Annotated in this window: 45 protein-coding genes and 1 tRNA gene; 14 read left to right on the forward strand and 32 right to left on the reverse strand. The window is 44.0% G+C overall.

Features of this window, described 5'->3' with window-relative positions; genetic code table 11:
- Together QZ918_RS21250 and QZ918_RS21255 are read left to right on the forward strand one after the other, a co-directional pair.
- The coding region (locus QZ918_RS21250) for a hybrid sensor histidine kinase/response regulator (protein WP_293338176.1) at positions 1–1,939 on the forward strand (1,939 nt) is incomplete at its 5' end.
- A 108-nt stretch (positions 1,940–2,047) separates the two neighbouring features.
- Complete coding sequence (locus tag QZ918_RS21255) at positions 2,048–2,524, forward strand: chemotaxis protein CheW (protein ID WP_293338178.1); 477 nt, start codon at positions 2,048–2,050, stop codon at positions 2,522–2,524.
- A 123-nt stretch (positions 2,525–2,647) separates the two neighbouring features.
- Here QZ918_RS21255 and QZ918_RS21260 read toward each other — a convergent pair whose 3' ends face one another.
- Positions 2,648–3,253: a hypothetical protein gene (locus tag QZ918_RS21260; protein WP_293338180.1), complete on the reverse strand. Its 606-nt coding sequence runs from the start codon at positions 3,251–3,253 to the stop codon at positions 2,648–2,650.
- A 148-nt stretch (positions 3,254–3,401) separates the two neighbouring features.
- On the opposite strand from QZ918_RS21260, the gene QZ918_RS21265 reads away from it, so the two are divergent.
- Entirely contained in the window at positions 3,402–4,106 is a 705-nt protein-coding gene (locus QZ918_RS21265) for a pentapeptide repeat-containing protein (protein ID WP_293338182.1), read from the forward strand.
- A gap of 198 nt (positions 4,107–4,304) precedes the next feature.
- Here the strand turns inward: QZ918_RS21265 and QZ918_RS21270 are convergent, their stop codons facing one another.
- The 11 genes from QZ918_RS21270 to QZ918_RS21320 form a co-directional block, all read right to left on the reverse strand.
- Positions 4,305–5,618, reverse strand: coding sequence for a serine/threonine protein kinase (locus QZ918_RS21270; RefSeq protein WP_293338184.1), 1,314 nt, complete (start codon positions 5,616–5,618; stop codon positions 4,305–4,307).
- Positions 5,619–5,944: 326 nt separating this feature from the next.
- On the reverse strand, positions 5,945–6,643 hold the full coding sequence (gene urtE, locus QZ918_RS21275) for an urea ABC transporter ATP-binding subunit UrtE (RefSeq protein ID WP_293142834.1): 699 nt from the start codon (positions 6,641–6,643) through the stop codon (positions 5,945–5,947).
- A gap of 132 nt (positions 6,644–6,775) precedes the next feature.
- Positions 6,776–7,525, reverse strand: a complete 750-nt coding sequence (gene urtD / locus QZ918_RS21280) for an urea ABC transporter ATP-binding protein UrtD (RefSeq protein ID WP_293338186.1) — start codon at positions 7,523–7,525, stop codon at positions 6,776–6,778.
- A 339-nt stretch (positions 7,526–7,864) separates the two neighbouring features.
- The gene (locus tag QZ918_RS21285; RefSeq protein ID WP_293142828.1) at positions 7,865–8,611 is read right to left on the reverse strand and encodes a TIGR00266 family protein; all 747 of its coding nucleotides are present in this window, start codon (positions 8,609–8,611) and stop codon (positions 7,865–7,867) included.
- A 209-nt stretch (positions 8,612–8,820) separates the two neighbouring features.
- Positions 8,821–9,963 (reverse strand): urea ABC transporter permease subunit UrtC, encoded by a 1,143-nt coding sequence (urtC, locus tag QZ918_RS21290; protein ID WP_293338188.1) that lies wholly within the window; start codon positions 9,961–9,963, stop codon positions 8,821–8,823.
- A gap of 26 nt (positions 9,964–9,989) precedes the next feature.
- A complete protein-coding gene (locus QZ918_RS21295; protein ID WP_293338190.1) occupies positions 9,990–11,144 on the reverse strand; it encodes an ABC transporter permease in 1,155 nt (384 codons plus the stop codon).
- Positions 11,145–11,253: 109 nt separating this feature from the next.
- Positions 11,254–12,465: an RNA-guided endonuclease InsQ/TnpB family protein gene (locus QZ918_RS21300; RefSeq protein ID WP_293142819.1), complete on the reverse strand. Its 1,212-nt coding sequence runs from the start codon at positions 12,463–12,465 to the stop codon at positions 11,254–11,256.
- A gap of 152 nt (positions 12,466–12,617) precedes the next feature.
- Positions 12,618–12,746, reverse strand: coding sequence for a hypothetical protein (locus tag QZ918_RS21305; RefSeq protein ID WP_293142816.1), 129 nt, complete (start codon positions 12,744–12,746; stop codon positions 12,618–12,620).
- Positions 12,747–12,834: 88 nt separating this feature from the next.
- Positions 12,835–14,163, reverse strand: coding sequence for an urea ABC transporter substrate-binding protein (gene urtA, locus QZ918_RS21310; RefSeq protein ID WP_293338192.1), 1,329 nt, complete (start codon positions 14,161–14,163; stop codon positions 12,835–12,837).
- Positions 14,164–14,750: 587 nt separating this feature from the next.
- Positions 14,751–14,823 (reverse strand) — tRNA-Ala (locus QZ918_RS21315).
- A gap of 129 nt (positions 14,824–14,952) precedes the next feature.
- Positions 14,953–15,672, reverse strand: a complete 720-nt coding sequence (locus QZ918_RS21320; RefSeq protein WP_293338194.1) for an HAD family hydrolase — start codon at positions 15,670–15,672, stop codon at positions 14,953–14,955.
- 104 nt (positions 15,673–15,776) lie between these two features.
- Here QZ918_RS21320 and QZ918_RS33290 point away from each other — a divergent pair, with 104 nt between their 5' ends.
- On the forward strand, positions 15,777–15,914 hold the full coding sequence (locus QZ918_RS33290) for a hypothetical protein (protein ID WP_527250422.1): 138 nt from the start codon (positions 15,777–15,779) through the stop codon (positions 15,912–15,914).
- Positions 15,915–15,918: 4 nt separating this feature from the next.
- Here the strand turns inward: QZ918_RS33290 and QZ918_RS21330 are convergent, their stop codons facing one another.
- From QZ918_RS21330 to arsS, 4 genes are all read right to left on the reverse strand, one after another.
- Positions 15,919–16,818, reverse strand: a complete 900-nt coding sequence (locus QZ918_RS21330) for a class I SAM-dependent methyltransferase (RefSeq protein WP_293338196.1) — start codon at positions 16,816–16,818, stop codon at positions 15,919–15,921.
- A 199-nt stretch (positions 16,819–17,017) separates the two neighbouring features.
- Complete coding sequence (locus tag QZ918_RS21335; RefSeq protein WP_293338198.1) at positions 17,018–19,543, reverse strand: ATP-binding protein; 2,526 nt, start codon at positions 19,541–19,543, stop codon at positions 17,018–17,020.
- 518 nt (positions 19,544–20,061) lie between these two features.
- A complete protein-coding gene (locus QZ918_RS21340; RefSeq protein ID WP_293338200.1) occupies positions 20,062–20,790 on the reverse strand; it encodes a TVP38/TMEM64 family protein in 729 nt (242 codons plus the stop codon).
- 412 nt (positions 20,791–21,202) lie between these two features.
- Complete coding sequence (gene arsS / locus QZ918_RS21345) at positions 21,203–22,195, reverse strand: arsenosugar biosynthesis radical SAM (seleno)protein ArsS (RefSeq protein WP_293338202.1); 993 nt, start codon at positions 22,193–22,195, stop codon at positions 21,203–21,205.
- A gap of 549 nt (positions 22,196–22,744) precedes the next feature.
- Between arsS and QZ918_RS21350 the strand changes: the two genes are divergently transcribed.
- Positions 22,745–23,956: a phosphate/phosphite/phosphonate ABC transporter substrate-binding protein gene (locus QZ918_RS21350; RefSeq protein ID WP_293338204.1), complete on the forward strand. Its 1,212-nt coding sequence runs from the start codon at positions 22,745–22,747 to the stop codon at positions 23,954–23,956.
- A 446-nt stretch (positions 23,957–24,402) separates the two neighbouring features.
- On the opposite strand, the gene arsC is transcribed toward QZ918_RS21350, so the two are convergent.
- The 9 genes from arsC to QZ918_RS21395 form a co-directional block, all read right to left on the reverse strand.
- Positions 24,403–24,798 (reverse strand): arsenate reductase, glutathione/glutaredoxin type, encoded by a 396-nt coding sequence (gene arsC / locus QZ918_RS21355; protein ID WP_293338206.1) that lies wholly within the window; start codon positions 24,796–24,798, stop codon positions 24,403–24,405.
- 101 nt (positions 24,799–24,899) lie between these two features.
- The gene (arsH, locus tag QZ918_RS21360) at positions 24,900–25,553 is read right to left on the reverse strand and encodes an arsenical resistance protein ArsH (RefSeq protein ID WP_293338208.1); all 654 of its coding nucleotides are present in this window, start codon (positions 25,551–25,553) and stop codon (positions 24,900–24,902) included.
- Positions 25,554–25,560: 7 nt separating this feature from the next.
- Entirely contained in the window at positions 25,561–26,268 is a 708-nt protein-coding gene (locus tag QZ918_RS21365) for an MIP/aquaporin family protein (protein WP_293338210.1), read from the reverse strand.
- Between the two features lie 170 nt (positions 26,269–26,438).
- Positions 26,439–26,798, reverse strand: a complete 360-nt coding sequence (locus QZ918_RS21370) for an ArsR/SmtB family transcription factor (protein ID WP_293338212.1) — start codon at positions 26,796–26,798, stop codon at positions 26,439–26,441.
- 99 nt (positions 26,799–26,897) lie between these two features.
- Positions 26,898–27,152 carry a hypothetical protein gene (locus QZ918_RS21375; protein ID WP_293142783.1) on the reverse strand — a complete coding sequence of 85 codons (255 nt, stop codon included), beginning with the start codon at positions 27,150–27,152 and terminating at the stop codon, positions 26,898–26,900.
- 84 nt (positions 27,153–27,236) lie between these two features.
- Complete coding sequence (locus tag QZ918_RS33155; protein WP_367275402.1) at positions 27,237–27,437, reverse strand: hypothetical protein; 201 nt, start codon at positions 27,435–27,437, stop codon at positions 27,237–27,239.
- 140 nt (positions 27,438–27,577) lie between these two features.
- Positions 27,578–28,783 (reverse strand): RNA-guided endonuclease InsQ/TnpB family protein, encoded by a 1,206-nt coding sequence (locus tag QZ918_RS21385; RefSeq protein WP_293142779.1) that lies wholly within the window; start codon positions 28,781–28,783, stop codon positions 27,578–27,580.
- A gap of 130 nt (positions 28,784–28,913) precedes the next feature.
- On the reverse strand, positions 28,914–29,105 hold the full coding sequence (locus QZ918_RS21390) for a hypothetical protein (protein WP_293338214.1): 192 nt from the start codon (positions 29,103–29,105) through the stop codon (positions 28,914–28,916).
- 409 nt (positions 29,106–29,514) lie between these two features.
- Positions 29,515–30,189, reverse strand: coding sequence for a HEAT repeat domain-containing protein (locus QZ918_RS21395; protein WP_293338216.1), 675 nt, complete (start codon positions 30,187–30,189; stop codon positions 29,515–29,517).
- Positions 30,190–30,561: 372 nt separating this feature from the next.
- Here QZ918_RS21395 and QZ918_RS21400 point away from each other — a divergent pair, with 372 nt between their 5' ends.
- The gene (locus QZ918_RS21400) at positions 30,562–33,021 is read left to right on the forward strand and encodes a CBS domain-containing protein (protein WP_293338218.1); all 2,460 of its coding nucleotides are present in this window, start codon (positions 30,562–30,564) and stop codon (positions 33,019–33,021) included.
- A gap of 76 nt (positions 33,022–33,097) precedes the next feature.
- On the forward strand, positions 33,098–33,295 hold the full coding sequence (locus tag QZ918_RS21405) for a hypothetical protein (protein WP_293338220.1): 198 nt from the start codon (positions 33,098–33,100) through the stop codon (positions 33,293–33,295).
- Here the strand turns inward: QZ918_RS21405 and QZ918_RS21410 are convergent.
- The 6 genes from QZ918_RS21410 to QZ918_RS21435 all read right to left on the reverse strand — a co-directional run bounded on the left by QZ918_RS21410 (position 33,275) and on the right by QZ918_RS21435 (position 40,307).
- Positions 33,275–35,653, reverse strand: a complete 2,379-nt coding sequence (locus tag QZ918_RS21410; protein ID WP_293338222.1) for a GumC family protein — start codon at positions 35,651–35,653, stop codon at positions 33,275–33,277. The genes QZ918_RS21405 and QZ918_RS21410 overlap by 21 nt on opposite strands.
- A gap of 346 nt (positions 35,654–35,999) precedes the next feature.
- A complete protein-coding gene (locus QZ918_RS21415; protein ID WP_293338224.1) occupies positions 36,000–36,122 on the reverse strand; it encodes a hypothetical protein in 123 nt (40 codons plus the stop codon).
- 199 nt (positions 36,123–36,321) lie between these two features.
- Positions 36,322–36,468: a hypothetical protein gene (locus tag QZ918_RS21420; protein WP_293142758.1), complete on the reverse strand. Its 147-nt coding sequence runs from the start codon at positions 36,466–36,468 to the stop codon at positions 36,322–36,324.
- A gap of 526 nt (positions 36,469–36,994) precedes the next feature.
- Positions 36,995–38,422 carry an MFS transporter gene (locus QZ918_RS21425; RefSeq protein ID WP_293338226.1) on the reverse strand — a complete coding sequence of 476 codons (1,428 nt, stop codon included), beginning with the start codon at positions 38,420–38,422 and terminating at the stop codon, positions 36,995–36,997.
- A gap of 536 nt (positions 38,423–38,958) precedes the next feature.
- Positions 38,959–39,510 carry a hypothetical protein gene (locus QZ918_RS21430; RefSeq protein ID WP_293142754.1) on the reverse strand — a complete coding sequence of 184 codons (552 nt, stop codon included), beginning with the start codon at positions 39,508–39,510 and terminating at the stop codon, positions 38,959–38,961.
- Between the two features lie 119 nt (positions 39,511–39,629).
- Complete coding sequence (locus tag QZ918_RS21435; RefSeq protein WP_293142749.1) at positions 39,630–40,307, reverse strand: ATP-dependent Zn protease; 678 nt, start codon at positions 40,305–40,307, stop codon at positions 39,630–39,632.
- 298 nt (positions 40,308–40,605) lie between these two features.
- Between QZ918_RS21435 and rseP the strand changes: the two genes are divergently transcribed.
- From rseP to rpsN, 4 genes are all read left to right on the forward strand, one after another.
- Positions 40,606–41,706, forward strand: coding sequence for an RIP metalloprotease RseP (gene rseP, locus QZ918_RS21440; RefSeq protein WP_293338228.1), 1,101 nt, complete (start codon positions 40,606–40,608; stop codon positions 41,704–41,706).
- A 175-nt stretch (positions 41,707–41,881) separates the two neighbouring features.
- The gene (locus QZ918_RS21445; protein WP_293338230.1) at positions 41,882–42,610 is read left to right on the forward strand and encodes a Uma2 family endonuclease; all 729 of its coding nucleotides are present in this window, start codon (positions 41,882–41,884) and stop codon (positions 42,608–42,610) included.
- A 280-nt stretch (positions 42,611–42,890) separates the two neighbouring features.
- Positions 42,891–43,535: an endonuclease III gene (gene nth, locus QZ918_RS21450; RefSeq protein ID WP_293142740.1), complete on the forward strand. Its 645-nt coding sequence runs from the start codon at positions 42,891–42,893 to the stop codon at positions 43,533–43,535.
- Between the two features lie 277 nt (positions 43,536–43,812).
- On the forward strand, positions 43,813–44,115 hold the full coding sequence (gene rpsN / locus QZ918_RS21455; RefSeq protein WP_293338232.1) for a 30S ribosomal protein S14: 303 nt from the start codon (positions 43,813–43,815) through the stop codon (positions 44,113–44,115).
- Positions 44,116–44,364: 249 nt separating this feature from the next.
- On the opposite strand, the gene QZ918_RS21460 is transcribed toward rpsN, so the two are convergent.
- The gene (locus tag QZ918_RS21460) at positions 44,365–44,694 is read right to left on the reverse strand and encodes a DUF8822 family protein (RefSeq protein ID WP_293142731.1); all 330 of its coding nucleotides are present in this window, start codon (positions 44,692–44,694) and stop codon (positions 44,365–44,367) included.
- A 64-nt stretch (positions 44,695–44,758) separates the two neighbouring features.
- Between QZ918_RS21460 and aat the strand changes: the two genes are divergently transcribed.
- From aat to QZ918_RS21475, 3 genes are all read left to right on the forward strand, one after another.
- Positions 44,759–45,337, forward strand: a complete 579-nt coding sequence (gene aat / locus QZ918_RS21465) for a leucyl/phenylalanyl-tRNA--protein transferase (RefSeq protein WP_293338234.1) — start codon at positions 44,759–44,761, stop codon at positions 45,335–45,337.
- Positions 45,338–45,496: 159 nt separating this feature from the next.
- Positions 45,497–47,689: an NACHT domain-containing protein gene (locus QZ918_RS21470; protein WP_293338236.1), complete on the forward strand. Its 2,193-nt coding sequence runs from the start codon at positions 45,497–45,499 to the stop codon at positions 47,687–47,689.
- A 131-nt stretch (positions 47,690–47,820) separates the two neighbouring features.
- Positions 47,821–50,245 (forward strand): NACHT domain-containing protein (locus QZ918_RS21475; RefSeq protein WP_293338238.1); only part of this gene is annotated, 2,425 nt, incomplete at its 3' end.

A 50,245-nucleotide genomic window follows, 5' to 3' on the forward strand; every position in this document is an offset into this window, starting at 1 on the left:
CCCCTCTCCCCCCCTCCCCAACCCACAAAGGCCGACAATCCGCGTAGATTTAGAACGCCTGACAGAATTGGTGAATCTAGTCGGAGAATTAGTCATCAACCGTACAAATTTGGAACTTCAAGAATCCGAATTGCGCGGCGAAGTCAAGCGAATTCGCCGCAGTATCGTAGATTTAAATCAATTCGGCGGCCAGTTGCGAGAAGAATACGACAGACTGAGTTTTGGAGACTGGAAAGGAGGAAACGGCAATTCGGGATTACGAAAACTTGCAGGATCTGAAACAGAATTTCCACTGATTGCTAACGGCAAATCCTCGATCGACCACAATCACTTCGATATCTTAGAGATGGATCGTTATACAGAGTTCCACTCGACAGCCGCAGAAGTCATCGAAACCACCGAAGCAATTTCTCAATCCGCCACCAAATTAGACACCTTAGCAATGAAATTCGAGCGCAGTACCGACCAACTGCGCCGCATCACCGAACAACTTCGCAGCCGCGTCATGCAGTTGCGAGTCGTGAGTTTCAGTCGCGCCGTAGACCACTTACCGAGGGCCCTCCGGGATATGTGCCTCACCTACGATAAAGATGTCAACCTCTTGTTAGTAGGAAGGGATACCAAAATAGACGAAAGTTTGCTCGACGCTTTGCGCGACCCCTTGGTACATTTAGTCAGAAACGCTTTTGACCACGGCATCGAAATGCCCGAAGTTCGGCAAGCAATTGGCAAACCCGCCAGCGGTCAAATTGAAATAGAAGCCCGCCACCAAGGCGGCCAAACTATCATTACCATCGCAGACGACGGCAAAGGAATTGACCCGGAAATCATTCGTCGCAAAATAGTTAAAAAAGGTTTAGCAACAGAAGAACAAGCCCAAGACTTTTCCATTGCCGAACTCTATGATTTTCTATTTTGGCCCGGTTTCAGCACTGCCGAGGAAGTGAGCGATCTTTCCGGGCGGGGAGTCGGACTCGACGTGGTGCGAACAAATTTGCGGACTGTGCGAGGGACTGTGAAGGTGGATTCTCGCCTGGGAAAAGGTACGAGTTTTATCATCAAACTGCCATTGTTGCTGTCAATTACTGAGGCTTTGATGGTAAAGACCGATCGCAATAAAATAGCAGTACCGCTAGATGCAGTCGAGGAAATTCTGCACGTGAAAGCTTCGGAAGTTCACACCGCCGGCAATCAGCCGATGCTGTGGTGGCGGGATGAATTTATTCGTTTGGTTCGGCTGCAAGATTTGCTCGAATACAGCGTCGTCGGGCCCGATGGCCCCTCTCCAGATCCTTTGACTCAAGATCACATTCCCGTCTTAGTTTTGGCTTCTACCGAAGGAATGTTAGCGGTGGCTGTGGAACGTTTGATCGGGCAGCAGGAAATTGTGGTTAAACCTTTGCCGCCGCCTCTATCCAAGCCTCGCGGGGTTTTGGGGAGTACGATTTTGGGGGACGGTAAAGTTGTAACTATTTTGGATGTGGATGATTTGGTGGGTCAACCTTTATCCAATAGTTCGATCGCCCCTGTGTCTGGTAAAGTGCCACAAGTGGCGCCGACTTCGAGTCAGTCGCCCCAGATTTTAGTAGTAGACGATTCCTATACAATTCGGCAGTTGTTGTCTCTGATGCTGACTCGCGCCCGCTACCGCGTAGTTCAGGCTAAAGACGGCTTAGATGCGCTGGAAAAGCTGCAAAATGGTCTTGATTGCAGTTTGGCGATTGTCGATATTGAAATGCCCCGGATGGATGGATTTGAATTATTGCGATCTATGCGATCGACCCAGCGGTTTGCTAAGATTCCCGTAGCCATGCTGACATCCCGCAGCGGCGAAAAACACCGACAAATGGCAATGGAATTAGGCGCCAATCAATATTTTACGAAACCTTACAGTGAATCTCTACTTTTAGAAGCAATACCAAAATTAATCAAAAATTAAATCAAAGGTACGTAGTTGCGCTTCAGCGCTCTTTCATATATCTGCCAAGAGCGCTAAAGCGCAACAACATACCTAAAAAACTTACTAAGATTTAAAATCTAAAATAGAATGACTCACACGAATTACAATCGCCGCTTTCGCAGCAAGAAACAAGGCGCTGTCAGAACTCCTCCTCGAAAACTTGTGTCCTTTGAACTGGGAAACGTTAATTATGCGGTTCCTATAGAAAAAGTGCAGCGCGTTGTCAAAGACTTTAATCCCTACGGTTTTTTAGATAGCGGTCAAAGTTTAGTGCGGCACCAAGAAGAACTAATTACCCTGATTAATTTATCTAAAATATTTCCCAGCAGTCGGAGTATTGCTGACTGTAACTACCTGATTGTTTGCAGCTTAAATAAAAGCGATCGATTGGGAATTCCCATTCCTGATATGCCGAAGATTTTGGAAATTCCCGAAGAAAGCTTCTGTGAAATTCCCGAACTGTACCGCCAACAGCAACTGCCTCCGGTAATAGAAAAATTAATTCGCGCGCCTGACGGTTCCGAAGTTTTTTATCTAAATTTGGATCTATTTAGCCCAACCTAATATAGCAACCGTAAAATTCATGAAGATTTGTAGGGGTAGTGCCCCGGTGCCTACCCCAGTAGCTAAGGGCAACCACGGGGGGATTGCCCCTACAAGAAACTATACAAATAATTTAGGATTGCTTTAGCAATTTTCAGTCATCATCCAAACGAGGAAACCCAAAATTTGCTCAACCGGAAGCAGAGAATAATCAGTAAGATCGATAGATACGCATTGCTCTTCTAGTTTAAGAAAACGCCAAACTGTACCGCTAGTTACGGTTCCGTAAATAGTCGATATCGGCTGTTGCTTTTGTTCGTTAAAACGTTGAGCAGCGACCATTTCTGCAAGGCATTGCCCCAAACCTGGTTTAAGGTCTTCTTTCTTGGCTTCCACCAAGACAACCGCAGGGGCTTTAATAAATAGTTGTTCCGGGGAACGACTTAGGAGAAAGTCCACATAGCCTGTGAGTTCAGCCTCCGGTTCTACATTGAATTCTTCGCCAGAAAAAACGCTAATCTGCCCTTGAAGCTGCCGTTTTACTTCCAGCAACACAGGATTGATAATCCCCTCAGAACGAGCTTTTTCACTGCTGACTGCGATCGCCCAGGGAATCGTTTCTTTCAGAGTATCCCGAAGTAAAGGACTAGGAGTGACTGGGGCAATTTCTGGTAAGAAACGCGCGCCTTCAATAATAGTAAGATTGAAATCCTCTACAGCTTTACTGAGTGTGAATTTACTGTAAGGCATAGGTTGATTATTTGCGATCGCATATCGTAAAACTTTTGGCTGAAATCAGGAATGTTTTATTTTTGGCTTAATATGCTTGATTGAGTGTACCATCTTTACATAGAATTTGCTGTAAATGGTATTCTTGCAAGCAAGAAGTTATTTTTTTATGAAAAAAATCACAATATTGTCGATCGCCCTGCTAATTTTTGCCGCCACTCTAGAATATCCGAAGGTGGGGCTGCAATATCGGGCGATCGGGCAAACACCAACGCCCCAAGCACCAACACCTCAACCACCAATAATTCAACCACAAATACCCCAACCACCAACAACTCAACCACCGACAACTCAACCACCAATACCCCAAACACCAACACCCCAACCAAAAGCAGAAGATCCCAAAAAGCTCGGTTACGTCTCCCCAGAATTTGCCGAAAGGTTCTCCCAGCAACAAATTGACCAAATCAACGCCAACGTCGAAACACTGTTGCTAACCCAAAGCTGCGTCCGTTGCGACCTCCGAGCTATAAAATTAGTTAACATACGCTTAAAAAATGCGATCGTCACAGGAGCAGATTTCTCAGACGCCAGCCTCAGCGGTAGCACCTTCGAGATCTCAGATTTTGTCAACACCAATATGGCCCGCACAGACTTAAGCGGAGCCCAGTTAATCGGAGCGAGAATCAGCAACACCAACCTCCGCAAAGCCAACTTGACAGGAACCAATCTAGACGGTGCAGACTTGCGATTTTCCGACCTCAGAGACGCAAATCTGTCCAATGCGAACCTCCGGAATGCTAATATAGATGGCGCTAGTATCGATCGAGCCAGCATGGCCGGCACCACAATGCCCGACGGTCGGAAAAATTAATAATATAGGGCGATTAAAATCGCTTCTTCTCAAACAAAGTCCGCCTGCGCGGACTGAATACAATTTCCTTTTTCTTATTTCTTGTTCCTTGTTCCTTGTTCCCAGGCTCTGCCTGGGAATAAATATCTAGAGTCTCCGCCTCATTCCCTCAAGTCTAGTATAATTTTTTTTAAATTATTGTAAAAATTCTCTGAAAAATTAAGAAAAAAGTCCTGCGATTTTAAACATCAACCAAATAGGAATAATTAAAACTAAACCAACAATGATTAGTAAACCCATTCCCCATCCAATTGTAGGAAGAGCTATAACTGCTATTAATGTTGCCACTATTCCTAGTGTAACCGTGAGGCTTACGCCCATTGTGGAAAACAAAATATTGGTAATATTTCCTACAAAGGAGATTAAAGGATTAGCAACTGTATTTACATAATCGTGGTTAGGCACAGCAGGAATTGAAGGTACAGGAACGTCAGAGTTAGTAAACCCTTGAAACCCTATTATGGCAAGCAAAAAAGTCCAACTCATAAACGTTAAAATACTGGCAGGATTCAAGTTGGTAGAAGTGTTAGGTTGATTTGGGCTAATTCCTATTGATGAATATGATTTTAAATTTTCTAATCTTTCCAAGATTTTTAGCGTATTTGTCGGTCGGTCACTAGCTTTTTGTGACATTAAATTATCAATAAAATTTGTTAAATTTGAGGAAACATGAGGAGCAAAGTTTCGCCAACGTAACTCATCATTCATCGGATCGTAAATTTCATTATCGCTTGGAGACTTACCTGTAAGTAAATAGACAAAAGTACGACCTAAAGCGTAAAAATCCGATTGGGGAACAGCATGACCTTTCTCTTGTTCGGGGGGAGTATAGCCTGCTGAAGCCAGTTTAGTAACATTTTTTCCACTGATTTTTGCTAAGTAAGTTCCTGTGATTTCTCTGGCAGTTCCAAAATCAATTAGTACCAAATGTTCATTATTAGCAAGCATAATATTAGAGGGTTTAATATCTCGATGAAAATAGTCTTGCTGATGAACTTGCTCTAAGATTTGAGTAATTTGCTTTAACCAAGCAATTGCCTCCTCCTCTGTAATAGGTTGATGATCGCGATTATTCATCCATTTTTCCAAATCTATTCCCTCTATGTATTCCATAGCAAAGCAGTGTAAAGCTTCCTTGCTATTCTTGGGACAAAATGTAAAGTATCCGTTGGCTTCAACTTTAGGAATACCAGGATGATTGAGTTGGCTCAATACTTCTGCCTCGTTCTGAAATAGTTCTACTGCTTTAGGTTGAGCGTTGAGATTTTGCTTTAATACCTTGATAATTTTGCGATCGCCATTTACTTCTTCAGCTTGGTAAACATCGCCAAAGCCACTATCATTACTTAGTAAGCTGATGACTCTGTACCTGCCTTGTAAAATTAATTCTGTACCGCAGTGGCTACAGAAAGCACTATTAGTATTGAGTGGAGTGCTGGGCTTAGAGCAATAAGGATTAATACAGTAGCTCATAGTGTTAATAAATCAATAAAGTCAGCTAATTATTACTATAATAGTTGAAGGCGTTTCAAGAGTTATATATTTTTAAATATTTTTTACGCCTAAGCCCCGACATTACCCCTGAACTGAGTAGTATTCCGCTATACCACCAAATTTCCTGAGCGATTAAAATCGCTTCTTGTCAAAGAAAGTCCGCCTACGCGGATTGAATACAAGTTTTTTGATTCCTTGTTCCCAGGCAGAGTCTGGGAACAAATATCTAGAGGATCCACCTCATTTCCCGATTGTTAATCAATCCGTATATCCGTCTTAAAATCCGTGTCATGCCTAACTTCGATTCAAACAGCCAAAAACCGCTGAATCACCTCATCACTCAACTCGCTAGTGCTTCCAGAAGCCACAATTCCCCCTTTCTGCATAGCATAATACCAATCAGCTTGCCGCACAAAATGCAAATGCTGCTCCACCAACAAAACCGAAATTCCCCTAGTAGCAACCACGCGGCGCACCGCAGCCTCAATGTCTAAAATAATAGACGGTTGAATCCCCTCCGTCGGTTCATCCAAAACCAGCAACTTCGGCTCACCCATCAAAGCCCTAGCAATCGCCAACTGCTGCTGCTGTCCCCCGCTCAAATCGCCCCCCATGCGATCGAGCATAGTCTTCAAAACCGGAAACAAATCAAAAATCTCATCAGGAACTTCAGGATTTTTGGTCAGAGTTGGTTTCGCTTCCAAACCTAGTAATAGATTTTCTTTCACAGTCAAACGCGGAATAATTTCGCGCCCTTGAGGCACGTAACCAATCCCCAATTTAGCCCGCTGGTGAGTCAACTTAGAGACAATAGATTGCCCGCCAAAATTAATTGTGCCGCTGCGCGGTTGCAGCAACCCCATTAAGGTTTTTAGCATAGTAGTTTTGCCAACACCATTGCGGCCGATCAAACAAACCATTTGCCCCGCATTGACACTTAAATCGACACCGCGCAAAATGTGACTTTCGCCGTAATAAACATTCAAATCAGAAACTTGCAGCATATGTTCAATAATGGGTAATTGATAATTGGTAATCGATAATTGGCAATGACAACTGTCAACTGTCAACTGTCAACTGTCAACTGTCAACTGTCAACTGTCAACTGTCAACTGTCAACTGTCAACTGTCAACTGTCAACTATCTTCCGGTTTTCCCAAATATACCTCAATTACGCGATCGTCATTTTGCACCTCATCCATCGTTCCCTCGCACAAAACAGCACCCTGATGCAACACCGTCACCTGCCGCGCAATTTGCCGCACAAACTCCATATCATGTTCAATTACCAACACCGAATGACTTTCTGCCAGCGAAATCAGCAACTCTCCAGTTAACACAGTTTCCTCATCAGTCAAACCCGCCACAGGCTCATCCACCAACAACAAATCAGGAGATTGCGCCACCAACATCCCAATTTCCAACCACTGCTTTTCCCCGTGAGAAAGCAAACCAGCCAAAACATCAGCCTTAGCAACCAAACCAATAGTTTCTAACAAACCCGCCACCGTGCGCTTTTCAGCAGCAGGAGCAGGCTTGAACAGAGTTGGAAATACATTTTTATTGGCGTTGCAAGATAGCTCCAAATTTTCGCGCGGCGTTAAATTCAAGTAAACTCGCGGCGTTTGAAACTTGCGGCCAATACCCAGACGCGCAATCTGATATTCCGACAATTGGCGCAAATTTTTTCCCTTAAACATCACTCGCCCTTCCGTCGGCTGCACCTTCCCAGTAATCGAATCGAGAAAAGTTGTTTTCCCCGCACCGTTAGGGCCAATGATAACTCGGAGTTCCCCCGCATCCATGCTGAAATTTAAACCGTTGATGGCTTTGAAACCATCAAAACTAACAGTCAAATTTTCTATCTCTAATACTTTTCCCTTCATAACTTTAATTACGCAATATACAACTGATTTTTCTTGATTTTCCCTAATTGTAGTTGTAGGGTGCGTCAGTCAACAGTCTTTGGAAAAGGCGAAATATCTGCGGGCTGACGCACCTTGCTTAATATCATGTCCGGTCGATTGACCGCAATAAGTAATGTTCGTAGTGCGGACTTCAGTCCGCATAATGCGGACTGAAGTCCGCACTACAAACTTTGATTGTTATGATAACTGACCGGACATGATATAACTGGTTATCCTGATTTTAACGTCCTAGGTGCGTCAGCCAACAGTATTTAGAACAACCAAAAAATCTGCGGGCTGACGCACCCTACATCAGCACTAGCCGCGATTGCTCATAAAGTCAAGCGAAATACTGTTAGAAGTGCTCGTTACAGGAGCTGGATTTGCAGCCATAATCCGCTCAGCCAACTTCGAGAGCGGCAAACTTTGCAAATACACTTTACCCGGCCCCGTTAGCTTCACCAAAAACAAGCCTTCGCCACCAAATAAAGCATTTTTAAAGCCGCCCACAAACTGAATATCGTAATCTACAGTCGGCGCAAAAGCGACCAAACAACCAGTGTCCGCCCGCAACACTTCGCCAACTCCCAAATTTTTCTCAACTATTGTTCCTCCCGCATGAACAAAAGCTAACCCGTTACCCTGTAATTTTTGCAGAATAAAGCCTTCTCCGCCAAAGAAACCGGCACCCAGCCGCTTGGTGAAAGCTACCTCAATTTCAATCCCGTTGGCGGCACAGAGAAATGAGTCTTTTTGACACAAAAACTTACCGCCAAGTTTGCCTAAATCGAGGGGAATTACTTTACCCGGATAGGGGGCGGCAAAAGCGACGCGGGCCTTGCGATTTCCGGCGTTGACAAAGGTGGTAATGAAAAAACCCGCTCCTGTCAGCATCCGCTTGAAACCTTGAAATAGGCCACCACCTGTGGATGTTTGCATTTGGATGTCGCCTTCCATGTATGTCATGGTTCCTGCTTCGGCCCTGACGCCTTCTTTGGGGTCGAGTTCAATCTCGATGAGTTGCAAATCGTCGCCGTAGATTTTGTAGTCAATAATATCTGCCATACGTTTCCCCTCAAATTTAAAAAAACGAAGCTGGTTGCTACTGATATCTAAGCAGGTGGACATATATATTGCATCTGGGGAGCGAGTCATGTTAACGAAGCGAGCCGCTCCGAAAGCTGGTCTCAAGTCTATGGCGATTGCTTCGTTTCTCTCTTCCGGGTGACATTTATTTATATCCGCCTACTTATATATACACGATATTTTTGCAATCAATGTTCAAGTTCTTCTTTTTCGTGCTGTACTTCGGGGTCTTGTTCCAGGCTGGGGTAAGTAGATACGTACTTCGGTTTTCTGAACAAGCGGCGAATTTGCTCAAAATCATGATATTGCACCCATCCGACTAACCCGTCTGGCAAGACTGTGACTACTATTAAAAATAGCGCGCCTTGGAAAAATAGCCATACTTCGGGGAATTGTTCGCTCAAGAAACTTTTGCCAAAGTTGACTAGCAGCGCTCCCAATATTGCTCCTGATAATGTGGCGCGACCTCCGACTGCTACCCAAATTACCATTTCGATGGAAAATGCTATATCCATTGCCTTGGGCGAAATAATTCCCGTTTGTACGGTGAATAATGCGCCTGCAATCCCTGCCAAGCCGGCGGAAATTGCAAATACTAAAACTTTGTATCCTGTGGGATTGTAGCCGGAGAAACGCAGGCGCACTTCGTCGTCGCGAATTGCTAATAGCAAGCGCCCGAAACGCCCGCTTGTCAGCCAGCGGCAGAGGGCGTAAGTTGCTGCTAAAAATATTACGGTGAGAATGTAGAAAATATATTGAGTATCTCTGCCGTTTACTTGGACTCCGAACAGGGTTTTAAAGTCGGTGAGTCCGTTGGTGCCGTTAATCAGTTTTTGTTGGCCGTTAAAGAAGTTGAAAAATACAATTGTGGCTGCTTGGGTGAGAATTGAAAAGTAAACGCCTCGAATGCGATTTCGGAATACTAAGTAACCTAAAAGTCCGCCCAAGATGGCGGGGATGATGAATATTGCGAGGACTGAGAAGGGAAATGAATAGAATGGTTGCCAAAACCAGGGAAGTTCAGTGACACCGTAGAGGTTCATGAATTCGGGTAATTGACTGCTGGTGTTTGGGGGGAATTGCAGTTTTAGGTGCATGGCGAAGGCGTAGCCACCGATCGCAAAAAATACGCCATGTCCCAGACTGAGCAAACCTGTATATCCCCAAATTAAGTCTATACCGAGAGCTACAATCGCTAGTGCTAAAAATCGTCCCAATTGGTTGAGACGAGCGTCAGGAAGTATGCCTGGGACGATCGCGATCGCAATTAGAGCGATCGCGCCTACAATTGCTGCTTCTTTGAACAGAGCCGTTTTTTCTGTATTCTTCATTTTTTTGCCGCTCAAAGCTGTAGTTTTTAATTCTCAACTGTGCGTCCTTTTTGCGGAAAAATTCCTCCCGGCCGCACTTGCAGAAAAGCCATAATTAAGGCGAATACCATGACTTTTGCCATGCTGGTGGTGGCGAAAAATGTGAAGAAATCAGCTAAGGGCTTGACAGGAGCAAACATTAATGCAAGCGTTCCCGATCCGATGAGATAATTTGCAGTGCCGATCGCCATTGCAGCAACTATACTGCCCATAATCTTGCCCACACCGCCGACAACCACCACCATAAAGGTATCGACTATATAATTTTGTCCCGTATTTGACCCTACAGAACCAATCAAACTAATCGCGCACCCAGCGACACCAGCCAATCCCGATCCCAAAGCAAAAGTCAGCGCATCTACTTGTTCGGTAGGTATTCCCAAACAAGCACTCATGCTGCGATTTTGAGTCACAGCCCGAATCCGCAATCCCCACACAGACTTTTGCAAAAATAGGTAAATTCCCGCCAAACAAATGCCTGTCAGCACAATAATAAAAAGTCGGGCGTAGGGTAACTGAAAAGTTCCCAGCGGGATGCCGCCACGCAGCCATCCGGGCGCAGTCACATCAACGTTTTGAGCGCCAAACCAAGGTTTAGTTACTGCGAGTTGGTAAGTTTGTGCTAAAAATGCGCTCGCCGCCCAGGAAATACCGAGAGATAGAGGCAAAATTATGGCGATAAATTTGCTGCGAGTGCGATCGAAATCGGGGCGTCGCTTCAGCACCTGCAAACCGCCAAAAAATAGCAAACAGAATACTGCAATTCCCGTTACCAGCACCCAACTGACGCTGCGGACAAACTGCTGTAAAATCAAACTTACGCCCCAAGTTGCCAGCAGAGTTTCTAGCGGCCGCCCGTAGAGATAGCGAATCACTCCTCGTTCGAGAATTAATCCTACTAATGCCGCCACTAAAAAAGCGAGGGGAATTGCAAATAAAATATAAGTTTCAAAGGCAAATTCTCCCATACCTTTGAAGACATTCTGCACTACAAAAGTTGTATAAGCGCCCAACATCATCAACTCGCCGTGAGCCATATTAATCACGCCCATCAGCCCAAAAATAATCGCTAATCCCAGCGCTGCAATTAGCAAAACAGCGCCGATGCTTATGCCATTAAATAAACCGTCCAAGATCGCCACTTGTTTTCCTCTTACTTTTTAGGTACAATAAATATTTTTTGTAGAGGTGGGTTTTATTTCATTCGTCTCAACTTAGAAGTGACATACTCCTACACTGACGCTCGTACAGTTAGCGTGTAGGCTTCTCACCAAATCCAGCTATTGCTTCGGATACTCGATGAGCTTTAAGAACGGAATGCCCTACCGCTCTGTTTTTGATATTTATTGCCGCATTAAGATCGCGGTCAAGACTACATCCACAATGCGGACAGTCGTGCCATCTGTCATGCAGTTTTTTAGGTACTTTCTCGCCACAATTGGAACAATCTTGACTAGTGCCAGATGCTTTAACTGGGACAACCAATAAACCAGCATTTTCGGCTTGGTTTTTTAGTATCGACAGAAAGCTTGACCATCCGGCATCAAGGACAGATTTTGCCAACCATGTACGTGCAAGTCCTTTGAAATTCAAATCTTCAACCGCGACAACATCATATTTTTTCAACAAGTTGTTAGCTGTTTTGAAATGAAAATCTTTGCGTTTATCGGCAACCTTTTTATGTCGCTTGCCTAACTGTTTCACCGCTTTTAATCTTCGATTGCTTCCTTTTTTCCGACGGGAAACACGTTTTTGAATAACTTTTAAACGTTTTTGAGACTTACGGTAATGCTGAGGTATGGCAACAGTTTCACCCTCAGAAGTTGTCAAAAACTCCTTTAAGCCAACATCAATACCAGTTATTAACTCTGGATTGAAATCGGGTTTAATTGTTGGAACTGTCGCATCTTCCAGGCTGAGAGTTAAATAGTAACCGTCAGCCTTTTTTGTAATAGACGCTGTTTTGATTTTAAAACCATTCGGAACGGGACGATGCAAAATAACTTTAACTTTTCCCAACATCGGAAGATTGATTAAGTTGCCTTGCAAGCATCCATCCTTCATCTGAGGATAAGTAAAAGTTCTGTAACGATCGCGAGACTTAAACCTCGGTTTACCGCTACGCTTCCCGTTACTGTCACCTTTCAAAAATCTGTCAAAAGTTACCTTGACTCTCTTGACAGTATCCTGTAGAACTTGTGAGTAAATTTCGCTATACCAAGGATGAGTTTTCTTCAGCTCGGGCAGTGTTTTCTTTTGACTGTAGTAATCGGGATTGTCCCGTAATTCTGGAAGGTTACAAAGCAGAGGACAGGCGTTGACAGGGCAACGATTTTGTTCGTACCAGTTAAATCTATCTGCCAACAAATAGTTATATTGAGCGCAAAGCATAGACAACCATCTATCTAATTCTATTGCTTGTTGCTTATTTGGGCGTAATTTATACTGGTATGCTGTCCTCATTTATTTCTACCTCCTATTGCTACTATGTTACCATAATTGTGTAACTCTTGATTCGCTACAAATACCCAAGATTGGCAATTCGTCATCGACCGACATCGCTGATTGAACTGCGTTCAATATTGCTCGTCGGTCAATTCCTCATTGCCTCGCATTCATCCCACACTAACCTGAGTACAAGTATAATGGGGATGAATGCTGTGCCAGCTAAAACCCGTATAATAGCGCTGCTGGCGAAGTCTCGATCGCCCTAGATTGCCTGCGGGAGGGAGACTTTGAAACAAAGATCTTGTCCCCCCCCTCCCTGATGGGAGGTTAGGGGCGATCGAAGATCTGTTGCCAACATTAATTAATAAAATTGGTCTTGGCTACTTATGGTGTCTTGAATTTGCCACCTTTTGCGGGGTCAGACCAATCGCAGGAAAAACCTTTGGTTTCAGCGACAAACTGATTCCAAGGAATCGGCTTCACGGCTTCTGGCGTAGCAAAAGCGATTTCAAACAAACCGTCTTCTCTCACTTTGCCCAACCGCACAAATTTAGAAAGGTGATGGTTAGTTTCGAGGGTTACTTTGCCCTCCGGCGCGTCGAATGTTTGACCCAAAGCTGCCGCCCGTACCTTATCTAAATCGTCTGGTGTTCCTGCTTTTTCGACGGCTTGCTTCCACAGGTAAACCATGATGTAAGCAGCTTCCATCGGATCGTTAGTCACTCTATCTTTGCCGTATTTTGCCTTGAAAGCTTCCACAAATTTTTTATTTGCGGGAGATTCCACAGTCATGAAGTAATTCCAGGCGGCGTAATGGCCTTTGAGATATTCTACGCCGATCGCCTTTACTTCTTCTTCTGCTATACTGACTGACATTGACGGATATTTGTCCGGCCCCAAACCTGCGCCCTGCAACTGTTTGAAGAATGCGACGTTGCTGTCGCCGTTGAGGGAATTGAAAATGACACCACCTTCGGGTAAAGCTGCCTTGATTTTAGTAATAATTGGCGTGACTTCTGTACCGCCCAAAGGTATGTAATCTTCCCCAACTAATTCGCCACCTTTGGCTGCTAGCTGTGCTTTGATAATAGTGTTTGCGGTGCGGGGGAAAACGTAGTCCGAGCCGACTAAGAAGAATTTTTTGCCTTTATTTTCTAGCAGCCAGTCTACTGCTGGTTCGATTTGCTGGTTCGGTGCAGCCCCGGTATAAAAAATATTCTTGGAACACTCTTGACCCTCGTATTGTACGGGATACCAGAGCATATGATTTTTTTCTTCAAATACTGGCAATACTGCTTTCCGGCTGGCGGATGTCCAGCAGCCAAAGACAGTGACAACTTTGTCTTGATCGATCAATTTTTTGGCTTTTTCGGCAAAAGTCGGCCAGTCTGAGTTGCCGTCTTCTACTATTGCTTGGATTTGTTTTCCGAGGACGCCGCCAGCTTTATTGATTTCTTCTATCGCTAATTGTTCGGCCTCCACAACGCTTTTTTCGCTGATTGACATTGTGCCGCTCAAGGAATGCAAAATTCCTACTTTGATCGTGTTCCCACTGCTGGCTGCTGGTGTTGCTGGTGTAGTTCCTGCTGCTGTGGGAGAAGCGGCTGGGGTTGCGGTTGGAGTGGGAGTTCTACAAGCTTTTAGAAATAAACTTGATGTGAGGGTAGCAGAACTGTATAAGAGAAATTTCCGCCGATCGAATCGCTTTGTCATTTTTTCTAGTTACTCCTGAATAGCTCTGTCAGATGATTGAGAATAATAACACATAGCGACTTGATATTAAGACTCGCTTTAGAAGACTGTTGTACTTTTAGATACAAAACTTATTATTGATTGACAAAATCTTGATTTTGTGTGGATTGATAGTAATACCAATTTTTTATGAGGCCCCGTAGAATCTGATCCCCCCTAACCCCCCTTAATAAGGGGGGGACAAGATTCTTCTCAAAGTCCCCCTTCTTAAGGGGGATGCGAGGGGGATCGAGATATATGCAACGACCCATTAAATTGGTATAACTGCGCTAAAAATGAGGTTTACTAACGTATATACGTCTTTTCAGCAATCTGTCTAAAGTTGGAAACCCGGTGGTTTTTGTAGACAAAGACGTTATTGATGTTATGAGACGTGGCAGCAATCGGGTAATGGCAAACTCATAGCCAAATATCAAAGCAGATGCACATCGCCCTTTCTACAAATATAGCAACAGCCAGAGCGGTTGACAGCCAACAGCGACATCTACCTAGACACAAGAGGATTCGAGTAATGAATCGTCTTCTTTGGTCAACAGTTCCCTGATAGATGGAGAATAGCGGACTCGAACCGCTGGCCTCTGCGGTGCGATCGCAGCGCTCTACCAACTGAGCTAATTCCCCTGATTGACTTTTAATTTAGCATTTTAAATGCCCGATTGCCGAATCTCAAAGCCTTACAGGTCGCATTTGTATTGACTTTGGCAGACAGTCAACTACGTTAGCACGTAACTGCTAAAAACGTCAAGTGTTTTATGCTACTGGTGGAGTCGGGGCGATCGAGCAAAGTTGGGCTACTCTGTCCAATTCTAAATCAGCAAAATAGTCCACCGTCCAATTAGCTTGGCGCTGGATCATGTGAAACGGGTAAGTGTGAGTCACCCCCGCTACCTGAATCCCTGCTTTTTTCGCCGCTTCTATCCCTGCAAAAGTATCTTCTAATGCCAAACACTCGATCGCTTGCAAGTTAAATTCGGGATATTTTTGGTTGAGAAGTTCCACCGCCAACAGATAACCGTCGGGTGCTGGTTTGCTCGCCATCAAGTCGTCGCCTGCGACAATTAATTCAAAGTTTGCAGCCAAACCCGATCGATCTAACACTAATTCTATATCCGATCGCATTGCCGCGCTAACTACCGCCATTTTTAGTCCGGAAACCCGAATTTTGTCAATAAATTCTGCCACATCTGAATAAATGGGCAATTTTTCCAAACTATTGATTGCTTCCTGATAAGCTTGGGCCTTGCGAAGTAGCAAGCGATCGAGGTATGTTTCTGTCAGATATCGTCCCCGGCGCTTCAGCAGTTCGGTAATACAAGTGCGATCGCTCTTTCCCAAGCACACTTCCCGAAACTCCCCACGTTTGAGTTGGAGATTTTCGTCGAGCATTAGTCGATCGATTATTTTCTCGTGAATCGACTCGTCATTAATAATAACGCCATTAAAATCAAATAAAACTGCTTTTAGAGTCATTAGTCATTAGTTATTGGTTATTGGTTATTAGTTCTTGGTTATTGGTTATTGGTTATTGGTTATTGGTTATTGGTTATTGGTTATTGGTTATTGGTTATTGGTTATTGGTTATTGGTTATTGGTTATTGGTAATCGGAACACCAACTATCAACTGTCAACTGTCAACCGTCAACTGTCAACTGTCAACTGTCAACTGTCAACTGTCAACTGTTAACTGTCAACTGTTAACTGTCAACTGTTAATACATCAAGCTGGTGCTGGAATTCCCGGTAAATCACCATCCAAATCAGGAACCAAATCGATCGGATTCCAAACCTTCGCCGCCCGCACCGGTTCCAAATCTTCCCCAGGAAGAGGTTTCACACCCTGCGTTACCTGATGCACCCACCAGTAATCCTGAGTTTGCACCGCCGCGAATCCAGCAGCCCCCGCCCAAGCATCAATACTACCAGTTGCATAAGACTTAATATAAGGCTCTTCAAAGATATCAGTCAGCCACTCTGTCTGCCGCAAAGTTTTTTGGTTTCCGTCCAAAATTGCCACTTGTCCCCCAACCTTCAGCAATCGGAAACTTTCTCGTAAAATTGCCCGCGATACCGCAGGTGGCGTCTCGTGAAACAGCAAGGAAGCTGCAACTAAATCAAAGCTGGCGTCAGCAAAAGCCACGCTTTCGGCATTTCCGTGCAACCACTCGATATTTAAGCCGGCTTTTTGCGATTTCATTTCGGCGACTACCAGCATATATGGCGACAAATCCAGGCCGACAACTTCCGCTTCGGGAAAGGCTTGTTTGAGCATCAGCGTGGTTGAGCCAGTGCCGCATCCCAAATCGATGATTCGGCGCGGCTTCACCCGCACACCGTCTATTAAGCCTTGTCTGACGACTGTTTCGTGGGGAAGCAAAACGTATTGCGTAATTGGATCGTAGGAAACCGCTGCACTGGGGTTGAGGTAGCCGCCTTCGATGCCGTGAAAGTTTTGGCTGCTGTAATATTCGGGATAAACTAGGTTAGGTTGTCGGTGGCGATCGCCCGCTGCTTCCCAGTCGATACCTTCGTAGAGTCGTTTCAGTGCTTGTTCGTCGATCGCCAGTCGTATCAGAGGCGACAAAAAGCGTTCAAAAATTGTATCCTTGCCAACAGCCATAAAACTCCTTGCACAACAACTATTTTAATTTTAGCCAAAGCCAGCCAACTTAGCATTCACTAAATTTACTTTGCCAGAAAGAATTGGTTGAAAGCCTCTCCCTTGGGCGTAGAAATTAAAATCAGACTATTCATTATTCCAATCCTCTTCCTTGTAGGTAGAGGTCGCTCTTAAACTGTCAACTGTCAACTGTCAACTGTCAACTGTTGAACTGCGTTGCACTCATCCGTGGCGTTCCTTCCCTCTTCCTGCTTGCCTCTTGATGCTCGCCCGCGATCGGAATTTTTATCAAAAACTCCGTCCCCCCGCCCTTAGGTTGAGCAATTTTGATACTGCCGCCATGTCCGTCCACTACAATTTTGTAGCTAATTGCCAATCCCAAACCAGTGCCTTGCCCGACTGGTTTTGTAGTAAAAAATGGGTTAAAAATTTGGTCTTGAATGCTTTCGGGAATGCCAGGGCCGTTGTCGGCAATCGTCACCTTCAGAAATTTACCGCCATTTTGTCGAACTACTCCCGTGGAAATAGTAATGATTTTATCCAGGCGCTCGATCTCGTTCAAAGCATCCATCGCATTGCTCAGCAAGTTCATAAACACCTGATTTAGCTGAGACGGATAGCACTCGACTGAAGGCACTTTTCCGTATCTCTTGACTATATAAATCCCATTCTTGATCCGGTTGGAGAGCAGCAGCAAGGTATTTTCGATACCTTCGTGAATGTCCGCCAGTTTTTTGTCAGATTCATCGAGGCGAGAAAAGTTTCGCAAAGAAAGAACTATGGTGCGAATGCGTTCGGTTCCTATTTTCATAGAATTCAACATATGCGGCAAATCTTCCTCAATAAAATCTAACTCGATTGCTTCGGCAAACTCTTCGATTTCCGGAGTCACTTCTGGGAATGTTTGTTTGTACAAACTCACCAAATCTAACAAATCTTTAGTATATTTTGTGGTGTGAGGCAAATTAGCCGAAATGAAGTTAACCGGGTTGTTGATTTCGTGAGCTATCCCGGCCACCATTTGACCCAGGGATGACATCTTCTCGCTCTGCACTAAATGAGTTTGTGTTTTTTTGAGTTCATCTAAGGCACTATTGAGCAGTTTTACTTGGTCTTGGGTTTGACTGTAAAGGTGAGATTGATTGATGGCGATTGCCAGTTGGTCTGCCACAGCTTTTAACAATTGGATTTCCTCCCCGCTCCAAAACCAATGGGTAGCATGACTGCAAATTAAATAACCCTGCCGCTCGTTGTGAGTCTGGACATGGACGGCTAAATAGCTATTAGCTTTAAGTTCGATCGGTTGACTGGCACTCTGGAACCCAGTGTCGCTAGACAGAAGAATTGGCTCGCATTTATCGCTGCGGACTGACGAATTTTCCGAAAAGTAAGGATCGAACTCGATCGCTTCTTTGGGACACTCAAATTCGCATGATTCCCACAGAATTTGTAAGGTTTTATTTTGCGGTTCGTGCCAACCAAAAGCCGCCCGTTCTAGGTGCAATAAATTAACTATTTCTTCCACTGTACTTTGCACAATTATGTCTAGTTCTAGGGAATCTTGAATGCGTCCGGCAATGCGGTTTAGCATGGCTTCTCGCTCCGCTTGAACGCGATTGTTTTCGGAGGAGTAAATTAGCCAAATTGCTGCTAGCATTGCCGGGACGAGCAGTCCGCCGACGACGGATGTCAGCAAATTTAATGCTTGGAGTTGGGATTCAATATTTTCGCGGGGAATTACTAGAGCCATTGACCAGTTAACTTCGCTGAGGGAAGCATAGGCTACATACACCCATTTGTCATCTATTTTTACCAGTTCGATATTCGTCTGATGGCTGGTCATATTGCGCGCAATTGCCGCTAATCCTGGGTCTTGTGATTTTAAAAAAGTTGGGGCTGGCAGGTCGATAGTTCCGATTAATTTATTGTTGGGATGAATAATTGGCACTCCTGCTGAATTAAGCACAAAAGCATAGCTGTCAGAACCGTACTGCAAGCTGTTAGCTACAGAGGCTACTCGGTCTACTTTAATGCTGCCTGCAAGAACTCCAATTACTTTGTTTGGAGTGGGAGGCAATTCCCAAAGTGGAGCTGCAATGATGATTGTTGAAAGCTTGCTGCTGCGTCCGATTAGCGGGTCGGAAACGTTGACCTTTCCGTTCATTGCCTTTTGAAAGTGTTGGCGGTCTTTGGTGTTGGTGTTAGTGCCTAAAGTGTTCTGCACCGATCCATCGGCTTGAACTAATGACAATAAGAAATACTCTTTTAACCTGTAGGTTTCTCCTTGCAAAATTGGTTCAACTAATTTCCAATCGAGAGTGCGAACAGTAGGAGAGTAAGCAATGGTTTCTATTTCTGCTTTGCGACTGCTGAGCCACTTATCGATTTCTTCACTGCCTTTTTCTAATTTTAATAGTGCTATTGCCTTTAAATTGTCGAGGATTAGTCCGCGCACTACGAAATAGCTAATGCAAGCAGTGGTGCTAATAGTTAAAGCCGTGCTGCCCAGTATTAGTAGTGTCAGCAAATGGCGGCGCTGCCGTCTGTGCTGCCAAAGACTGTGCGCTTGCTGCCACCGCAATTGAGCAGAATTACTTATTTTTTGCCACAAGCGGCGCAGCTTTTTTGTTTGATGGGGCGGCTGCACAGACACAGTTCGGGCTTGATTTGCTGGGTTTTGCATCATCAAATGTTCTCGTCGAGAGTCTAATAGATCAAACGGCATTTGTTATTCGTAATCCGGCAGAATTAATATTAGATAAATAGTGAGGGTTTGAGTCCTCATTGGTTATACCAATCAGGGGTTATACCACTTTTATTGTAGATTTTTGATTAAACAATTGAAAATGACTGATTAATCTTGGGATGAAGAACAGAGTTTACAGTGACGTTGTTTGAGAGAAATGGCATTACATTTCTGACTTCACAAATAAATTCCGATCGCGCGATAGCATTCGGTTTTAGCATCAACTTGATATTCAGACTTTCCCTTTGCTTACTTGATATTAGTGATTTAAGATATAGTGGTTGTCAATTTTCGTGAGGTACTTGTCAGTGATCTTACGAATTGCCAATCTGTGACCTGAATCACTTGAGAATTGCTATATCATTAATATCTATCTCGTTTTTATAACAAAATTCTTGTAAATAACACAGAGAAAATACGGAGTTTTTTAAATTAGCAATGTATTATAATGTAGGGTGAAATCTCTGTTGACAATTTGACAAATTTGCGGTATTGATTCAAGGAGAAATTTTTGCGTCCAAAGCTTTTTTGGCCAAGCGGGTTGCATAAACGGTGAGGGCGATCGTTGCTATTAAACCAATGCCGTACAAAGCCCACTCAGCAGTAGTGCGCGATCGCCCTGGCGATCCGATTGCAGCCAAACTACCAGCCAGGGAACCGATATAAACATACATCACGGTTCCGGGAATCATGCCGATCCAAGATGCGAAAAAATAGTCTCTGAGAGATACCTGCGTGACTCCCAAAGCATAGTTGAGCAAATTAAATGGAAAAATTGGCGACAGTCGCGTCAGCAGTACAATTTTCCATCCTTCAGAGGCAACTGCGGAGTCGATCGCCTGAAACTTGAGATTACCTGCTATCTGTTTGGAAACCCAATCGCGAGTTAAATACCTACCTGTTAAAAAAGCGCAAGTAGCACCCAAAACCGATCCGATGGAAACGCAAACCGTGCCGCCAAGAACTCCGAACAAAACGCCAGAACCGAGAGTTAGCAAGGAACCTGGGATAAATAAAACTGTTGCTATGATGTAAATTAGAATAAAAGCTGCGGGGCCCCAAGGGCCGAGATTGGCGATCGACTCCAGGGCATTTTTCAGAATTCCTTGAAAATTGAAAAACTTGGCCGCCACAATCAAAGCCACAGCTAAACCAATCCCTAAAAACAGTTTCCACTTATTTGATGGTGGTGGATTTTGTTCATCGGGCGATCGCAAATCATTCATTATCTAAACTCCTAAGTCTAAATTGCTTGCAGGGTCGTTTTATTATCGGAAAAATAAACCTAAAACTACCGAAATCATCGCTCAATTGTCGGCCCGCACTTGGGCCAAGGTACAAAGGTATAGCGGTTATCAGAAAGATTCGCGGACGTTGTTGGGCCCCGGCCTCCTGAGTTTATTGGTTTTGCAAGCTGTCTGTCATACCTCATCTTTTTGAGAAAGGCTATATGTAGGGTGCATCTGGCGCAAGGCAAATATGTTTGTAGGGGGGAAGCATGACCTCCGTGAATATAAGATTATAACTAATAACTTATATGCGGTCATGCTTCGCCCTCTTCACAAACCATATGTACCCGGTACGTAATTGCGTTTTTTGCGCTTTTTCCTGATATTAGCAAAGAGCGCTGAAGCGCAACTACATACCTATCAAGGTACCGCCGCAGCTAGAACCGCTACCCGCCGTACAGCCGTAACAATAAGCAGCAGTTTGCACCTCTTGAATTACATCTAAACTACCAGATTCTAGCAATTTAGCAACAGTTATCCTTTCCCCGCTGTCAGTTTTCGCGGGCAGATTTTCCATTTGGTTAAAATCGCAGTCGTAAACATTGCCCAAATAGTCGATCGACAATTCGTTCCGACACATTAAATGATCCAGAGTACCAAAATTAAAATTATTCTCCAAAAACTCCAGATAAGGCTTGTGCAGTTTTTTGTGTTCCAAATGAAACTTAGTCCGTCCCACAGGCAAATTAGTAATTGCGAACAAGTGATTAAAACCAATCCCAAAATGTTCGGCTAAATACACCTGATAATCTTGCTGTAACTTTCCCTGTTCCGCCGCCAGCGAAAACTTATCTGTGGTCGGCACCTGTGGATTGTACACTAAATCCAGAATTAAATTTGGGTTTTTTCCGTATCCCAACTGATTTAGCTTTTGCAGCGCCCGAATTGAACTGTCAAAAACACCGTTGCCGCGCATTTTGTCAACATTGTCAGCTTGGTAACAGGGAAGCGACGCCACAATTCTGAGTTGGTGTTGCGCGCAGTATTCGGGAATATCTTCAAAGCCTTTCTCAAAATAAATCGTCAAATTAGAACGAACAATAACCTCTTTACCTGCGGCCCTTGCAGCTTCCGCCAGCGGTTTAAAACCGTAAAGCATTTCGGGAGCACCGCCCGTGAGGTCAACAGTTTGAATTTGAGGAAAACGGCGAATGATTTCAATTAATTGTTCGCATATTTCCGGGGAAAGTTCTTCAGTTCGTGTTGGGCTAGCTTCTACGTGACAGTGAGTGCAAGCGAGGTTGCAGCGTTTCCCTAGATTAATTTGTAAAACTGCGATCGGCTTTTTAGTTAAAGCTGAGTTGAGTTTGTTTTTGAAAGGTGTGATTGCGGTCTGAATCATGTGCTAAATTTTTTAGTTTGCGATCGCAACGAAATTTAGAGGCATTCCGGGGAACGCCTCTGATAATTTAGCACTAATTCTGGGTAAGCGACAAATCCTCGGCGGTTAGAAACCGCGGCTACAAAAGCAAAGTCTGCCTCCGCAGACTGAAGACAAATTCTTGATTCTTCAACCCGCAAGCGAGTGGGTTTTGTTTCTGTAGTTGCGATTTCAGTAAAGATTCAGGTGAAAAATAGTTGACTGAGATCGGAGAAATATGGTAATATAGTCGGGTGATAAAAAAATAAGAGTTACCACCACTAAAAATAAAAGTATTTGAGCAGTTGAGCGGCGAGTAAAGGTATCTGGCGGTTCTCGCTCCATGTTTCGGTTTGAACAAACTGCTGATTTGTTATCTGTGATTCAGACTTGTCGGTTTCAAGCTAAAAGCGCAATGGCTTTTTTCCGTGATGCTCTATCTGCCCAAGATGAGTAACTTTTTCATGCCTTCTCTGATTCCCCAATCAAAGACCTGAATCCTTACGCCACCCCTAGCCAGGAGAACCCATCGTGTCTATCCTCTCAAACGATCGCTATAAAGTTATAAAATCCCTGATTGCTTCTGTTGTTTCTCTGGTTGTTTTAGGAGGAATCGCGATGCGATCGCTTCCCTACTTGTGGAAACCGAAAGTACAAGCGAAAGCCTTAACAATTGGAACGTTAAGCGATCCAAAATACAACGGCGACCTAGTAGATTATTTACAAAAAGAGTTGATTCCCAGTAATTTTATTGAGTTCTTTCTAGATAAAAAAATAGATTTGGCGATCGATGGTGACCAGAATCTAGCTTACCAAGAAGCTAAGAATCGAATAGCTAAGAAACAGTGGGATATTGCCTTTACCCTGTCTCCGATCATTTCTGTTGCTGCAAAAGATAATGGCTATAGGTTTGTCGCTTTAATGTTTACTGAAAAGCCGCCTTATTATCAGTCTGCATTGTACGTCAGAGCGGACAGCCCAATTCAATCTCTCAATGACATAACACCAAGCACCGTAATTGCCTTGGGCGGCTTCAACTCAGCATCGAGTTTTTATATGCCCGTTTACGATTTGTATGGAAAAACGCTAAAGGTAGATATGGGCCACCGAGGGCAGGAAATTCGGGAAATGGTGAGGACGAGAAAAGCCGATTTGGGTGCGGGGGCTTTAGGAGATACAGTCAAAAACGAGCCCGATATCCGCATCATCCACCTGAGTCGAGATATTCCGGGTTCAGGAGTATATCTCTCTCCGGAGCTTTCAGAATCAGACACAAAAACAATCCAAACAGTTTTGCTGAACGCCCCTAAAAACCTTCAAAAAAAAGCCAACTATGGCGCAGGTTTAGAACCAAAATATACGGCTTTTATGGAAATTATCCGAAGAACCGAAGAAGTTTTAGGGTGTTCTGATTTTAGTCAAAACCCCGTTAGTTTCTTTTGTGCAAATGCTTCGGGTACAGTTACCTCAAAAGTCATTAATACAGAGAGTGGGATCCGAGGTCGAGTCAATGGTTGGAAGCGCCCGAATGCTGAGACAGTTTGGTTAACTTTAATAGGAGAAGATAATCAAGTTTATCGGGTGGTAGTATCCCCACAAATTCTCAATCAAGTGCCGGGTGCTGCCAATGTGCTGGAACTCCAGAATAAAAAAATTAAAGTTATGGGGTTAGTCCCGAATAAAGGAGGTGATGGAATGTTGGAGTTAAATATTACAAATTCTGGGGAATTGCAAGTTTTATGAACAAAAACATAATCATACCGAAGGTAGATTGATAAATATATACATGCTCTAGGTATTTGAGCATAATATCTAGCAACATTGGGAATCTATACGATGTTATCAGTTTAACAGAATGGCTAGAATCTATCCGTTACGGGAATATCACTTGTACTTTAGTAGATTTGTAAGGATTCAGATCTAAAAACTTGCGGCTCCAACGCTTATCTGGCAAGGGTTTTATGGCAAAATAAAGGTTTTTGTTTTTCATGGCTGATTGTCAATAAAGGACGAAAATCTGCCTTTTTTAGTCCTTTATTGACAATAGAGATTGATTTAGCATCAAGCTCCATATCTAAAGTCTTTGCCCAGCAAGGAGTTATGTTACCTGAATCCTTACCAACTTCAATTGCCGGGTAATTCTAAAACTTACCTCATTTTCGGTTGCACTTAGATAGGTCGGAGAGGTCTTATTTGAGGCTTTCAACTAATTTTTCAACTCGTGCTTTAATTTCACCTCGCACGCGGTGAAAAGTTTCGATTGGTTGTCCGTCGGGATCGTCGAGTTGCCAATCTTCAAATACTTCTCGCAATACCCACGCTTCAGGTAAATTCACGCCGCAGCCGCACAGAGAAATTACTGCGTCATAGTCTTCGGCATTGAATTCGCTTAAGGCGTTAGATGTTTGATCGGTGATATCGATGCCGATTTCGGACATGACTTGAATTGCTGTCGGGTGAACTCTGCTTAATTCTAAACCGGAACTGGTGACGGCTATTTTGTCTTTGCCGAGGGTTTTAGCGAATCCTTCTGCGATTTGCGATCGACAGGAGTTTCTTTTGCACACGAACATTACTTTTTTCATGGTTTTTGTTGGTTGTAATATAAAATTTGTTCGTAGTGAGGACTTTAGTCCTCATAAAAAGCAGAGGACTAAAGTCCTCACTACGAACCCTAACGATCGCCTTAATTAACTTCCAGAGCGCGATTTGCGATCGCGATCGCCTCCTTGGCCGCTTGTTCCTTGCGTTCGCTGTGGCGATCGGTCAAATAGTCTGTGTGCTCGCGCAACAGCAGGGTAAACTTGTACAATTCCTCCATAACGTCGATCGCCCGATCGCGAAAAGGTGAATCCTTCATCGTCCCATCATCATGAAACTCCTGATAAGCCTTAGCAACCGAAGACTGATTGGGAATCGTAAACATCCGCATCCAGCGGCCCAAAATTCTCAAAGTATTCACAGCATTAAAAGACTGCGAACCGCCGCTAACCTGCATCACCGCCAAAGTCCGGCCTTGAGTCGGTCGAACGGCCCCAATACTTAAAGGAATCCAGTCAATTTGGTTTTTGATAATACCCGTAATATTGCCGTGCATTTCTGGACTCGACCAAACTTGACCCTCCGACCAAAGGCTCAATTCCCGCAACTCTTGAACCTTGGGATGCGTATCGGGAACGCTGCCATAAATCGGCAATTCCCGAGGATTGAAGAACCGAACTTCTGCACCGAAACCCTCAATAATTCGAGCCGATTCTTCGGCCAATAAACGGCTGTAAGAACGCTCTCGCAAAGAGCCGTATAAAAACAGGATTCTCGGTTTGTGCGTGAAATTTGCCATAATCCTTTCAATGAAAATCCCGAAACCCGTTAGATATTTGTCGGTAAACAGCGACGGCTAGCTGCGCGCCCCAAATTGGAGCAACCCAGTAAACCCAGTGGTGTTCCCAAATGCCACCAATTAAGGCCGGCCCGAGCGATCGCGCCGGATTCATGCTCGCTCCCGTAATTGGCCCCATAAATGCAGCTTCCAAGCCTACAGTCAAGCCAATTGCTATCCCCGCAAAACCGATATGAGCGCGCCTGTCAAGCCCCGAACCCAGAATGACAAACATCAGGATAAAAGTCAGAACTGTTTCTAAAATTAGAGACTGCAACCAATTACCGTTAAGAGGAATAGTTGCACCGAGATTTGCCACTTTTCCTAAGCTAATTAGTAGCAGTGTGGAAGCTGCGATCGCCCCCGCACACTGCGCCAAAATGTAAGGCAAAACTTTGTATTTTGGGAAAAAACCGCTCGCCCAAAATCCTAAGGTTACGGCTGGGTTAAAGTGGGCGCCGCTGATATGCCCGATCGCATAAATCATCGCGGCTACAACTGCACCAAATACAAAACTAATGCCCAAATGAGTGACAGCACCACCGCTAATTTTGTTCACCATCACCGCGCCGGTGCCTGCAAAAACTAGAATAAACGTGCCGAGGCATTCCGCGATCGCTTCTCGACTGCAATCTCGATTTTCGCCAAAAGCTAACTTCTTTGCTGCTGCACCCATCGCTCTCAACTCATTGGTTCCAAATCATCATATCAAAAAAAATTGATACGTCAAGTCTCAAGGTTCGTAGTGAGGACTTCAGTCCGCATTTGGAGAGGACTGAAGTCCTCACTACGAACCAATAGCGGTTACTTTAACGCAGATCTTGCTAATCAAGAAATATTGATATGTCAACCTGCATCGGAACAAGGGCGCGCCGGCAGCATCTGACTCAAGCGGCGGTACTCGGCGAGGTACTCTTCCAGGGCGAGAAACTGAGCTAAATTGAGGCTGTAGTAGATCCAGCGGCTTTCTTGGCGGCTGCGAACTAAAGCGGCTTCTTTTAGGGTTTTGAGGTGAAAAGAGAGTTTAGACTGAGGGACACAAAGCCGATCGCACAAGTCGCAAACGCACAACTCCTGTTGGCGCAGCAACTCCAGAATCTGAATCCGCAGGGGGTCAGAAAGAGCGTGAAAGCCAGCGGAGACCAATTTTTCGGAAATCTGCGGTGGTGGGAGGCGATCGGGCGTAGCCCTAGAATTTTTAAGCATCAATTATTTTGAAAAAATCCATACAAAACATCATACTTTCTCAAGCTTCATCCCAGAAAATAGTTGCATTTATGATTGAAATATCCTTCCGAGTAGATATTACTTCGGATTCTGTACCCGCGCCGGCACATCAGTCAATCCGGCTTTTTGCATCAGCGAAATCACGCCTACAGATAGAACCCCACCAATCACTACTCCGACAACTATCAGAATCAGAAATAATTTTTGGAGAGTTTTTTTAGTAGCTGGGTGGTACTGCCTCGGCAACTCTTCACCTCGATCGTCAAGTTGTTGCTCTAAGGGGTCTAGCGGATCGGATGGATTTGAGTTAAAAGGATTCGGTGCTTGATTCATGGCTAGTTATGGTTAAAGGATGTAAACAACTATTTTAACTTGCGATTTGCCATCACAGCTTACATCATACATTCAGAATTTTACTCAACACTCGATAAAATTTATTAAGATACCGAGGATTTTAGAAACATTATTGATAAAATATTCGTCGGTATCAATCTCGATCGCAATTCCTTCTAGCTTAAAGAATTTCCAGATACTCCCAGTTGTCACAACTCCATAAATTGTCTGAATGTTATTTTCTTGACGCTGGTTAAATATTTGTGCTGCGATTCTGCCATGCACTGCCCTAAGCCGGATAGAATGTTGTCGTTTTTTGCTTCAACCAAAGCGATGACTGGGGATTCAATGACTAGCTGTTCGGGCGATCGGCTAATTAGAAAATCGCAATAACCGCTCAAACCCCTAGCAGGGTCTACAGTAAATTACCCAGCACTGACCTGAGTACAGGTACAGTGTGGGCTTTCAATAGCCCTGAAATGATCTTGCACATTGCAAAATAATCTCGAACCTTCAGGCTTATTTACGAAAGCCCCAATAGCAGCAATATTTTTACTGCCGTTTAAGTCTGCATCACCTTTCCATCCACAATGACCACAAGCAAACTTTTTGCCGTTTCTATAAGATTCACCCTGTACGGGCTGAATATGATTGCATTTGTGGCACATTTGGCTAGTGTATCTAGGCTCAACAAACAAAATCTTTACGCTATGCTTTATGGCTTTGTAGATTAGGAATTGGCGCAACTGGAAAAACGCCCAGCTATTGCTAAGTCTTCGCTCTTTTTTCGAGCGTGGCTGCTGATTAGTCCGCTCCCTAATTCCAGTCAAATCTTCCAAAGCTATAACTTGTTTTTTGTGTTTCGCGCTGGTTACGATACGGTGACTGATGGTGTGATTTACCCAAGTCTGAAAGTGTTTTTCCTTGCCCGACAACCGTTTCAACAATTCTCGACATCTGCGCCGAGAACTGCGAGTGCCTTTCGCGGCTTTTCGCTGGATATTTGCTCTCAACTTGGCATAATGATTTCTAACTTTGGTAGTTTCTTTACCGCTAAATGTATCTCCATCGGAAGTAACTGCAATGTCAGTCCTACCCAAATCACAGCCCAAAACTCGATCGCTTGGTGGAGGCTCGACTGGCTGAGACTCAAGCTGAATGTTCAGATAGTAACTACCATCTTTCCGTTTGCACAAAGTAGCAGTCTTGGGTTTTTGACCTTTCAACAATCCAAGTTGGTAGTTTCCGATGGCCAGTGCAAACCGCTCCCTACCAACAATAGTAGTCAAACTTACCGTCCAATCTTTTTCCCTGAAAGAAAAGATACGAGCATCGTAAGTGACGCTAGTAGGAGCAAACTTGTTGACTGGCGAACCATCTTTTTTGGCTGTTTTTCTGTTACCAGAAACCCGTCTGATAGCATGGATTGCCAACTGCGCCGAAAGTCCAAACATATCTCTGACATCGTGATATATCAAGGATTGCATCGCCAATTCGTTTGTCAGAGTTGGCGATACAGTTTGATTCACATATTCGCAAGCATTCGCGAACGCCTGAAGTGTTGCATCAATTTTGATGGACTGCTCAGGCGTTACTTGGAGTTTGCAAGATACTGTCAGGACTTGTTTCATGGCATAATTCTATCACGCATTGAAGAAATTTTGTCTGCGTTTATAAATAATTTGTTCAGCTCTTAAGCCTCACGCGCATTCCTCCCGTCACTCAAGGTCGTACCGTGTTTGGTGCGGGACTCCTGCTGTTTTAGTTGAACTCTCTACCTGAAAATAAACTCATCCGTTCCGGCTGCCGTTTTTTGATTTCAACTAATATCGGCGCGACAATTAGCTCGGAGCGAGCTTTATCGGAATTAATTTCTAGTGCTAAAGGTAGATTGAATTGCAAAGTTTCTTGCAAAAAAATGCTGGGTTCTATTTCGGGGATGTCGGCAAACAAGCCAACCTCCTAGTAAAAGTTATGCCAAAATTTCTCTTAATTTGTTCGATGCTAAATTGACTGTACGGCATTTAACTCCCTCTTCCAACACAATCAAAAAACCTCTATAGCAATCCTAAATCATTTGTGAATTTCTTACTCCCTCCCCTTAATAAGGGGAGGGTTGGGGTGGGGTAAAAAACTTTACGACTCCTGCAAGGACTGCTCTCGCCCTCATTCACTCTCTTGTCTTGAAAAACATCTGCGTTTATCTGTGTTTATCTGCCCTGCATCTGCGGTTGTTCTATCAATCAAAGATTTAGGCAATTCAAGTCTAATAACTTGTTTAAAACATCGCAAACGGGTCAGGGCGGGTTTATCTGATTCTACTACTTTTACAGATTTTCGGTGAACCCGCCTCTAAAAAATTTTAGGCTTCTGCTTTCTCTAAGCGATTGAGAGAAAATGTTGCGGCCTCAGCTACTTGAGAATTTTTATCTTTTTCTAAGTATTTCAAAGCCGAAACACTCTTCACACTCGGCAAATTTCCCAAAGCTTCAGCCAGCCTCTGACGGATCAGCCAATCTTCTGACTGAGCAAAGTTGAGGATGCGATCGATCGCATCAATTGCCTTAATTTCGCCCAAAGCCGAAATCGCCGCCTGCTGGATCACCACTTGTTCGCAGTCGAGAGCTTTCAGCAGCACGTCGCGAGCCCGCGGATCTTTGAGATTTCCCAGAGAAACCGCCGCACTAAAGCGCACCAGCCATTCAGTATCTTCGTAAAAAGCGCGCACCAAAGCCTCAAAAGCTCTGATATCTTCCAGATAGCCCAAAGCGCCAGCAGCGTCAGCGCGAATCCCGTAGTCCGGGTCAGTTTCTAGCAATTTGACTAGAATGGGATAGCACTCTGCTGTCGGTTTGACTCCGAGAGCAAACACAGCCATCGATCGCACTTGCAAACTTTCGTCGTTCAACACCTTTTTAATCAAAGGTACAGCCGTTTCAGCCGACACGTTTCGTAAGTTAGCCAAAGCCACCATGCGATCGGCTGAGTTTTCGCTTTCTAACTTGGCTGCAATTTGCTCTAAGCTTAAAGTTGTCATTATCGGTAAATTTTGTAGTAAAACTTTACATTCTGCTTATTTTGATTATAGGGGAGTCTCAGGAAAAAAGCAGGGAGTAAAAACCGCCCCAAGATTAGCGATGAGTGAGATTGCTGATTAGTGAGATTATTAATCTAAAGCTCAGATTGCATGAAAATAATTAATTAGAAAGTCTATTATTTACAATTCAAGCACAGGCGAGATGTTTGGGCCGTTCCCTAAGGCAAAGCCTGCTCGTTGATACCGTTTTAACAAAATAATGAAACTGTAGGGAAGCTCCAAACCCTTATGCACTAAGCGATTACCAATCGACAATCAAAATTTGAAAATCGAAAATGGTATTACCCTTCCTCCGATCACCTGCAATTAACTATGCCCTTTTATCACCCGCCCTTTTACTCCTCAGCCTTAGAACAAGCGATCGACCGCTACCCCCTAACTGCCGGGCCAGAAACTTCCTTAGCAGTGGCGATCGCCCTGATGAGTCAGTTGCAAAACAGTTGTCCCCTAGTCAAAGGGCCTTTACCCTCAGACAAGGGGGCGATGAGCGAATCATCACCGCCGGACAAGGTGCGGGCCCGCTGCGTCCTCGTCGTGCAGAACCAGCAGACTATCACCACAGGCAACTTATCCGAAAACCCCAGTCGCGGGCTGTTAATCGGCATATTAACCCCCGCCGACTTGGTGAGGCTGATTGCTTCTGGCAAAATAAACAGCCTGCAAAAAGTAGCCCTGCACAAAATACCAATTGCCGAAGTCATGTCCCCGGTGTCGGTTTCCCTCACAGAATCAGACGATCAAGACGTGTTTACCGCTTTATCGTTATTTCGCCAGCACCGAATTCGCTATTTGCCGATTGTCAATCAATTCCGGCACTTGGTAGGAGTGCTGACGCGGGAAAGAATTCGTCAAGTATTGCAACCTTCCAACATTCTCAAATTGCGGCGAGTAGCAGAATTGATGACTACGCCAATTACAGCACCCCACACCGCCTCGCTGCTGAGCGTAAGCGAACTGATGTCAGAGCATCAAGTCAGTTGCGTAGTCATTACCAAAAACAAAGAATTAACAATGGAGAAGCCTAAAGAGGACTCTACCTCCGTTTTTCACTATTCCTTTCACCAACCTTTGGGAATTGTTACCGAATACGACATCGTGCAGGCACAGTATCTCGAACTAAATTTCGAGAAAACCCCAGCTCAAAAAGTCATGAGAACTCCCCTGCAATTTCTGGAACCTTCCGATTCCCTGTGGACGGCACACAAACAAATGCAGCAGCAACAAGTGCAGCGGTTGGTAGTGTGCGGCGGGCGCGGAGAACTGCTGGGAATTATTACTCAAACCAGCTTGCTCAGAGTTCTCGATCCGACCGAAATGTACCGAGTTGTCAAACAGTTGCAGCAGTCGGTTTATCAACTGCAATCGGAAAAATTGGAACTGCTGCAAAGCCGCAATGCTAAATTGGAACAGCAGGTGCGCGAACGGACTGCCAAACTCCACGAACAGGTGCAGCGCGATCGGCTGTTAACTCAAATTTCCTTCCGGATTCACCAATCCTTAAACCTCGAAGAAATTCTCAATGCCAGCGTCGATGAAGTCCGGCAAGTTTTGCAAGCCGACAGAGTAGCGATCGTGCGTTGGGAGTCGAGCAATTTTGGCATTTTTGTGGCAGAATCCGTTGCCCCCAAGTGGTCTTCTATCTTGGGAGAAATCATGCCAGACAATATTTGGCAGGAAGCTGCGTTTGCGATCGAACAGGAGATCTATGCCGTCCCAGACATCGACAAAGCTAGTTTGAGTGCCGAAAATTGTGCGCGGTTGCAGCAAGCGCAAATCAAAGCTTATTTAATTGTACCAATTTTGCAAGACGGCAATTTGTGGGGGATGATGTGCGTTCATCAGTGTTCCAAATCCCGGAAGTGGCAGGCTTCGGAATTGGATTTGCTGCTGCAACTGGCAACTCAAATCGCGATCGCCATTCAGCAAGCCCAACTCTACCAGCAAGTACAAAATCTCAATGCCGACCTCGAACGCCAAGTCCAAGAACGCACCACCCAATTGCAACAAAAAGTGCAGGAACTCCAGCATTTAAACGTTCTAAAAGATGAATTTCTCAGCACGGTTTCTCACGAATTGCGGACGCCTTTATCTAATATGAAAATGGCTATTCATATGCTGAGAATTTCTCCCACACCAGACCGACGCCAGATTTATTTAGAAATTTTAGAAACAGAATGTACTAGGGAAACCGATTTAATTAATGCTTTGCTCGATTTGCAGAGGCTCGAAGCAGCAACTTGTCCGATCGACCTCGAACCAGTAAACTTAGATGTGTGGCTGCCTACGATTATCGACCCGTTTTACACCCGAGCCCAGAACCGCCACCAGCATTTGCGAGTAGAGTTCGATCGCCACCTCCCCACGATCAGTTCCAACCGCGCTAGTTTGGGACGAATTTTAGCAGAACTCCTCAACAATGCCTGCAAGTATACTGCCAATGAGGGCGAAATCTCTTTAAAAGTTGAGTGCAAAAAGGGAGACGGGGAAAAAGCAGAAAGCGCGGAAAATTCCGCACAAGCAAGTGTTAGGGCTTCGGAAATTCAATTTACATTCAGCAATCAATCTTCCATTGCGATCGAAGAATTGCCTCGAATTTTCGATAAATTTTATCGAGTTCCCAATGCCGATCCCTGGAAACAAGGAGGTACAGGTTTGGGTTTAGCTTTGGTTCAAAAACTTGTGGAACAGTTACAGGGAAAAATTGAGGTTGAAAGCAGCAAGGGCTGGACTAATTTTACTGTCACATTTCCCACCAAGCCAGATGCGAATTAGTTCGCTACCAGCCGATTTTATATCTGAGATTGACTTGCAGCATTGAATCTGGGAACTTGAACAGGAGTCTAAAATTTTGGGGTGGGTCATCTTTTTTACTCTTATACCAACGGTCAACGGTCAACGGTCAACGGTCAACGGTCAACGGTCAACTGTCAACGGTCAACTGTCAACTAAGAGGGCAGGCACGCACCATCCACTGCCCCTACAACTGTCAACTGTCAACTGTCAACTGTCAACTGTCAACAGAATCTCATTCTTTTTTGGGAGCTAGTTTGTGGATGCCTGACGGTACTGGTGTCAAATTCAAATATTCATGTTTATCTTCCACGAGTGATGATGCTTTAGATATTTGATACTTCTTGCCTTTGGTAGGATTATTAGCCACGGTGCCCAAGCAGGGTATGCCAAAATTTTCTAATTGACTGAAAACAGTTTTGACTACAGAAGACTTCACCTGGCGAACTGATACAACCATGAGTATTCCATCTGTGCGCGCCGCTAAAAAATTCGCATCTTTACTGTCAACCAGCGGTGGGGTATCGTAGATAACTAGGTCAAATGTGGCGTGCAGTTCTTCCATTAAATACTGCATTTGAGATGAGGCAAGCCGTCTGGCAGTACCGGGGACAGGAATACCGGCTGTTAATACAAACAGATTATCTGCTAGGTGCGATCGCTGGATAATTTCATCCGGTTCATTTTTATTTTCTAGCAAGTTGCTCAATCCATTGACATTAGGCAGTTCCAACAGCCTGTGCAGGCTGGGCGAATGCAAGTTCGCGTCTACCAACAGCACTCGCTGACCCGCCAGCGCTGCCACGTGGGCTAGGTTTAAAGCAACGGTAGATTTGCCTTCGCCAACTGTAGCCGAACCAACTACCAAAGAGCTAATCGTTCGATTTGAAGAAAGAAAGCGGATATTAGTATAAAGAGAGTCAAAAGCTTCTATAAATTCCGAAGCATTTTTATGATTCCCCTGTTTGCCTTCAAGATAAGCATAGGCATTAGCAATAGAAGGCGGAAATTTTTTAGCATTTTTGTCACGAGGAATTACTCCCAATAAAGGCGCATCAAACGCATCTTTAATGTCATCAGCACAGTAGAAAATGTTGCGGATTTTTTCAATAAGAATAGCCGCTCCCAGACCTAACACGAGTCCTCCAAAAATTCCCATCACAAAGTTGTTTGTACTTTTCGAGGCAACTGGAATGAATTTGTTTGATTTGAGATCTTTTGGTATCTGGGGTTGAGAAATAATTTCCCAAGGTATTTGGCTTTGGGCTGCTTGGACGCGCAGAGTTTCCCGCTGAGTTAAAAGTTGCTGGCGGCTGGTGGAGGCTATGTCTAATTGCTGTTGCAGCTCGTTGTAGCGACGAGCTACAATCGGAAAATCTCTTAATTTTCGGGTCAACTCTTCTTTACTTTGGGCGATCGCCTGACTGCGAGCTTCTAAGACTTGAACTTGGTTCGCAGTATCCACCAATTGTTTGATCAAGCCTATGCGAATCGAGTTTTGAAAATTCTGAACTTTAGAATTGGCTTGAGAGCCTACCAAATTTTGCCCCAAAATGCGATCGGTTTGCTTGTTGAGCAAAGCTACTAAATTTGCCCGCTTGCGCTCTAAAGCTTCCACTATCGGGTTAGCAGATTTAAACCGAGCTGTTTCTACAGCAATCTGACCTTCTACTTCCTTAACCTTGGTCAGCAACTCTTTATATTGAGGTTCTTCACTTAAAGCTGAAGCCGCAATAGCTTCATTTGGTGTAAAATCTAATTGTTTTTGCAAATTAGCGTACAGCATTTTCTGTTCCTGAAGCAACCTTTGAGTTTCTAACTCTAAAGTTTCCATAGCGCGAACTTGCACGATCAATTGCCCGCCTTGTTCTTTAGGATCGGTAATTTTTTGCTGCTGCTGTATCATCTGTAACTCAGACTTCAGGTCATTTACACGCTTGTTGAGTGCCGGAAGCTGGTCTTCAATAAAATTAACACCTTGACCAAGGCGAGTCTTGCGTTCGTCAAGGCTGTACTTTAAATATTTCTTTTTAGTTTCTTCTAAAACAAACTGAACTAAGTTGGGATCTTGCCCCAGGAAACGAACTTCCAAAATTTTAGTTTGCGTCAACTCATTTTCTCCCATTCGCAACACGAGTAATCCTTTTTTAAGAAGTTCCTCGGTCATTTCTGGATATTTTTGTTGGACTTGTTTGGTAATAGCCGACAACATCTGAGGACTCTGGAGAATTTGAAGCTGAGTTGGATAGTCCAAACTAAAAAATTCTCGACTAGGCGCTCCACCCCCCTCACCGCGACTGGCGAGGGCAGATGCGTCGGTAAGTCTTGCCTCCGTTGTCACGGGTTCCACCAGTATCCGAAAATCGCCTTGATATGTTTTCTTGCCTCCCTTGACCTTGTAATAAACAGCACCGCCTGCTAGAGCTACAATCGCAATGATGACTAGGGCTTGTCGTTGAAAAGTCCTGAACAAGGGCTTTAGATTCAATGCTTTCTGGGGGGCGCCACCTAACTCTTCTCCCTCGTCAACGGGAAATTGCTGCACCTGTCTGCTCTGGTTGCTAATTGGTACGATATGAGCGTCCTGTTCTTTTTCCATGTTGACCTCTTTCATATTGTTTTGGTAAAATCAGCTTGGTTCTGCGAGCCTTCTGGTTGATGCTTTCACCCTTGACTTCAGGATATCACACGAAATTCTGGGTTGGTTGGTTCTGTTTCCTGCCAATAGTTCTCACTACTTTCACATAATATACAAAAATAACTAAATTCATATCTTGTACCGACTGCAAAAGTTATTTTACTAACTGAATAGAGAGTTGTCTCCAACTGTATTTCTGGTGGCTGTGTTCTGCTTGTATTCAGGGTTTATGGGTGACTCTACCTACTTTTTCGGATGTCGCTGAGCTTCTTCGCAGCTTCCGCACAACTTTACCAAAATTTTACAATTTTACAATTTTACGTCACACCTCGGTGGCCGATCGCCCTGGTATTGCCTTGTCATCTCTGCCATTTTTGCGATCGCCACCAATAGCAGCACTACCTGTTAACTTACCCACGAACCGATCGGCTAAAAAGTTTTGCATTTTATACGTAGATATAATTAACACCATTGGGCCGATTTGTGGAACGACAACTAATCCAATCAATTTCCGACAAAAATCTGTCTTTATCTTTTAATTGTCAACTTTTTTAAGATCTGGATCGCCTTTTAAGTTTATATAATTAAACTGCGATAACATCATATCGCCCACCGATCTATATAATGGGCAAACGACATAAAAATTAATATTTTGTTAATACAAAGTCGATCGACATTTGGAAAAACTCAAGGCTTCTGGGTTTTGCTACCGGGCGGATGGCGCTGGGCGATGTGATGTTTTGTCGCTGAAACATGGGGTTTCTGGGCTTTTCCACTCTTGCTAAAACCATCGCTATGATTCGCCATCCTATGAGAGCTATATCAATATTAGCCGGAAACCCGCAACGGGGTGTTTTTTGGGATTAACCGATGAAAGAGGTTTATAACACAATACGGTTTACTTAAGAACAATCTGACTTGCAAAAAATGCCTGTATTGCCTATAAAATAGCGCTCGGAAATTCGTCAAAAAGCGTTAAGTTAACCGTATTGGTTTATAACACGTTTTTCATTCAGTTGACAGTTGACTTGGGGCAGCACTTGACAAAGGAAGGAAGAGGATTAGATTAATGAATAGTCGGATTTTATTTTCTGCATACAAGGGTTCCGGCTTTCAACCAATTCTTTCGGGTAAGAGGATACAAATAGTTGGCAAGCAATCTGGTAATTGTTCTGGAATCTGAGCCGGATGAGCTTTTGACAAGTGTTATTTTGTGATACTCATTAGACTTGCATTGCATAAATATTCCCTTGATACAACAACCGCTCATTAACGCTGATTAGAGAGAGCACAAATGCAATTAAAGTCTATTGAATATTACAGATTATGTGCTTTCTTTTCTCGAAGTTTCAACAAAATCTCTGCGTGAACTTCGCGGGTAATCGGATAGAAATATGTAAGAATCATGCCGCAAATTAAAGCAATTGTGGGCAGCGGCCCGATCGCAACTCGAATCGCGAACAGGGCAGAATCCGGCTGTATAGGTGCAGCCTGTCCCTGAACAGTAGCGAGAAATCCAGCTTGTTCTAATGCTTGGCCTACCAACCACAAGCCGATCGCCAAACCAATTTTTTGCAGCAACACCATAAACGAATAGAACACGCCTTCGCGTCTTTCGCCTGTTTGGAGTTCGTCGAGTTCAATCACATCCGGTATCATCGACCAAGGTACAAGATAAGCAGTAGAAACTCCCACACCAGCCATAACTGCTAAGAGGTACATTTGAACTACCTGTCCGGGTTGCAGGAAAAACAGTCCGGCTTGGGCGATAATCCACAAACTCATGCCCATAAAATAAACAGCTTTTTTGCCATAGCGCTGGCTAACTCGACTCCAAACAGATAACATGGCGAGTGCGGTGCCTTGAACGGCGATCGCAGTTTGGGTAAAAGTTGCTGGCGGCAGATTCATCCAGTTGATGACAAAGTAAGGCAAAATCGAAGCAGTTAATTGCACTCCCAGCCAAGAACAGAGATAAATTCCAATTACGTACAAAAAAGGGCGATTGTTAAATGCAATCCGCAACTGTTCTCCTATCGGCAAAGAGGTTGAATTGTCTTCTGCGGGATTGTCTTGCAATTGAGAGAGGACGTGTTTTCGGGTTCCGAAAAAGCACCAATACAAAGGCAATACTGAAATTACTGTACAGATGGCGCCTAATATTAAGTATTTTTGGGTGTCATCTTTAACTAAGGCAAAGATAATTTGCGCGATAATTAATGACAAAATGCTGCCGCCGATCGAGAAAGTAAACCGGAAACTGTTAAGGCTAGTGCGTTCGTTGTAGTCTTGGGTTAATTCTGGGGTGAGGGCGGTGTAGGGTAGGTTGACGGCGGTGTAGGCGGTGTTAAACAATATGCCGATCGCCACATAGTACCAAAACAATATCGTAGGATCTTTGCTGGGAACAATCCACTGCAAAAAGAAGAAGATACCGAAAGGAATTGCGCCGTAAACCATCCAAGGATAGCGGCGGCCCCAGGGGTGAGAGGTGCGATCGCTCAAAACCCCCACAATCGGGTCATTTATCGCATCCCAAACCTTGCCAATTAGCAAAATGTTACTAGCAGTCCCCGCAGCCAAACCCGCCACGTTGGTAAAGAAAAACAGCAGGAAAAACACCAGAACATTCGCAGTAATTGCGGGGCCAAGGTCTCCCGCACCGTATGCTAATTTTGTGGAGAAACTGAGTTTTTTGGTTTCTGGGTTGTCGGCGGCCCTTTCAGGGGGGGAAGTGTTGCTCATAAACTTTTGTTTCGGGATTTTTGGGCGATGATTTCGGGATTTTTGGGCGATCGCAGTCTTTCCAATAGGAGTATAACTCGCGTTAAGCTGTAATACTAAGTTTTTTTTGGGCGATCGGGACTTTTCTGAAGATTTCGTAATTGGTAATTAGTAATTGGTAATTCAATAGTAGAGGCAGGTTTTACCAACAATCTTTAATTCCCACCAACAATCGAACTAAACCCGCCCGCACCAAGCGACAGCAATTCGATCGCACATTTGAATGATTTGTGATTTGTAATTGGTAATTGGTAATTGATAATTGGACTTATGCACCTATAGCAATCCTTGAGTCCTGGACGCAACTGGAACTTTTATGGAACTATTTTTGGGGTCACTTGTTGCGTTTGAGCGCTTAAATATAAGAGCGCCCAAGCGCAACAACGTACCTTTATTTAATGTGACAGTGGCATCTAGGAATGACCTGGTTGAAAGTAATAAGTTGAAATGTTTGAATGTTGTGAATTATTCAATTGAAAATTCCAAATCTAAAATTACTAGGTTAGCAATCTAGATTTGACGGTAATGGCTCCCACACACCATAAAATAGCGTTGACCATCTCCGAACGCTGGATGTCCTCTTCAGCTAAAAAACTCGCAAACTCTTCATCAATATTCAGGTGGTCTGCAAAAGCATAAAGCACGCGTTTGTAGTTTGTGGGCATGGGTGTTAATGTGACTTTTACTAAATTTAACAGCGCGTTCAAACAGTTAAGCATAATCCCTGATTCGTCAATATCTTCTGCATCGAGCAAGTACAGGGTTTCTGCAATGTCGCAGATAGCGTCTATTTGTGTGGGTGGTGTTCCCAGTTCGCTGACATCTATATCGCACAGTTTGAGAGCATTAATCGCTAGTTGTGGACGGGTAAAAAATACAAGTTGACCGCCAGCTACTAAAGGCGGTTCTTCTTCTCCACAGACAATGAGAGTATACAGATTCGGTACTTCGGTGTCGGGGTCGATGCGGAAACCTAACAGCCGCAGCAATTTTTCTTGATTGGGGTTGGCTGTTTGCAGTTTGGTTGCGAAAAGTTTTGATTGTGACATGATTTTTTAATTGCGATAAAATTAATGCTATTAAACCAGATTTCTAGGCAAAATCCGGGCTTGAGTGAGACACCTACAAATAAACTGGGTTGAAGAAGCCAGAGTGCACAAGTTGTGTGCTACAAATTTTGTTGGATGATGTCGCAGCATTCAGCGACGGTTGCTCTTTTTTCCATGGCTGCGACTAGGGCTTCGTAAGCGGATTGATGGCTTTCGATTAGGGTTTTTGCTCGCAGCGAACCCCAGTTTTGTTTGAGTTGAATTTCGGAAACGGGACGGCGTAGTTGTGTTAAAATTGCGCTAATTTTTGTACGGTCTTCTGCTCCTCCTATGGCGTTACCGTAAACAACTTTTTCGGCGACTATTCCGGCCATCCACACGGTGCAGTATTGGTCTAAAAGTTGGACGGAAAGAGTGCCGTTTTCGAGTTGAGATGCTAGTTGTTGGTCTGCAAATCGAACGCCGCCTTGGGCTGTTTGACCTTGTTTGAATGCTTCAAGAGCGTTGAGGGCGTAGCTGGTTACGGGAATTCCTAACAGGTGGGCGACGAGGAAGTGTCCGGCTTCGTGGTGGAGGATACGATCGCGCTTTTCTTTAGAACTTCCCCCCAGCAAATCTACTAATATTGTACCGCCTTGACCTTGCCACTGGAAACTGTCGAGGGTGGCTAGCCCCAACAGGCAAAAGGTGGCGATCGCAGGTACGGCCTCTGGTAGGTTGAATAGGGGGCCCAATAATATGGAAACGGTGATGGCGAAGATAGAAATAGCGATAATATTCAAAGAAGTGTCTTTCATTATTGGGAATTGGTTATTTGTTATTGGTTATTGGTTATTTGTTATTGGTTATTTGTGATTAGACCAACAACTAGCAACTAACAACTGACTACGGACTAATGTTGAGTTTCTTAGTGTATATCGCACATTTGACCAAAATCTACACAAGCCAGATCGCGCGGGCCGGTGCGCGAGGGCCCGGACTTTAGCTTAAAATGCCATCTTCCAGTTTGACTGAAAATTGTCGATCCCAAGCCGCCTACATTAAAAAGATATTAAAATAAATCAAAGTCAAGTAAAAGTGTTAGTGGAATCCTTCATGTCAGTTTTGGCAGCGATCGCAGTTTTAGGTATCTTGATAGTCGTTCACGAACTCGGCCACTTCCTGGCGGCGAGACTTCAACACATTCACGTCAACCGCTTCTCCATCGGTTTCGGGCCCATCCTGTGGAAGTACCAAGGCCCGGAAACTGAGTACGCCCTCCGCGCCTTTCCCCTGGGAGGTTTCGTGGGTTTCCCGGATGACGATCCAGACAGCACTATTCCCCCCAATGACCCGAATTTGCTACGCAACCGCCCTGTGATCGATCGGGCGATCGTGATTAGTGCAGGAGTAATTGCCAACTTAATTTTTGCTTACTTCCTGCTGGTGGTGCAATTAACCACCGTTGGCGCTGCATCTATGAACTACCTACCGGGAGTTAAAGTCCCGGAAGTCGCTGCGGAAGTTAGTTCGGCGGCAAAACAAGCGGGAATTCGATCGGGCGACATTGTTCTGTCCGTTGATGGCAAGGAATTGGGCGCTAACCGCGAAGCAATCAAATCTCTAGTCTCAGCCATCCAAGATCGTCCCAACCAAGCCTTGGCGTTAGAAATTCAGCGCGAAGAACAAAAATTTGTGGTGACAGTTACTCCCGAATTATCACCTGACGGTAAAGGTAAGATTGGCGTGCAGCTAACTTCTAACGGTACCGTCGTGCGGGAACGGGCAGGAATTGTAGAGGCGTTTAGCAAGGCTGCAACTGAGTTTGAGCGAATTGTAGTGCTGACGTTTCAAGGTTTCGGGCAGTTACTTAGCAATTTCAGTCAGACTGCTGAAAAGTTGTCCGGGCCTGTGGCAATTGTAGCCATTGGTGCAGGAATTGCGCGATCGGATGCTGCAAATTTGTTTCAGTTTGCGGTATTAATTAGTATAAATTTGGCTGTGATTAATATCTTGCCTTTGCCTGCTTTAGATGGCGGTCAGCTAGCTTTTCTGTTAATAGAAGGACTGCGCGGCAAGCCTCTGCCGAACCGCATTCAAGAAAATGTGATGCAGACTGGTTTGGTGCTGTTGTTGGGTTTGGGAATTTTCTTGATAGTTCGCGATACTGCTAATTTGGCGGGCTTTGATTTGATCCGCACTCTTCGCCAGCAGTAGTTGACAGTTGACAGTTGATCTGTGGTAGGGGCAGTGCCCCCGTGCCTGCCCTCTCCGTTGGCAGTTGACAGTCGATCTGCGGTAGTCATTAGTGATTGGTCAGCAGCCATTAGTCATGACATAGCCGAGGGCTGCTGACTCATATAAATTAACCCGTAAAATTGGAGAAATAGCAATGGTCACACAACTGCAATCTCCCGAAAAAGCAAAGATTATCTATCCAGATGATAACGGCGAACCAATGTCAGATAATACCGAACAGTTTAGATTGATCGTGTGGATCAAAGAAAATTTAGAACTGTTATTTGCCAGCAGGGCTGATGTTTTTGTAGCGGGAAACTTACTGTGGTATCCAGTAGAAGGAAATAACAAGATTTCTCAAGCGCCAGATGCGATGGTAGTCTTCGGAAGACCGAAAGGTTATCGAGGTTCATACCAACAATGGAATGAAGAGAACATTGTGCCGCAAGTGGCGTTTGAAATTTGGTCGCCGGGAAATCGGCTGACTCCGATGCTCCAAAAACTGAGATTTTACGAACAGTACGGCGTAGAAGAATATTATCTGTACAATCCAGCAAATGTGGATTTAACTATATGGGAGCGCCGAGAGCAAGGATTAGAAGCAATCGAAGAAGTTAACGGTTGGGTAAGTCCAAGAATGGGAGTGCGGTTTCAACTATCAGAAACTGAACTGCAAATATTCAGGCCTGATGGAACACCGTTTGTGAGTTTTGTGGAACTCGCTCAACTTCGAGAACAAGCAGAATTAAGAGCCGAACAAGAACGGCAAAGAGCCGAACAAGAACGGCAAAGGGCCGAACAGGCAGAAGTTTTGCTGGAGCAAGAACGATCGCGGTCGCAAGCTTTAGAAGCTCGCCTCCGAGACATGGGGATTGACAGTTGACAGTTGACAGTTGACAGTTGACAGTTGACAGTTCAATACTTCGGACAGTTTTTTGACGACTCTGTAAGCGTTACAGCGTAAGCCCTGGCATTTTTAATGGTTTTTTGAAACTCAGGACGCTTACTTAAAGATTGAAAAAATACTCATCCCTATAGCCATCAAAGGTTTGATGTACTCAATTAGCTCTAAAACTGTCCGAAGTATTGACAGTTGACAGTTAACTAATAACTGATGACCAATGACTTCTGACTAATGACTAATGACTAATGACCAATGACCAATGACCAAAAAGTTAAGTTTAAAACAAAGATCGCTCGAAATTCTAATTCGCCTCAAACGGCTGTATCCAGAAGCCCCTTGCACTCTCAACTACGAAACTCCCGTGCAGTTGATGGTGGCGACGATTCTGGCGGCTCAGTGTACGGATGAGCGCGTAAATCTGGTAACGCCGGCTTTGTTTGAGCGTTTCCCGGATGCGGAGGCTTTGGCAAATGCTGATTTGGATGAATTGGAGCGTCTGGTGCGATCGACTGGTTTCTATCGGAATAAGTCTAAAAATATTAAAGCTGCTTGTTGGGCGATCGTCAACAAATTCAACAATCAAGTGCCGCAGCAAATGGAACTGCTGTTAGAATTGCCAGGAGTTGCCCGCAAAACCGCTAATGTCGTCCTCGCCCACGCTTTTGATATTCATCAAGGCGTGACGGTAGACACTCACGTCAAGCGTTTGAGTCAGCGATTGGGATTGACTGAACACGCCGATCCAATTCGGATCGAGCGGGATTTGATGCTATTGTTGCCGCAGCCGGATTGGGAAAATTGGTCAATTCGGTTGGTGTATCACGGCCGGGCTGTTTGTAATGCGAGAAAGCCGATTTGCCATATTTGTGAACTTGCAGATTTATGTCCTTCTGCTAATAGTTAGATTTTCCACCAGTTTCAGGAATAGGCAAGATGCCTGTCCCACAAAATAACAGAAATGATTGTGAAATAGTCATCTTGCCAGTTGCAAAAAAAGCTTAAATAATTGTGGAACAGCCATCTTGCCAGTTGCAAAAAAAGCTTAAATAATTGTGGAACAGCCATCTTGCCAGTTGCAAAAATCTTGTCAACAAAAAAAGTAATTAAAATAAAAATGATCTAAAACCACCAAAATATAGTAAAATAGTAGATTGTGATTTATCTAAGGATATCAACAGATTATGGCTAAAAAGAGCATGGTCGAGCGCGAGAAAAAGCGCCAAGCACTTGTAGACAAGTACGCTGACAAGCGCGAAGACCTGAAAGAGCAGTTCGACCAAGCAGCGAACCAGATGGACAAAATGGCGATTCACCGCCAACTGCAACAGCTACCCCGCGGCAGTTCGCGGACTCGCTTGCGTAACCGCTGCTGGGCTACTGGTCGCCCCAGAGGTTACTACCGCGATTTCGGACTGTCTCGCAACATGATGCGAGAAATGGCTCACGAAGGTCTTTTGCCCGGTGTTGTGAAGTCTAGTTGGTAGAAGTCAGTTGACAGTTGACAGTTGACAGTTGACAGTTAATATTTGTGAGTTGTCATTAGTCTGAAGGAAGAAGGAAAAAGGAAGAAAGAAGAAGGAAAAAAACTTATAAATAATCTGCAAGATTATGTTTGGGGTTTATTTTTGTTTCAGATTTCAGCTCAAACTTCCTTCTTGCTTTGTCCTTCTTGCTTCTTCCTACTTCTTCCTTTAGACATCCGTTACTTGCATCCGTTGCGGAACCTTCTTGCTTCATTGGCCGCAGCATTTATCGATACCGAGACTTTCGAGTAATAAGTCGCTGACGGCATTGGCGATCGCAAATTCGCCGTAAAAGCTTTTAGAAAAATCATAGGCCTGCATTTCGGTGACGATCGCAATTACGAGGCTACCCAAATCGTTTTCGCCTTCCATGCGCTGGCGGAGGTAGATTTGGGCTGCTCTTTTAGCTATTTGCTGGTTGGCTGCTTCTGGGATAAACTCGGAGTCTAGCCATGCCAGCAGCGTTTCTTGGAGCCATTGGCCTTCTTGCTCGGGGTTTTGGGCCGGCGGCAAGGTAATAGGTTGGATGGTTTCAGACATGATTATTCGTAATTGCTAATGTTGACTTTGAAAAGTTAGCGGACAAATGACAACTGATAAATTTATGCAATATGATATACCGTCAATTATACAGGGATACGCGCAAGGCTTCTTCTTGATGGCGAATGATGGGGAGGAGAGTCTGGGGTGGTATTCGAGCCGCCAGCGGGCGCTGATACCCCTGGATGAGAGATTTACCTATCCGAAATCCCTGCGACGCCAAATCAATCAAAATCGGTTCTCGGTGGCTGTGAACCGCGATTTTGGGGCGGTAGTTGAGGGTTGTGCCGATCGAGAAACGACATGGATTTCTAAGGAGCTCAAGCAGATTTACTGGGGGTTGTATGAGGCTGGTTGGGCGTACAGCTTCGAGACTTGGTGCGGCGACGAATTGGCGGGCGGTATTTTGGGATTGTCTATAGGTGGCGCATTTATTGGGGAATCGATGTTTTACCAGATTCCCGAGGGTTCTAAGGTGGCGATGGTGAAGTTGGTGGAGAGATTGCGCGATCGATCTTATCTACTTTTCGACGCTCAAATGAACAATCCTCACCTCGAAAGATTCGGAGCTTATACTGTTAAGGAGAAGCATTATAATGCTCTTTTACAAGAAGCTTTGAAGCGTAAATGCTCGTTGTTTTAACATAACGATGGAAATCCCCGGTTTCTGAGTAGCACATTAAACCGGGCTTACAGCATATACTGCCAAGTTTTGGTTAGAAAGGGCGATCGACCCTTGAATATTCTACATTAAACATTATATACTGAGAGCGTAAGCAACCAGGCACGGGAGAATCAGACGATGGAGTGGTTAGTATTGTGGGGAGTACAAAACTTCGCTGGGTTTATTTTCTCAGAAGTTGTGGGTAAACTAGCCCAGTCAGCACTAGAAGATTATGTAAAAGATTTTTTTAAAGCCTCAATTAAAGATTTAGTCGGTTTAGCTAAAGAAAAACCCTTGACAGTTGCCTTCGGAAAAGGAATCACAGAATTTTTATATATTGCACAGGGAGAACTAGAAGATGCAGAAGATGATGGTGCAGAAATTGATAATGTTCCAATTCTACAATATCAAGATTCATTAGAAAAGTTCCTGCAAGATAAATCAGTACTAGCAACTTTGGGTCAACCTTTCAATAAAGCACTAGGAACCACTTCCGCTACCGATGGGGATTTCTTTGATATTGGATTGCTCGCACAAAAATGGAACGACCTAAACTTACAGCATTTGCCCGATGAATTCAACTGGCAAAAAGTCGGTAAGCGCTATACAAAAAAAGTAACAGCTATTGTCCGAGAATCGGATGAGTTGCGAAAATTATTAGATTCGCAAAACTTAGCAGGAATTAGAACTAGCCTCGCACAAAGTTTGCCGATTTCACCTAATTTTGACTTCATTAGATATCAAGAGGGATTGAAGAATGCTTACGGGAAACTAAAGTTGGATAGTTTGGATACCAGCGGTTGTAATTATAGTTTGCAACTATGGAATATATTTGTACCTCAAAATGTTGAGGAAAATACAAATAGTGTACAACCTATTACAATATTAGACTTGATCAACGGTGATGAACAAAATTATAAATATACTGTCATTCTCGGTCGCCCCGGATCTGGCAAGTCTACCTTAACACAGTATAAAGCATTAGAATGGGCGAGGGTTCCGGTGATTAGTTTACCCTTACAAGAATTGCCTCTACTGATTGAATTGCGGAACTATATTGAGAATCGGGACAAATCACAAAACTTTTTACACTACTTGCATCAAGGAAGTGGAGTGCTTGGCGGTACTCTCAATCAGCATGAATTAGATGAATGGTTGAAACATAGCTCAAGTATTGTAATGTTTGATGGCTTGGATGAGGTTTTAGACGATCGGACGCGGGAAAATGTAGTTATTGATATTATTAATTTTACTACTAACTATCCGAAGGTCAGAGTTTTAGTAACTTCTCGTATTGTCGGTTACGAACAGCAGCGTCACCGTTTCCAAAGTGCTGATTTTCACGAATTTATGTTGCAAGATTTAAATATAGACCAAATTACAAGTTTTGTTACTCAATGGCACAAATTAGCTTTTGAAGATCGACCAGATGAAGGTCATCGAAAATGCGATCGCCTTTTGGGTTCCATTGACAGATACTCAGCGTTTCAAGAATTAGCAGGTAATCCTTTACTATTAACGATGATGACGATTTTGAACCGATTTGAGGAACTGCCAAGAGATAGAGCCACCTTATACGAACGCGCTTCTGAATTGTTGCTACAACGCTGGGATGGCAGCAAAAATTTACAAAATAGTAGTCCGTTACCTGCGTTAGTAAAAGATTATCTTGACTATAAAAGAAAGCAAGAAATGCTGCGCTTTGTCGCTCATAAAATGCAAGACATTGCGAACAATTCTAAACCAAATTTAGTGATTGCTCAAAAGGTGTTAGATGAAAGATTGACCGAGTATTTAGAAAGTGAAAAAATTTCTGAATCTAAATTAGTCGCTACAGCATTGCGTAAGGATTTAACCGCACGAAGTTTTATTTTGTGTTTTCTGGGTGGCGATACTTATGGATTTGTACATCGGACTTTTTTGGAATATTTCTGTGCTTGGCATTTTGTAGTTGGTTTTCAGGAAAAACAAGATATTAGTCTGGAAAAACTTAAGGAAACTGTTTTTGGGATTCGTTGGCATGATTCGTCTTGGCATGAAGTTTTGAGTTTGATTGTCAGCAAGTTAAATGTTAGGTTTTCTCAAGAAATTATTGAGTATTTGCTGGAACAAGATGGAACATTGAATAATTTTAGTAATCTGTTTCTGGCTGCTAAGTGTTGTGAAGATATGAGGGATTTTCGCCAAATTCCAGAGACGCAGAATCGGTTGGTTGAAAAGTTACAATCTGTTGTGGATAGTCAGGCTGGTGTGAGTGATGAAACTCGCAATGATGCGAGGAAAATCATCGAAAAATACCACGAAGCAGAGCCTCTAGATTCGCATTCCTAGGGTTTGCGTAGGAACGAGATAAAGGGGAATTATTCTCTTCAGCCCTCTTCAGAGGACTTTCGCTATGAGACAGGGAATGAATTCCCTGTCGGACTGTGATAAAATAAGACATAACGAATTAGGCATCCATTATGGATTTGCTCGCAATCTCAGGACTTTCTACAAATACAGTCGGGTTTCTCTACAAGACTCTGCTGGAAAAACTGATGCGCGAAAATCTCGATAATTTCGTTGTTCAACTTTTCTCCACAAATGACAATCAAATCTCGATTAACCCAAGTCGAGATATCCTGGTTCAAGCCACCATCGCTAACCTGACACAGTTTTTGCTCCTCGTACAGCAAGAGTTGGAAGATGCAGATGAATCTGAAACCAACATCATTCAATATACTGATTCTTTAGATACATTTATTCGCCAGCCAGCGGTACTCGATGAATTGGGAAAACCTTTTCAAAATACTGAACAATTCCCAGATAGTCATCAGTTAGCACAGACTTGGGAAACTCTCGATTTACTCCCACTTCCCGATGAGTTTGACTGGGAAAAATTGACCAAGCGGTATCGCCGCAAAGCACTAGCATTTTTGCAAGCATCGCCAGTATTGTCAACTCTACTCGTTTCCTCAAAAGGTGTTGTAGCAGTTGAGGAAACTGCTGATTTGATTGTGCTCAGGTATCGTGATGAAATTAAAAAAAATTATGGTTATCTCAGATTAGATACAGTTGAAACTTCCGGTTATAGTTATCAACTGCAACTGTGGAATGTTTTTGTGGCTCAAGAAGTACGAGAAGTGGGCGAAGCGATGCCGCAAATTCATGAGTTGCCCAAATCTTATCAACAGCGACTTATTGATAGCAATCAACTAGACCCTGAAGCTATTTTACCCGAAAATTGGGAACGCTACAAACGAGTTTATGCTGAATCGGCTTCTCGTTCTGTACTAGAAATAATTCAGGATGAACAGAATTATCCATACTTAGTTATCTTAGGCGATCCAGGTTCTGGAAAGTCGAGTTTAGTTCAGTATCTCGCCCTGGCATGGGCAGAAAAACCAGTCGCAGATTCGACTTCGCAGCCGATTCCATTGCTGATTGAGTTGCGGAAATATATGCAAGATTCCAACTCTCAGCAGTGTACTGATTTTCTGGATTTTTTCCATCAAGGTAGCAATTCAATCTGCAACATTCAGCGGCAATTGTTGCAACCCAGGCTAGTTTCTGGCGATGCTTTGGTGATTTTTGATGGGTTAGATGAGGTGTTCGATCCGCAGCAACGAGAGCAAGCTGTCAGCCAGATTATTAACTTTACCAATCACTATCCCCGCGTGCGGGTGTTGGTGACTTCTCGCGTCATTGGTTACAAGCCGCAGCAGTTTCGTGATGCCAAGTTTCGGCATTTCATGCTGCAAGATTTGACAGATTCGCAAATTGACAAGTTTCTCCAACAATGGCATAAGTTGGTTTTTAGCAGTCAAAAAGACCGAGATCAAAAGCAAGAAAGGCTACATCGAGCCATCGTTGAATCTCAATCTATTCGAGAATTGGCGGGAAATCCTTTGCTGTTGACGATGATGGCGATTCTGAATCGTTATCAAGAATTGCCGAGAGATAGAGCAGAATTGTACCATCAATGTTCGCGAGTTTTGTTGCAACAGTGGGATGTGGATAAGGCTCTCAATGATGAACGTTTTGATGTGGTGATTGATTTCAAAGATAAACAAGCGATGTTGCGTCTAGTTGCAGCGGAGATGCAAGGTAATGCTAGGGGTTTAGCTGGAAATTTAATTGCATCGCCACGATTGCAAGAGATTATTGAGGATTATTTACAACTGATTAAAATCAAAGATTCTGCCAAGATAGCTAAGTTGATTGTAGAGCAACTGCGGACTCGTAACTTTATTTTGTGTTTTTTGGGTGCAGATTATTATGCTTTTGTGCATCGAACTTTTTTGGAATATTTCTGTGCTACAGATTTTGTCTGGCAATTTGAAAAAGAGCGCAAAATAGATCTGGCATATCTCAAACATAAGGTGTTTGGCGAACACTGGCAAGAAGAATCTTGGCATGAAGTGCTGCGGTTGATTGCGGGTTCGATTAATGAAATGTTTACAGGGGAAATTATTCAGTATTTAATGACTCAAAATGGGGAAGCGGAAAAATTTAGCAATCTGTTTTTGGCTGCGAAGTGTTTGGATGAAGTGAGGAATAGAAATACTATTGATGGCATTGCTCGTGAATTGTGCGCTGAAGTTAAAGAGTTAACTAAATACGGAAATATCACTGCTGATACATCTGTAGAATATGACAACCTAGTTTATCAAATTCGCAGACAAGCAGTAGCAGCAATTGCAGCAACTTGGAAAGATGACCCGGAAACCTTACCTTGGCTCAAAGAACGCGCTCTAACCGACTATAATTCGGATGTGCGACAAGCAGCAGTACAAGCATTCGCACGGGGGTGGAAAGATGACCCGGAAACCTTACCTTGGCTCAAAGAACACGCTCTAACCGACTATAATTCGGATGTGCGACGTGCAGCAGTACAAGAATTAGCAC

It is taken from the genome of Microcoleus sp. CAWBG58 (genome assembly GCF_020883045.1).
Lineage (GTDB): Bacteria > Cyanobacteriota > Cyanobacteriia > Cyanobacteriales > Microcoleaceae > Microcoleus.

Bases quoted from the DNA above. Each gene is read 5' to 3' on its own strand.
- QZ918_RS21255 (WP_293338178.1), top strand. From the start codon at position 2,048: ATGACTCACACGAATTACAATCGCCGCTTTCGCAGCAAGAAACAAGGC.
- arsC (WP_293338206.1), bottom strand. From the start codon at position 24,798: ATGAAAAAAGTAATGTTCGTGTGCAAAAGAAACTCCTGTCGATCGCAA.
- QZ918_RS21445 (WP_293338230.1), top strand. From the start codon at position 41,882: ATGGTCACACAACTGCAATCTCCCGAAAAAGCAAAGATTATCTATCCA.
- QZ918_RS21470 (WP_293338236.1), top strand. From the start codon at position 45,497: ATGGAGTGGTTAGTATTGTGGGGAGTACAAAACTTCGCTGGGTTTATT.
- QZ918_RS21375 (WP_293142783.1), bottom strand. From the start codon at position 27,152: ATGAATCAAGCACCGAATCCTTTTAACTCAAATCCATCCGATCCGCTA.
- rpsN (WP_293338232.1), top strand. From the start codon at position 43,813: ATGGCTAAAAAGAGCATGGTCGAGCGCGAGAAAAAGCGCCAAGCACTT.
- QZ918_RS21460 (WP_293142731.1), bottom strand. From the start codon at position 44,694: ATGTCTGAAACCATCCAACCTATTACCTTGCCGCCGGCCCAAAACCCC.
- QZ918_RS21320 (WP_293338194.1), bottom strand. From the start codon at position 15,672: ATGACTCTAAAAGCAGTTTTATTTGATTTTAATGGCGTTATTATTAAT.
- QZ918_RS21300 (WP_293142819.1), bottom strand. From the start codon at position 12,465: ATGAGGACAGCATACCAGTATAAATTACGCCCAAATAAGCAACAAGCA.
- QZ918_RS21285 (WP_293142828.1), bottom strand. From the start codon at position 8,611: ATGGCAGATATTATTGACTACAAAATCTACGGCGACGATTTGCAACTC.
- QZ918_RS21425 (WP_293338226.1), bottom strand. From the start codon at position 38,422: ATGAGCAACACTTCCCCCCCTGAAAGGGCCGCCGACAACCCAGAAACC.
- arsH (WP_293338208.1), bottom strand. From the start codon at position 25,553: ATGGCAAATTTCACGCACAAACCGAGAATCCTGTTTTTATACGGCTCT.
- rseP (WP_293338228.1), top strand. From the start codon at position 40,606: ATGTCAGTTTTGGCAGCGATCGCAGTTTTAGGTATCTTGATAGTCGTT.
- urtE (WP_293142834.1), bottom strand. From the start codon at position 6,643: ATGCTGCAAGTTTCTGATTTGAATGTTTATTACGGCGAAAGTCACATT.
- QZ918_RS21270 (WP_293338184.1), bottom strand. From the start codon at position 5,618: ATGAGCTACTGTATTAATCCTTATTGCTCTAAGCCCAGCACTCCACTC.
- urtD (WP_293338186.1), bottom strand. From the start codon at position 7,525: ATGAAGGGAAAAGTATTAGAGATAGAAAATTTGACTGTTAGTTTTGAT.
- QZ918_RS21330 (WP_293338196.1), bottom strand. From the start codon at position 16,818: ATGGCTGTTGGCAAGGATACAATTTTTGAACGCTTTTTGTCGCCTCTG.
- aat (WP_293338234.1), top strand. From the start codon at position 44,759: ATGCAATATGATATACCGTCAATTATACAGGGATACGCGCAAGGCTTC.
- QZ918_RS21415 (WP_293338224.1), bottom strand. From the start codon at position 36,122: ATGCAAAACTTTTTAGCCGATCGGTTCGTGGGTAAGTTAACAGGTAGT.
- QZ918_RS21410 (WP_293338222.1), bottom strand. From the start codon at position 35,653: ATGAAAGAGGTCAACATGGAAAAAGAACAGGACGCTCATATCGTACCA.
- QZ918_RS21400 (WP_293338218.1), top strand. From the start codon at position 30,562: ATGCCCTTTTATCACCCGCCCTTTTACTCCTCAGCCTTAGAACAAGCG.
- QZ918_RS21385 (WP_293142779.1), bottom strand. From the start codon at position 28,783: ATGAAACAAGTCCTGACAGTATCTTGCAAACTCCAAGTAACGCCTGAG.
- QZ918_RS21265 (WP_293338182.1), top strand. From the start codon at position 3,402: ATGAAAAAAATCACAATATTGTCGATCGCCCTGCTAATTTTTGCCGCC.
- QZ918_RS21430 (WP_293142754.1), bottom strand. From the start codon at position 39,510: ATGTCACAATCAAAACTTTTCGCAACCAAACTGCAAACAGCCAACCCC.
- nth (WP_293142740.1), top strand. From the start codon at position 42,891: ATGACCAAAAAGTTAAGTTTAAAACAAAGATCGCTCGAAATTCTAATT.
- QZ918_RS21365 (WP_293338210.1), bottom strand. From the start codon at position 26,268: ATGGGTGCAGCAGCAAAGAAGTTAGCTTTTGGCGAAAATCGAGATTGC.
- urtA (WP_293338192.1), bottom strand. From the start codon at position 14,163: ATGACAAAGCGATTCGATCGGCGGAAATTTCTCTTATACAGTTCTGCT.
- QZ918_RS21260 (WP_293338180.1), bottom strand. From the start codon at position 3,253: ATGCCTTACAGTAAATTCACACTCAGTAAAGCTGTAGAGGATTTCAAT.
- urtC (WP_293338188.1), bottom strand. From the start codon at position 9,963: ATGAAGAATACAGAAAAAACGGCTCTGTTCAAAGAAGCAGCAATTGTA.
- QZ918_RS21420 (WP_293142758.1), bottom strand. From the start codon at position 36,468: ATGGTTTTAGCAAGAGTGGAAAAGCCCAGAAACCCCATGTTTCAGCGA.
- QZ918_RS21335 (WP_293338198.1), bottom strand. From the start codon at position 19,543: ATGCCGTTTGATCTATTAGACTCTCGACGAGAACATTTGATGATGCAA.
- arsS (WP_293338202.1), bottom strand. From the start codon at position 22,195: ATGATTCAGACCGCAATCACACCTTTCAAAAACAAACTCAACTCAGCT.
- QZ918_RS21435 (WP_293142749.1), bottom strand. From the start codon at position 40,307: ATGAAAGACACTTCTTTGAATATTATCGCTATTTCTATCTTCGCCATC.
- QZ918_RS21370 (WP_293338212.1), bottom strand. From the start codon at position 26,798: ATGCTTAAAAATTCTAGGGCTACGCCCGATCGCCTCCCACCACCGCAG.
- QZ918_RS21395 (WP_293338216.1), bottom strand. From the start codon at position 30,189: ATGACAACTTTAAGCTTAGAGCAAATTGCAGCCAAGTTAGAAAGCGAA.
- QZ918_RS21340 (WP_293338200.1), bottom strand. From the start codon at position 20,790: ATGAATGATTTGCGATCGCCCGATGAACAAAATCCACCACCATCAAAT.